Here is a 56198-nt window from a genome sequence, read left to right as displayed (position 1 = left end):
TTTCCTTCTCACATGGCGTACGGCTATCATGGCGACGATAATAAAATCGGCACCAATCAACCTATTATCTGTATTGTTACTTTAAACGACATTCAAAAAGGAGCTGCCTTAAAAAAAGAACCTAACAAAACCATAGAATAACCTTGCATACATTTATGAAAAAATTGTTTTCCGTCTTTGTACTGATTGCCTTATTGAACATTTCCTGCGAAAAACAACACGATAAGCTTCCCGATGGAATTTATGCCGATATTGAAACGGTAAAAGGTAACATCCTGGTTTCCCTGGAGTTTAAAAAAACACCGGTAACGGTAGCCAATTTCGTTTCTCTTGCGGAAGGGAAAAACCCTTTTGTAAGTCCTAAATACAAAGGAAAACCTTTTTACAACGGGCTGACCTTTCACCGGGTAATCAATCATTTTATGGCTCAGGGCGGCGATCCGGAAGGAACCGGAAACGGAAACCCGGGCTACAAGTTTAAAGATGAGTTCGACAAAACCCTTCGTCATGATAAAGAAGGAGTACTTTCCATGGCCAATGCGGGTCCGAACACTAACGGAAGTCAGTTTTTCATCACGCACAATCCTACTCCGCATCTGGATGACATGCACACCGTTTTCGGACACGTTATCGAAGGAATGGATGTGGTGCATGCCCTTGAAGCGAACGATGAAATCAATTCTGTAACGATTATCCGCAAAGGAAAAGAAGCCAATCAGTTTGACGCGACTAAAATCTTCAAAAACTATTACGACAAAGAAGCGGTGGAACTTAAAAAAATGGCCGACAAATACGCCAAAGTGCAAGCCGACAAAGTACTCGAATTTAAAGAATACTCCCAAAAAGCAATCAAAACCGAATCTGGCCTGAAATTTGCTTACATCAAAAAATCAAACAATCCGAAACCGGCAGCCGGAACAAAAGTAATGTTCAGCTATGCGGGCTATTTCACAAATGGCGATTTATTCGACACCAATTACGCCGAAGTGGCCAAAACATACGGAAAATACGATGTTAACCGCGACCGTCAGGCCGGTTATGCTCCGGTTCCTTTCGTCTATGGTAAAAAAGACGGCTTAATCCCCGGCTTTATTGAAGGAATGGAAAAAATGGCCATAGGCGACAAAGTAATATTGTTTATTCCTTCTTATCTTGCTTACGGAGAAAGAGGAGCACAAGGCGTAATTCCGCCCAACACCGATCTGGTTTTTGAAATGGAATTAACCGATAAATAAAAAAACGGGAAGAACCCTGAAAATCCCTGCACAATGCAAAAAGAGTAAGGATATTATTAATCAGGCATGAAAACGAAAATTTTGTTTTTATTGTTTTTAGGAATGTTGAGTGGCTATGCTCAGAAATCTAAAACACCAGCTAAAAAAACGACTAAAACCACTGCTGCAAAACCAACAGCTAAAAATGCAACTGAAGGGATTTTTGCAGACATTGAAACCAACAAAGGTAAAATAACCGTTAAACTGGAATACAAAAAAACCCCCATTACGGTAGCCAACTTTGTATCGCTTGCGGAAGGAAAAAATACCGTAGTCAGTGAGGCTTACAAAGGAAAACCTTACTATGACGGCATTAAGTTCCACAGGGTTATTAAGGACTTTATGATTCAGGGAGGCGATCCTTTGGGAACCGGCGCCGGTGATCCCGGATACAAGTTCAAAGATGAAATCGTACCGGAATTGAAGCACTCTAAAGGAGGAATTCTGTCGATGGCCAATGCCGGACCCGGAACAAACGGAAGTCAGTTTTTCATCACACACAAAGAAACACCTTGGTTAGACGGAAGACACACTGTTTTTGGTGAAGTGACACAAGGAATGGATGTGGTGAATAAAATTGAACAGGGAGACAACATCGAAAAAATAACCATCATCCGCAAAGGAAAAGAGGCTAAAAATTTCGATGCTTCCAAAATCTTCGCAGACTATTACGCCAACAAAGCCGAAGACGATAAAAAAATGGCAGCTTTAGAGGAAGAAAAAAAGAAAAAGGCTATCGAAGAACAAGCGGTAAAAGACAAAGAATACAACGACAAATACGCAGCTGTATTCCAAGCGAAAAAAGCAGAATTTGAAAAGGCCAAAGCAACGGCTACCCAAACGGCAAGTGGTTTGCGTTACACTATCGTCAAAAAAGGAAGCGGTAAAAAACCTGCGGAAGGTGCACAAGTACAAATTGGTTATGCCGGATATTTTGAAAACGGAAAACTGTTCGACACCAGTTTCGAAGATATTGCCAAATTATACGGAAAACACGACCCAATGCGTGCCCAGCAAGGAGGTTATAATGGCTTCCCTTTCACCTATGGTAACAAATCCGGATTAATCGCCGGTTTTATTGAAGGTCTGGAAAACATGAATTCAGGTGACAGAGCTTTAATCTTTATCCCTTCAAAATTAGGATATGGCGAAAGAGGTGCCGGAGGTATCATTCCACCCAACACCGATTTGATTTTCGAAATCGAAATGACAGAAGCGGCTGCGCCAAAACAATAATTATACTGTAAAATTAAAAAAGGCACTTTCTAACAGAGTGCCTTTTTTAATTCTTGTGATTTTGTGTCTTATCCGGAAAACTTCCAGTCAAATTCGTCCTGATTGTTAAAGACAGCGCCTACTTCCACTTTTACAATCTCGTTATATTCTGCGATTAGCATGAGCCAGTTTTCTTCGTTAAAGGCATTTTCTAAACCATCTTCTTCTGTAGTTTCCCAGTTTTTAAAATTTTTATCTTCCAGAAAACCTATTACTTCTTTTGGCGCAAGACCGATAATTTTTTTTTCGAAAAGAACAGAATCCGGATGGGAAATTACAATATAACCCAATCGAAAATCTTCATCTTCATAAAAAGTAAGTCGTATTTTGTGCTGATTGTACATGTAAATAATGTTACCATCATCATCTTTAAACTGTGAGCTTGGTTTCCCGTACATGGCGACAACATGTTGCTGCTTCATTCCGAAAAGCAAATCTCCAACTCCGTATTTTGGCTTAATATCCATATTCTTTTTTTTTTTTTTAGCCTATACTTTTCAAGGCACTAATTAAATCTTCTATATCTTCTTTAGTATTGTAATGACTGAACGAAATCCGAAGGCTTGGTTTCGCTGCTTCTTCCTCGTTTAAAAGTTCGGCCAGAACATGCGACGGTTTCACGCTTCCGCTCTGGCAGGCGCTTCCTCTGGAAACGGCAATGCCTTTCATATCCAGATGAAACAAAATCATAGCCGTTTTATCTTCGGAAAAAGGCAGCAAAACGTTCAGGATATTGTAAAATCCGTCTTCGCTTCCGTTGATTTTCATTTCCGGAAAAGCGATTGTCAATTGTTCGATAGCGTACTTTTTTAAATCTGAAATGTACGCCCTTTCTTGGTTTAACTGCAGATATGACAGTTCCAGCGCTTTAGCCATTCCGGCAATCTGATGCACCGCTTCGGTTCCGGCACGCAAGCCTTTTTCCTGTTCGCCGCCGTACAAAAGAGGCTGTAATCCGCTGTTTTTCTTCACATAAGCAAACCCTGCTCCTTTTGGTCCGTGAAATTTGTGCGCGCTGGCCACCAGAAAATCAATCCCTAAATGCTGTACATCAATTTCGGTTTTTCCGATGGACTGTACAGTGTCCGAATGAAACAACGCGTTGTAATCATGCGCCATCCGAACGGCTTTTTCCAGATTCAAAACGGTTCCGGTTTCGTTGTTTACGTGCATCAGGCTTACCAAAGTTTTTCCTTCCTGGGAAAGCAATTCGGCTAAATCGGTAAAATCTATTTCTCCGTTGGGTTTTAAGGCGATATAATCTACTTTGATGCCGTATTCTACTTCCAGCATTTCCACCGTATGTAAAACGGCGTGATGTTCAATTTTAGAAGTGATGATGCGCTCAACGTTCAAATCTTTAACCGCCGAACGTAATATCCAGTTGTTGGCTTCCGTTCCGCAGGAGGTAAAAATGATTTCCGAAGCGGTAGCATTTAGCTGTTTCGCAATGCTTTTCCTCGCAGATTCCAACAGTACTTTTGCACTGCGGCCAAAACTGTGCGTAGACGACGGATTACCGAAATCTTCCGCTAAAATCCGGGTCATTTCCTGAACAACTTCCGGTCGTAAGGCCGTAGTAGAAGCGTTATCTAAATATATTTTTCTCATCTTATTCGGAAACGGGCAGTTCTTTCAATTTTCGGTTAAAGATAAGTTTTTCGTTGAAAACAATTATGGAAATCAAAATCAACGAATAGGAAATCATCTGAATTTCCGTTACTTCTTCCCGATAATAAAACACTGCCAGTAAAAAATTGATAATCGGATTGATGTACAGCATAATCCCCACGGATGAGGAATTTACGCCTTTCAAAGCAAACAAATTTAAAAATAACGGGATGATGGTAAACATTACCACAATAAAAATCAGGCAAATGTAAAACAATCCTTCCGCAGGCACCGGACCACTAAAGGACGGAAAGAAAGGCAACAGCAAAATTCCCGACGTTAACAGCTGAATGTTTAACCCGACAAATTTATCCACTTCGGTGTTTTTACGCTGAAAAACAAGGTACAAGGCGTAGGTTAGCGCTACAATCAGGCTGTAAAAAATATCCGCAAAACTGTTGAAAGAAAGCAAAACACAACCCGTTACGCTTATTCCCACGGCCATCCATTGCCATTTGCTCAGTTTCTCTTTCAGAATAAAAAAGGCGAGCACTGTGGTAAGAATCGGGCAAACCAGATACGCAAACGAAGCAGCCTTCACACTGATATGGTTCATCACATAGATGAAAATAAACCAGTTCGCCGTCAGCAGCAAACCTCCGCCAATGTTAATCCGTAACATCTTTCCGCGCTCGGATTTGGGTTTGGATTGGAAGTTTTTCCAGTCGTTCAGCACTACGTTTTTCCGGATAAACAAATTGATGGCCGAAATCAGCATCACACTCAAAAAAACACGGTAAAACAAAATATCCAGCGACGGATAATGATGAATCGGCTTCAGGGCCAAACTGAAAAAACCCCACATGGCAAAGGCCGTAATGGCCGCCAGATAGTATTTGTTGATGCGCATAAAAAAGAAATTCGGAGCAAAGGTACAGTATTTCCCGTGCTCCGAATCGGATATTATTATTTTCTTAAGATTAATGGACGCCTTCCGCTTCGATTTCATCTACTTCTATGTCTTGCTTTTTCAGTATCGATTTAACCGCAACAGCGAAAAACAAAAGATAAGCGAAACAAATAACCGGAATGATATACGACTGGTGAATTCCGATGATATCCGATAATTTCCCCTGTATCGGCGGAATGATTCCTCCTCCTAAAATCATCATAACCAGGAAGGCAGAACCTTGCGAAGTGTATTTCCCCAAACCGATAATCGACAAACTGAAAATCGCCGGCCACATGATGCTACACGCCAAACCGCCCGCTAAAAAGGCATAAATGGCTACATTTCCGGTGGAGAACAATCCGATTAACATCGCTGCAACTCCGAAAATGGAGAACACGGTTAACGTTCTGGCCGGTTTGTCTTTACTGATAAAGAACGCTGCAATCTGCAAAACCACACAAACCACGTAATAATAAAGCGGCGTCATGTCTTTTTGGGCCAACGTATTTACGCCTATAATTACCGAAAAGGCTATCAGCGGAACAACAATCAAGGCTAAGGTTTTCTTACTGTTGCTCAAATGAAAAACACTGATGGCTCCCGCCCAACGACCAATCATTAAACTTCCCCAATACATGGAAATGTACGGTGCAATGTCGGAAGACTGATGGCCGCCGAAATCCGGAAGCTTCAGCAGTTCTCCCAAATTACTTCCTATAGCTACTTCTACGCCAACATAGGTAAAAATCGCCAGCATCCCCAAAACCAATTGAGGATATTGCAAAGCACCCCAGCCTTCACTATTTTTCTTTGCCGATTTATTTGCAAACAACAATCCGCCCACTACTACCAGCAACGCTCCTGACAAACACAACATACGCTGTCTGTCCAGGCTGGTTTTTAACTCATTAATCTGAGCCGTTTTCTTTTCCGTTAGATCATCCGCAAGCACCTGATCTTCTTTTCCGGTGGCTGCCGCTATTTTTAAATCGTCGACTTCCTTGGTTAATACTTCAATACGGTGGGCTTCATGGCTCTTGTAACTGCTGAAAACCGGTGCGAAAAACAAAACCAGCAAACCGGTCATAATCACTAATGTTTTCAGCGCTTTATTCGCCTTTTCCATCGGTTCGTTCGAAATACCCGCCGGCACTTTTCTGGAAAAATGAAACATTCCGGCAGCCGCAACAAACAACAACCCCACACATATATAAAGTAAAATCACTTTGTTTAAATCCAGGTGTTTGATCTGATCATCGGTAACGGTTGCCGTGGTTCCGAAAAGCGCGAAGGCTACAATTAACGGTCCTATGGTTGTTCCGAACGAATTGATTCCGCCACCCAGATTAACCCTGTCTGCTCCGGTTTTGGGATTTCCTAACGAAATGGCAAAAGGATTTGCGGCCGTTTGCTGCAGTGAAAAACCTAAGGCCACAATAAACAATCCGGTTAACATTCCTCCGTAAAGATTGGCCTCAACCGCTAAAATCATGGCTCCGGCGCCTAAAGCGGAAAACAACAGTCCGAAGACGATACTTTTTTTGTAGCCCCATCCGCCAACAATATCCTTGTTTTTAAAGGTTCCGAAAATAAAAAGCAGTAAGGCGCCAACATAATAGGCCGTATAAAACGCAAAATCAACCAACTGCGACTGAAACTGGTCTAAGGAAAAATAACTTTTACAAAAAGGAATAAAAATACTGTTTCCTGCCGCTATAAATCCCCAGAAAAAGAAAACGGTAATCAGGGTATACAACGCAGGATAATTGGTTTGGTGCTTAGCTGCCATAAATTAGTTTTTCGTTTGGTTTTCAAATATAGGAATATTGACGAATTTTCGTTATTTCTTTTCGCGCATTTAAAAACTAAAAATATTACTTTTGTCCAAACATTTCTTCTGTATGAAAAAAGTATTCGGAATATTGCTTGGCATTTTATTAGTAACCGGCTGTGATGATGGCGATTTGGTATTGGAGTCTTTCAATTTCAGCAATGCGCCTATTCAGAAATGCAGTGATAAAATGCTTCTTTTTAAAACCAGTGGTGAAGAACTTCTGCTTTTAGACATTCCGGCTTCTAATTTTCCGAATGAAGTAACTCCGCCCGATGAGCCCAGAATTGTAACGATTTCCGGAACGAATAAAGTACTGTACCGAAAATACAGCGGAAATGTTTCCAGCAGCACAATCTGTTCGAGCATTCCTCCGGCTGCCCCAAGTGTGGCATCGGAGTGGACGGCTTCAACCGGCGGAACCATTCAGATTGTTACCACAGAAAAAACTACGATTGATCCTGTTACCAATGAGCCCGTTCTAACTGGATACAACCATCAGATTAAATTTATAAACATTCAATTTGTAAGTACCGATAATACCTTTGTCTTTGAAGAATACCTTTTCGGAACGTACACCACCAATTTGTAATTAACGGTTCGGGTTTTGTTTGATGTACACTTCGGTGGCTCCTAAGCCGTATTTTTGGTAGTTGGCATCCTGAAAGGAAATCCCGTCGTAACGACCGAGCAGAAAATCGAGTTCGGCTTTTAAAACGCCTTCGCCTACTCCGTGTATGAAAACCACTTTCGGCATTCTGTTTTTGATGGCGAAATCCAATTGTCGTTTTGCGGTTTCCATCTGTAAGGTAAGAATATCGTAATTGGTCATTCCGCGTTTGGAAGGTACCAGTTTTTCAATGTGAAGATCTACCTCCAGAACAAATTCGTCTTTGCGGGATTTTTTCTCTTTCACGAAAGACCGTTTTTTGGCTTCTTCTTTTTCCTTCAGTGCCAAACTTAAACTATGATTGGACGTAAAAGATTTTAAATCAGTGGCATCGTCTATTTTAACCAGTTCCTTTATCGCGTAGGCCATTACAAAACCGTCTGTGGTTTCGATTACTATCTGATTGTTCTTAAAACCTGTTACAACGCCGTTTACTGCCTCATCAAGAACAGCAACTTTATCACCGATGTTAAATGTCATGATCTTCGTCTTTTTTGTTACTGGGCGTTTTCGACATTAATTTCATCATTCCGTAAAAGAAAACCAGAACACCGATACACTGGATCCATATATTCGGATTAGGTTTCGATTGCTCGTAAAACGCAAAACCAATTACAACAAAAAAGAGGATAATATACAGTGTTTTCATAGTCTGATTTAAAATTCAAAAGTACGGAACTTTAAAATAAATTTTAGTTTTTTTCAGTTATTCCCTTTTTTTTTCCTAAAATTGCTTTACAGAAAAAAGCTACCATGGAAGAATATATGCTCCCTTGCTTCAGCAAAAAGTTTTTTGGTATCGAATGCTTCGGTTGTGGTACACAAAGAGCGCTTGTTTTACTTTTCCAAGGGGAATTCAAAGCGGCTTTTCTGATGTTTCCGGCAATTTACACACTAATTCCGCTTTTCGGATTCATCGCACTCCATTACCTTGACAAATCACGAAATTATCATCGGGCTATAATATCGTTGGGCATTACCAATGCGGTGATTATGGTCGTTTCTTATTTTATCAAACATTTTTTCAACTGAATACTAACCAAAACCAATTATTATGGAAGAAACAAACTTCAACAATTTTGAGACTAAACAAAAATTACCAAATGCTTCAGCAGTTATGATTTTAGGCGTTTTGTCTATTATCACATGTTGTTGTTACGGGATTCTCAGTTTACTTTTAGGAGGCGTTGGTATTTATTTAGCCAATAAAGACACTGCTGTTTACAATCAGAATCCTTCTTTATACACTAACTTCAAAAACATTAAAACCGGTAAATTACTTTGTATCATCGGAATTGTGTTGGGGGTAATTTACCTGATTTATTTGGCTTGGTTAATCAGCTACTTTGGTTGGGAAACATTACAAAACCCTGAATTATTACAGGAAAAGATGCGTGAAATGATGGGACAATAATCAATACTTTCTAAATAAAAAATCCGCTTAAAAGCGGATTTTTTGTTTTTTATTTTTCAAACTCTTTCAGTGTCTTGATTATAATGCTTACGCAATCTGACAATTGTTCTTCATTCATCACCAAAGGCGGTGCAAAACGAATGATGTTGCCGTGCGTTGGTTTAGCCAGTAAACCGTTTTCAGCCAATTTCATACAAATGTTCCAGGCTGTGTCGCTTTCTTCGGTATCGTTAATCACGATAGCATTTAAAAGCCCTTTACCGCGAACCAGTGTTGCAATAGAAGATGTTTCGATATATTTACCGATTTCAGAACGGAAAATTTTTCCAAGACGCTCGGCATTTTCTGCAAGTTTTTCGTCTGTAACCACTTCTAAAGCAGCGATGGCAACAGCCGCAGCAATCGGATTTCCTCCAAAAGTTGAACCGTGTTGTCCCGGTTTAATCACATTCATGATGGCATCATTAGCCAATACCGCAGATACCGGATAAGCTCCACCTGATAATGCTTTTCCTAAAATTAAAATATCCGGCGTTACATTTTCATGGTTTACTGCCAATAATTTTCCGGTACGGGCAATCCCGGTTTGTACTTCATCGGCAATAAACAATACATTATGTTTCTCGCACAATGCTTTGGCTTTGGCCAGATAACCTTCCGATGGTACATAAACCCCAGCTTCCCCCTGAATCGGTTCCACAAGGAATCCTGCAATATTTGGTGATGATGTAATTGCTTTTTCCAAAGCATCAATATCATCATAAGCTATTTTGATAAATCCGGCAGTATAAGGACCGAAGTTTTTACGAGCATTCTCATCGTTTGAAAAAGAGATGATTGTGGTCGTTCTTCCGTGGAAGTTGTTCTCACAAACGATAATCTGAGCCTCATTTTCATGAATCCCCTTTTTCTCATAAGCCCATTTACGACACAGTTTTAAAGCGGTTTCCACTGCTTCTGCCCCGGTATTCATTGGTAAAACCTTATCGAAACCGAAATATTTGGTTACGAACTGTTCGTATAGCCCTAACTTATCGTTATAAAAAGCACGGGAAGTAAGGGTTAACGTCTGTGCCTGCTCCATCATGGCTCCGACAATTTTCGGATGGCAATGTCCTTGGTTGACTGCAGAATAAGCGGATAAAAAATCATAATATTTCTTCCCTTCCACATCCCAAACAAAAACACCCTCGCCTTTGCTCAGCACAACCGGAAGCGGATGATAATTATGTGCACCATATTTATCTTCTAATTGAATTGCTTCTGTAGAACTCATTTTTTCTAACACTTGCATTATTAAATTGATTTAGTAGTTTCAGTTATTATAAAATTCGCGGGGCTAATTGCTGTGCAAGTTAAGGATTCGAATCGAAAAAAATAACATTTTACAGTCTTTTTTATGAATTTTATAACAAATGAAGTTTCTTTGACATCAAACATATTGAAAAAAAATGCAATAAAAACCTACCTAAACATACTTAACAAAAAGTAAAATTCTTGTTATAAAAAACTAAAAAAGGAAATATCCATAATAAACATGGTTAAACAGAAATAATTTTTAAATTTTTAACATTTAAAAAGAAAATTTCTTATGAATTTATCAATTCAACTCTCCTCATACATTTCCAATAACTTCGTTACGGTGTTCCAATTGCGCATGGTTGCCGTTACATTTAACTTTTTCTCGATATATTTCTGATCAAAACGGGTCTTTCCTGCCCCAACAGCATATTTGATGTAAATTCTCGTGGCATCTATGGCTGCTTCATCGGGTTTGACCTGGCTCATTTTTAAATCGTGAATGGCATTAACACTTAGTTCTTTCGACACGAAGGTTACATATAATTTCTTGATATCAGCATCTTTTTCCTGTAAAAACGGATTGTTTCTAAAACAGGCTTCCAAATCTTCTTTTCCGATTACCACAACCGGAACTTCGCAGCCAAAAGCCCTGTAAATTTCCTGACGGATCTTAAAACCCACCGCCGCAGGACTTTCCTCTTCAGAAGTTACAAACACATTTCCGGACTGAATATACGTTTGTACATTCTTGAATCCGATATTTTCAAGAGTTGCTTTTAAAGCATCCATTTTTATCATGTTATGTCCGGAAACATTGATGCCGCGTAAAAGCGCTAAATGAGTTTTCATGGTATCGTTTAATCTAGGATTGCCCGTCAAAGTTACAAAAGTCTGAACGGGAAATAAGCATCTGCCCGATTTGCCATTTAACGATTTTAATTTTAAGCACAACGATTTTAAGACTCCTAAAAACACATAAATCAATGATTATGAGTAACTTCATAACACGTTGAACCCCTAAAACTCGTTCTTATGAAAAAAATAATTTTATTTCTGGCATTTTTGTCGCTCGGCATTTTTTTATCGTGTTCGAGTGATGATGGTAATTCCGGTGAAAGTCCGGCGCCTCAAAACACCTTCACTACTAAGATTAACGGAGTTCAGAAAAACTTCTCAAACGTTCAGGTCGTTCCGGTTGTTTATCCCGATTATACCGATTTGGATGTAACGGCAACCATAGCAGGAAGTCCTCCAACCACATTGGTAATGAGCCTGGAGAAAGATAATGCAGAAGCCGGCAGCGTTTACTACTTTGCATATACTGAAAACGACATTTCATACGAATCAACAGAAACTTTTTCAGTTATCTTAACGCAAAATTCGGACAACAAGTTAAAAGGAACCTTTTCAGGAACTTTAGCTGACCCAGACGACCCTATGAATACAATTACTGTAACCGATGGTGTTTTTGATATTAAATATTGATTAACATATAAAAACAATTTTTCCAATACGTCTTTTTAAGGCGTATTTTTTTTATTAATATCTCATAAAAATAAACTTTCATTCTGTTTTGAATCCGTATTTTTGCGCCATGGGAAGAAAGAAAACAGACAAAATCGTATTCGAAAACGTAAAAGTCCTTGATGCAGGTGCAAAAGGCGTATCGGTAGCCAAAGCGCCCGATGGTAAAGTAATTTTTATTCCGAATGTAGTGCCGGGCGACGTGGTGGACGTGCAAACCTTCAAAAAACGCAAAGCCTATTACGAAGGAAAAGCCGTGAATTTTCATGAGTTTTCCGAACACCGCATTGACCCGATTTGTGAGCATTTCGGCGTTTGCGGCGGCTGCAAATGGCAAAACATGAAGTACGAACAGCAGTTGTTCTACAAAAATCAGGAAGTTTTCAATCATTTAAAGCGAATCGGTAAAGTGGAATTGCCGGAATTTGAGCCGATTTTAGGTTCCAAGGAGCAATTCTTCTACCGCAATAAAATGGAATTCGGTTTCTCGTCTTCACGATGGATGACTCAGGAAGAAATCGATTCCGAAGCAAAACTGGACAACAAAAATGCCGTTGGTTTCCACATCCCGAAAATGTGGGACAAGATTCTGGACATCAAAAAATGTCATCTGCAACAGGATCCTTCCAACGATATCCGCAACGAAATCCGCCGTTTTGCCAACGAGAATGGTTTGACATTTTTCAATCCGAGAGAAAATCACGGTTTGTTGCGTACTTTTATGATTCGTACCGCTTCAACCGGCGAAATCATGGTACTGATTCAGTTCTACGACAACGACAAAAAAGGCATCGAACTGATGATGAATTTCCTGTCGGAACGTTTCCCGGAAATCACCTCGTTGCAATATGTGATCAATCAGAAAGCCAATGATACCATTTACGATCAGGACATCATTCTTTTCAAAGGAAGGGATTATATTCTGGAGGAGATGGAAGGTCTGAACTTCAGCATCAATGCGAAATCGTTCTATCAGACGAATTCCGCGCAAGCCTATGAATTGTACTCCATTACCAGAGATTTTGCTGGCTTGACCGGAAATGAACTCGTATACGATTTATACACCGGAACCGGAACCATTGCGCAATTCGTTTCCAAAAAAGCGAAAAAAGTAATCGGTGTGGAAGCCGTTCCGGAAGCGATTGCTGATGCCAAAGAAAACGCGAAACGCAATAACATCACCAACTGTGAGTTCTTTGTGGGAGACATGAAAAATGTGTTCAACGACGAATTCATCAAAACGCACGGTCATCCGGATGTGATTATTACTGATCCGCCGCGCGATGGTATGCATGCCGATGTGGTTGGGCAAATTCTGAAAATCGCTCCTGAAAAAGTGGTGTATGTAAGTTGTAACTCGGCAACACAAGCCCGTGATTTGGCGTTGATGGACGGCATGTACAAAGTAACAAGAGTACGTCCGGTGGATATGTTCCCACAAACGCACCATGTGGAAAATGTTGTACTTTTGGAAAAAAGAAAGTAGATTTCAGAACAAATGAAAAAACTAAAAATAGTTGGCTTATCGCTTCTTCTTGCCAATTCCTTCTGGAGTTGTGAAAAGGACGACATCTGTGCGGAAGGAACGCCTACCACACCAAACGTAGTAATCGAATTTTACGATGCGGCCAATCCTACTACCCTTAAAACCGTAACCAATCTCGGCGTAATTGCCCCTGGATTTACGGAAGGTAACGGTCATAATGGTGTCAGTAAAATAACAATTCCGTTAAAAACGAATGAGGATGTAACCACTTTGCATTTTATTCAGAACGGAGCCGACGACGATACTTCAGATGACAATATCGATATTCTGACATTTAACTATGTGCGGGAAGATGTTTACATTTCAAGAGCCTGCGGATTCAAAACCCTTTTTCAGCTAAACGACGGCAGTCCGGTAGTAACCGATGGCGATGCAGGCCTTTGGATCCAATCGATAACGGTAGACCACTCCTATATTCAAAACGAAAATGAAACACACATTAAAATCTATTTTTAGCATGGCTTTGATGTTGGTTTCAGTATCAGCATTGGCACAGCAAAAAGAAAAAGACACTGTACAATCCGGCAAAACACAGCGTTATGGCGTTCGCGTTGGCGTCGATTTGCACCGATTGGCAAAATCTTTTTACGATGACAATTACAAAGGTTTTGAAATCGTCGGAGATTATCGCCTGACCAAAAAAATCTACCTCGCCGGAGAATTGGGCAACGAAAAGAAAACCGTGGAAGACGATCAGTTAAATTTCACCACGAAAGGCAGTTATTTCAAAGTTGGTTTCGATTACAACACCCACGAAAACTGGCTGGATCTGGAAAACATGATTTATGTAGGGATGCGCTACGGTGTGAGTTCGTTTTCTCAGGAACTGAACAGCTATACCATTTACAACACCAATCAGTATTTCGGACAAAACACAGTGATTTCCGGAAAAGAATACAGCGGTTTAACAGCCAGCTGGATTGAAGTAGTCGGCGGTGTAAAAGCAGAATTGTTCAACAACTTATACTTAGGTTTCTCAACAAGGTTAAACTATCTGGTTACCAACAAAAAACCGGACAATTTCGACAATTTGTTTATTCCGGGCTTTAACCGTACGTATGAAGGAAAATTCGGGGTTGGCTTTAACTATACACTGAGTTATTTCATCCCACTCTATAAAAGCAAAAAATAATCAAAAATCCCAAGTTCCGAAAAACTTGGGATTTTTTTTATTACTTAATCTCTTTAACGCCTTTAATAAAAAGCCATTTCATAAAAAGCTTCTCCCCTTCACTGGTTTGTACCGTCTGAAACTTTGGCGCCAATAAAGTGGCCACAACAAAAGCGGTTAACGGCAACCAGATTCCGGTTAAGTTGGTAAACATTTCGGCTACAATTCTGGTGATCACAAACAACAGCGCGAAACCGATAAAATTGTATAACAATCCTTTAGTTTTTAAAGTCATCTTCTGAAAGTTATGATTATAAGTTATAAGTTGAATCCTGAGACTGATTACTCTTTATTCTGAAATTTTGTTCGTTTACTGCCTTCGTACATTTCATATTTCACCAAACGCGCTTCCAGTTTTCCGTTGAACAATTTGATTTTTCTTGACGGTTTTAAGCCTACAAATTTCAAAGCTTCCAGATTAGCCGTGATAAACCACGCATTGGTTCCCGGATAACTTTGTTTCAGCGTGTCGCCTATTTCTCTGTAAAAACGCTCCATTTCAATATCCAGACGCTCACCGTACGGCGGATTGAACACCATGTGCAACGGTCCGCGGGTTTCTTTTTCGGTGTCGAAGAAATTGCGCTCGTAAATCTTCACGTATTCGTCCAGATTGGCATTTCGGATGTTGTCTTTCGCTTTCATTACGGCCGACGGCGCTTTATCGTAACCCGTAATCGTATAATGAAACTCTTTCACTTTCTTCATTAACGAATCCATGATTTGATCGAACAAGGCGTTATCCCAATCATTCCAACGCTCAAACGCAAACTCTTTTCTGTTGATATTTGCCGGAATATTACAGGCAATCATTGCTGCTTCTGCCAAAATAGTTCCCGAACCGCACATCGGATCGATGAAATCACCCTGTCCGTCCCAACCGGAAAGCAACAGCATACCTGCGGCTAAAACCTCATTAATCGGGGCAATATTCGTAGCCGTTTTGTAGCCACGATGGTGCAGCGAATCGCCGGAACTGTCCAAAGAAACCGAACATTGGTCGCGGTCGATGTGCACGTTGATGCGCAAATCCGGAAAGTCTTTATCAATATTCGGACGTTTGCCAAACTTCTCACGAAACTGATCCACAATAGCATCTTTTGTTTTCAGAGCCACAAACTGCGAATGGTTAAAATGATCGGAATGCAAGGTCACATCCACCACAAACGACTGATGTGCCGACAAATATTTCGACCAGTCAATTCCCTGAATACCGCGATAGAGACTTTGCTCGTTAAACGCTCTGAACTGGTAAATCGGTTTTAATATTTTTAAAGCGGTGCGCAAAGCGAGATTGGCTTTGTACATAAAACCTTTGTCGCCCACAAAACTTACCATTCGGGTTCCGGTTTCTATATTTTGAGCGCCCAATTGCGCTAATTCTTTTGCCAGTATTTCCTCGAAGCCAAATAAGGTTTTGGCAATCATTTTAAAATTCTCCATTTTCAATATTGTATAACGCAAGACAATCCGTATAAATCTGTGTTTGTATTGAATTGCATCGGCAAAAATACGTTAAATTTGTAGGCTAAATAAATTCTATGCAAAAAGATACTGCAAATTGGTTTGCCTCTTGGTTCGACACACCTTACTATCATATTTTATACAAAGACCGTGATTATGCCGAAGCCCAGCATTTCATGGACAACCTTACCCATTACTTAAATTTACCTGAAGATGCCAAAATTCTGGATTTAGCGTGCGGTAAAGGGCGTCATTCGGTCTATTTGAATCAATTAGGGTATGATGTTACCGGTGCCGATTTATCCGAAAACAGTATCGCAGCCGCTTCCGAATTTGCCAACGAGAAACTGCATTTCAAAGTACACGATATGCGTGAACCTTTCGAAGAAAAATTCGATGCGGTTTTCAATTTGTTTACCAGTTTCGGGTATTTTGAAAGTGACGACGACAATCTGACGACCTTAAAAGCCATCAGAGATAGTCTTACGGAATACGGATTTGCCGTAATCGACTTCATGAATGTGAACTACGTTATCAACAATTTGGTTCCGGAAGAAGTAAAAACGGTGGAAGGTATTGATTTTCACATTAAACGCTATGTAAAAGACAACCATATTTTCAAAGAAATTGATTTTGAAGATAAAGGTCAAAAATTTCATTTCACGGAAAAGGTAAAAGCCTTAACTTTAGACGATTTTGAACAGATGATGGAAGAAGCCGGAATTTTCCTTCTGGATGTTTTCGGCGATTACAAACTGCGCAAATTCTTTAAAAACGAATCGGAACGCTTAATCATGATTTTCAAATAGTATGATGATTTATCTGCTGCCTTTACTCTCGGTGCTTTTGGGTTATGTGATTGCCACTTTTTTCCGCCCAAAAAGCAAGAAAAACCTAAAACTGCTGCTGGCGTTCAGCGGTTCGTTTCTGCTGGCGCTGACGGTTTCGCATTTGTTACCGGCGGTATACGAATCATCACATGCGCACGATACAAGCGGACATGTGCATAACGGCGTTGGTTTTTTCATCATGTTCGGGATTATCTTCCAGATTGTCCTTGAATATTTTTCACAGGGAGCCGAACACGGACATGTGCACGGACACGACACCATGCACCACATTCCCTGGTCGCTGTTCATCAGTTTGTGTTTGCATGCCTTACTGGAAGGAATGCCGGTAAGCCATCACCAGGATTTGGCTTGGGGAATTGCCATTCATCATTTCCCGATTGCAGTCATCCTGACCACCTTTTTCAGCACTTCGCATCTTAACCGCAGTTCCATCTTAATTTTCATGCTCACCTTTGCCGCCATGACGCCGCTGGGTACGATAGCTTCGGAAAAACTGCCGTTCATCACCCATTATTACGCCGAAATCACCGCTTTTGTCATCGGAATCCTGTTTCACATTTCTTCGACGATTATTTTTGAAGCCAGTGAAGGACATAAATTCAACTTGGCGAAACTTTCAGCAATTATACTGGGAATTATTTTGGCTTACTTTATGTAAAATTTATATTTAATAAAAATTAAAATCATGGGAATATTCTCTGCTTTATTAGGAAATGCAGGTGCTGTAGACAAAGACACTTTAGTGAAAGACTACAGCAAATTATTAATTACTGGTGAAACGGTAGAATTAGGTTTTAAATTGATTCGCGATACTTTTATTTTTACGAACAAACGATTAATTTTAGTTGAAAAACAAGGACTTACAGGAAGTAAAATTGAGTACAAATCCATTACATACAAAAGTATAACACGTTTCAGCATTGAAACGGCCGGAACTTTCGATTTAGAAGCCGAATTAAAAATTTGGGTTTCAAGCGAAGCAAATCCGAGCATTGTAAAACAATTCAATAAATCTGTTAATGTTTATGATGTACAAAATGTATTGGCACATCATGTATTAGGCTAAATTATGGCATTTACAAAAACCACCGAACAATCCTCAAAATACGAGCATCTGGAAAAAATGTCGGTTCACGACTTGCTGACCAACATCAACAACGAAGATAAAACCGTTCCGTTAGCTGTAGAAAAAGCCATGCCACAAATTGAAGCATTGGTTTCTAAAGTGGTGGAACAAATGAAAAAAGGCGGCAGGTTGTTTTACATCGGAGCCGGAACTTCAGGACGTTTAGGAATTGTAGATGCTTCGGAATGCCCTCCTACTTTCGGTGTCCCGTTCGATTTAGTCATCGGATTGATTGCCGGCGGTGATACTGCCATTCGCAAAGCCGTGGAATTTGCTGAAGACGACAAAGAACAGGCCTGGAAGGATTTATCCGAATGGAACATTAACGAAAACGACGTAGTCATCGGAATAGCCGCATCCGGAACCACGCCTTACGTTGTCGGCGGACTGGAAAAATGCAACGAAAATAACATCACTACCGGCTGCATCTCCTGCAACGCCGGAAGCCCGTTGGCTCTAACCGCCAAATTCCCGATTGAAGTCGTGGTAGGCCCGGAATTCGTCACCGGAAGTTCCCGCATGAAAGCCGGAACCGCACAAAAATTAGTCCTGAACATGATTTCCACGGCAACCATGATTCAGCTGGGCCGTGTAAAAGGCAATAAAATGGTCGACATGCAACTGAGCAACGTAAAACTGATTGACCGCGGCGTTCGCATGATTATGGGCGAAATTCCGGTTTCCTACGAAGAAGCCAAAGCCTTACTGGAACAATACGGCAGCGTGCGCAAAGCGATAGACCATTATAACAAGTAACCAACTAACCTGACCATAATGAAAAAACTATTCACCCTGTTATCGTTTCTTTTTGTGATGTCTGCTTTTGCACAGAAAATCACCATGGAACGCGGCAAATTTTATGTAAAAGGAGAGCAAATCTCAACTTACGAGACCAAACAACTTTTAAAATCCAATTACGAAGCCAGTACTTTATTCAAAAAAGGAAAAACCAAAGAAGGTGTCGGCGGTTTTTTACTGGGTTTCGGAATTGCTATGGTGGCCGGTGATGCTGTAGTAGGCTTGGTTTCCGATACCGAATATCCTTCAGCAATGACCTACATCGGAAGTACCTCAATCATTGCTTCCATACCGGTATTGTCCGGAAGAACGAAAAAAATCAAACAGGCTATTGATGTTTACAACAATGGGCTGGAACCAACATTAGGCTATCAGAACAACAGCAGACTGGAAATGAATGTTGTGGCCAATTCCAACGGTTACGGTCTTCAAATACGATTTTAAATGAGTACCAACAAACAACTTTTGGTAAAAGGCATCCGTTACCTGGCTTTTGCTCTGCCGCTTATGTTTTTGGGACCGAGCGTAATTCACAGCTCTTTCAAAAATCAGGAACATCCGCTGTACATTCCCATTTTGGGTTTGGGCATTATTTTTTGCATGCTTTCAATCTTTTTGATGTTTAAAGGGATTCAAACCATAATGAAAAGTTTATTCGATGGAAAACAGTAACACTTATCTGCAAAGCAGTAAAAGGCTTTTCCTTTATTACAAAACTCTTGGGGAAAAAGCCATGGAACAGTTGGAAGAAGAACAGCTTTTTTTTGCGGCCAACGAAGACACCAACTCCATTGCCGTAATTGTACAGCATTTGTCCGGAAATATGCTGTCCCGCTGGACCGATTTTTTAACTTCCGACGGTGAAAAAGAATGGCGCAACCGCGACAGTGAGTTTGAATTGAACCTCAAGACCAGGGAAGAACTCCTCAAGGTTTGGGAAAAAGGCTGGAACTGTCTTTTCAAGGCATTGGATGACTTAACCGAAGCACAGCTCTCCCAAATCGTTTACATCCGCAACGAAGGCCATACGGTTTTAGATGCCATCAACAGGCAACTGGCACATTATCCGTACCACGTAGGACAAATGGTTTTTTATGCCAAAATGCTTAAGAAAACAGAATGGACAAGCCTTTCGATTCCCAAAAACAAATCAAACGACTACAACGCCGATAAATTTTCGAAAGAGAAAAGTACCAAACATTTTACCGACGACGAACTTAACAAACTGAAATGAAAAAGCTAAGCATACCCGCCATCCTTTTGGCGCTCACTTCCTGTTACCATCAGGAACGCAACTGCAAGGATTACCAAACCGGAACCTTTGAATTCGTTCAGGAAATTAACGGAAAGAAATCCAAATCCGTATTCGAGCGAAGAGATGACATCCAGATTGAAACTTTTAACGGAAAAACCGATACTGCTTCTGTTCGTTGGGTTAACGATTGTGAATTTGTGTTGCAGAAAATCCATCCGAAAAGCATGGTGGAGAAAAAAGCCATCAGCATGAAAATCCTGACTACCAACGAGAAAGGCTACACTTTTGAATACGGTTTCGTAGGTGATGCAAAAAAACAACGCGGTGCTGTAACAAAAATCGACTAACCTACGTTTAACAGCAAATCATTAACCTTACAAAATGGAAATATTTCTAAACCCAGACGCGTGGATTGCCTTGTTAACCTTAACCTTTCTTGAAATTGTTTTAGGTATCGATAACATCATTTTCATTTCAATTGTTACCGGAAAACTTCCGGAAGAAAAACGCAAAAAAGCCACCCGAATTGGTTTGTTTTTAGCCATGTTTATGCGTATCGGCTTATTGTTCGGGATTACACTGCTTATCGCCATGAAAGAACCGCTCTTTAGTATCGACTGGGGTTGGTTTAGCGCCCATTTCACCGGTCAGGCCTTAATTTTATTGGCCGGAGGTATTTTCCTGATTTATAAGAGCACCAAAGAAATTCATGAAAAAGTAGATCATAAAGGCGAAGAAGAAAAAGAGCTGAAAACCTCGGCAACCAAATCCTTCGGCAACGTAATTTTTCAGATTTTGTTAATCGATTTAATTTTCTCGGTAGACAGTATTTTAACCGCAGTGGGGATGACCAATGGTTTGGCAGGCGCTTTGTACATCATGATTACCGCTGTAGTCATTTCGGTTGGGATTATGATGTTGTTTGCTGTTCCGGTTGGTAATTTTGTGAACAAAAACCCTTCCATTCAGATTTTAGGACTGGCTTTCCTGATCTTAATCGGATTCATGCTGATGACAGAAAGCATGCACTTATCAGAAGCTTCCTTAGCCGGACAACACGTAGGCGCAGTTCCAAAAGGATACTTATATTTTGCCATTGCTTTTTCCTTGGCTGTAGAATTCTTAAACATGAAAATGCGAAAGAAAAACTAATTCCTGATACTAAAACTTTTATCCGGAGTGTTCCGTTATAAAATCCCGTTCTTAAACGGGATTTTTTTTGCATTTATCTAATTTACAACAACTTAAAACTGCTCTTCGATAAAAACCTTTACCTTTAAATTCCGAATCTGAAACTTGACTATCAAAATTGTACAACTAAAAGCAATTACGATGAGAACAGTACAAGCTTTTGCGGTTAAAGAGCCGAATGGTTCCTTTGAAAAATTCACCTATACGTTACCCGAACCCGGAAGCGAACAAGTCGACATCAAAGTACTGTATTGCGGGGTTTGCCATTCCGATCTGAGCATGGTTAACAACGAATGGGGCCAAACGCAATATCCCATAGTTCCCGGTCATGAAATAGTCGGCGAAATTGTAGCGGTAGGAAACGAAGTCAAGAACGTAAAAGTGGGTGACAAAGTAGGTTTAGGCTGGTATTCCGAATCCTGTATGCACTGTCATGAGTGCATGGACGGCAGCCACAATTTATGCCGCAATGCCGAACAAACCATCGTGGGCCGTCACGGCGGTTTTGCGGATTACGTCAGAGCGCATTGGTCGTGGGCGATTCCGTTACCAAAAGATATTGATATGGCTAAAGCAGGACCTTTACTCTGCGGCGGCATTACGGTTTTCAACCCGATTATCATCTCCGGCGTAAAACCGACAGACAAAGTTGGCGTAATCGGAATCGGAGGTTTAGGCCACATGGCGCTTAAATTCTTAAAACACTGGGGCTGCGAAGTTATTGCATTCAGTTCCAATCCGGATAAAAAAGCAGAAATATTGGCTATGGGCGCCACAAAAGTTATCGATTCCCGAAACCCGGCGGAACTGGAAAGCATTAAAGGACAGCTCAACTTTATCTTAAACACGACCAATGTAACCCTCGACTGGAATGCTTATTTGGGCACTTTGGCTCCAAAAGGGAAATTACACAACGTGGGTGCAGTTTTAGAACCCATGGCAATTCCTGCGTTTACCTTAATTGGCGGTCAGAAAAGTGTTGGCGGAAGTCCGTTGGGAAGTCCGGCGTTAACCCAGACCATGCTAGAATTCTGCGTGCGACATAACATTTATCCTATTGTAGAAGAATTTCCCATGGAAAAAGTAAACGAAGCGTTTCAGCATCTGGTAAGCGGTAAAGCACGATTCCGGATTGTTTTAAAAAACTGATTGTACAGGTGAAAATCCTCAGTGCAACTTCTTACGTCAACAAAATGCGGTAACATTTTACTAATACTAATCTTATGAAGTATTTTATTTTTGCATCGCTTTTACTGGGTTTATCCTCTTGTGTGGAGTCCGAAAAAAAGCAAACCCTTTCGGAACTGCTGGCCGCCGGCAAATGGATTGACCTTACCTACGACTTTTCGGAGACAACCATCTACTGGCCCAACAACCCGACAGGTTTTCAGCTGAAGACACAGTTCAACGGCATGACTGCCGGCGGTTACTTTTATGCTTCCAATGAATTTTACACGCCCGAACACGGCGGCACGCACCTCGACGCTCCTATTCATTTCGCAAAAGGCAAGTGGAGCGCAGACCAGATTCCGTTAGAACGTCTTAACGGTAATGCCATCCTGATTGACATCCGCGCAAAAGCCCAAAACAATGCCGATTATCAGATTAGTATTTCAGATGTGGAAGCATGGGAAAAAAATCACGGCAACATTCCGGAAGGCTCTTTCGTGTTGTTCCGCACCGGTTGGGGCAAATTCTACCCTGATAAAGCTAAATATTTAGGTACTGCCGTCAAAGGAGAAGCAGCGATTCCGCACCTGCATTTTCCCGGTATCGATCCTGTGCTTGCAACTTGGCTTGTAAAAAACAGAACAATCAAAGCTGTGGGGATCGATACACCCAGCATTGATTACGGACAGTCGAAAGATTTTAAAACCCATCAAATCCTATGTGCCGAAAATATTCTGGGTTTTGAAAACCTTGCCAACCTTCAGGAATTACCGGAAATCGGAATATACCTTATCGCCCTCCCGATGAAAATAAAAGACGGCACCGGCGGCCCCTTAAGAATAATCGCCTGGGTGGAAAATCCGGCAAATTAACGCTGCTGCAGAAGTATTTTTAAAATAATAATTCCATAAAAAAGAGGATATCTGTATTGAAATCCTCCTTTTAATTGCTATTCTAACGTTAAGGTAATCTGACCGTCATCGTCTAAACTGATGTTGTAATCCGTCAAATCCGTGCCTTCTTCACCCGAGTCCTGATTCACTTCAATTTCTTCCGGAATCACTTCGATTGGTTCTTCAAACGGAAGCGGGTCTAACAGATTTACCTGTTTCAGTTTATCGGTCGTCAGTTGGTTTCCTAAGGCTTTGATGCCTTTTACCGCGATGAACTGCTCCATATCAACGGTTTGGTTCTCCTTCTGAACACCTTTGTTTTTAGCGAATACTAATTCCGCTACCGGACGCCAATCGGTGGAAACAATTTCCAGCTGCGACTTTTCGTGTTCGGTGATAAAGATTTCCTCCTTGTTTTCATTCTCCACCAGGAAACGTTTGATGAAATAACGTTCTTTCTCCCCGTCGTAATAAATGGCGGAAATCGGTTTCTTCGGATACCATTTTTCAAGGATGATCATGTCTTCGTCGAAATGCGTGGTCAGTTCCGGAATAATCGTTTTCAGTTTACCGGATTGGTTGATGATCAGCAAACGGTCGTTCGGACGGAATTCGCCTAAAAGTTCTCCCCTGCCGTCAACATTCAAACGCTGGACGGTATCATCGAACCAAATCTTACGAGGTCTTAAAGTTGAAATCCCTTTCTCTTTCAGTTCTATTTTCTTGATCGGATATTTCGAAACGGTATTTCCTTTGGAAGCACGTCCTTTGATGGCAATGTCGGCAAAATCCACGTCCCATTTCAGTTTCTTCACGCTGCCCACCTGACGCAGTAAAATCGTAACGACTTCTGCTTCACCATTCGGGTTATGTGAAAAATACAATACCTGTGAACCCGGCTTTTCCTGAGTTAAATCATAGGCTTTGTCACGAGTTACTCCCGATACGTTAAAACGTTTTATAAACGATGATCCTGATTTTCCGTCGCGGTAAATCATGTTGTAAATGGTGCGTTTATCGTTCTTATCGAAAACGGCTACGTGAATAATATCTTTCCCGACGAATTTCTTTTCATCCACTTTGGAAATCATCATTTTACCGTCGCGCAGGAATACAATCACGTCGTCGATATCGGAACAATCGGCTACGTATTCGTCTTTTTTCAGTCCGGTTCCTATGAAACCCTCTTCGCGGTTGACGTATAATTTTGTATTTCGCAAAACCACTTTCGTCGCTTCAATGGTATCGAAATTGCGGATTTCCGTCTGACGTTCGCGGCCTTTTCCGTACTTCTCTTTCAGTTTGTTAAAATAGTCGATGGCGAATTCGATCAGATGTTCCAGATGATGTTTTACCTGCGCCATTTCATCTTCCAGTTTCGCAATCAGTTCATCGGCTTTGTCGGAGTCGAAACGCGTGATACGAATCATCGGAATCTGCGTTAATTTCTGCAGATCTTCATCGACAATCTCTCGCATCAGTACTTTTTTGAACGGCTCGAAACGCTTGTACATGTATTCGAATAACGATTCTTTATCGGAATACAGTTTAAAGTCGATGTACATTTCCTCGCGAATGAAAATCTTCTCAAGTGTAGAAAAATGCCATTTCGTTTCCAGTTCCTGCAACTGAATTTCCAGTTCCTGACGCAACAAATCCACCGTTCGGTTCGTGGAGATTTTCAGCATGTCGGAAACCCCGATAAACAACGGCTTATGGTTCTGAATCACACAGCCCAGCGGCGCTATAGACGTTTCACAGGCCGTAAAAGCATAAAGTGCATCGATGGTTTTATCCGGAGAAACGCCCGGCGGAAGATGAATTAAGATTTCTACCTCAGCGGCCGTATTGTCTTCAATTTTCTTGATTTTGATTTTTCCTTTGTCGTTCGCTTTCAGAATACTGTCAATCAGTGTTGATGTATTGGTTGAAAACGGAATCTGGGTAATGACCAGCGTTTGCTTGTCCAACTGGGAAATCTTCGCACGCACACGAACCCGTCCGCCGCGCATTCCGTCGTTGTAATTGGAAACATCGGCAATACCGGCCGTCGGAAAATCCGGAAATAAGGTAAACGGTTTCCCTTTTAATATTTTGATCGACGCATCGATTAATTCATTGAAATTGTGCGGTAAAATTTTTGTAGACAAACCAACGGCAATCCCTTCTCCTCCCTGCGCTAACAGCAACGGGAATTTTACCGGAAGATTGATGGGTTCCGGACGACGACCGTCATAGGAAACACCCCATTCTGTAATTTTTGGGGAATACAGCACATCCAAGGCAAATTTGCTCAAACGCGCCTCGATGTATCGGGAAGCCGCAGCCCCGTCACCGGTTAAAATATTTCCCCAGTTCCCCTGACAGTCAATCAGTAAATCCTTCTGACCGATTTGTACCATTGCATCTCCGATACTCGCATCCCCGTGCGGGTGATACTGCATGGTGTGCCCGACCACGTTCGCCACTTTGTTGTAACGACCGTCGTCTAACTCTTTCATCGAGTGCATGATACGGCGCTGTACCGGTTTAAAACCGTCTTCAATAGCAGGCACGGCACGCTCCAGGATTACGTAAGAAGCATAATCCAGGAACCAATCCTTGTACATACCGGTTACTTTGGTAATGGTATCCTCGGGATTTTGTTCTTCAGAATCGTAAAAATGCTCACCTTCAAAATGACCTTCTTCTGAACTGTTTTCTTCAGAATGGTTTTCGTCACGCGGTGTTAATTCCTCTTCGTTTATATTTTCGTTTTCTTCGCTCATAAAATAGTTAACAGTATTCAGTTAACAGTTGACAGTTATATCTAAACTCTTGCTTCTTATCCCTTATCCCTTGTCCCTTGTCCCTTTTCACTTCTCACACCTAACTCGAAAACTCCTCCACCGTATCCAACTCCACTTTCAGGTTCTTGATAATGAAATCCTGACGGTCCGGCGTGTTTTTCCCCATATAGAATTCCAATAAGGTTTCAATAGAAGTTGCTTTGTCCAGCATCACCGGATCCAAGCGGATGTCTTCTCCGATGAAGTGTTTGAACTCGTCTGGTGAAATCTCTCCCAATCCCTTGAATCGGGTAATTTCCGGTTTTGGTTTCAGTTCTTCGATGGCATCAATGCGCTCCTGTTCGCTGTAACAGTAAATGGTTTTCTTCTTGTTTCTCACACGGAAAAGCGGCGTCTGTAAAATATACAAATGCCCTTCCTTGATTAATTCCGGAAAGAATTGCAGGAAAAACGTAATCAATAACAAACGAATGTGCATTCCGTCGACATCGGCATCGGTGGCGATTACGATATTGTTGTAACGCAGGTTTTCCATGTCTTCTTCGATGTCCAGCGCCGCCTGAAGCAGGTTGAATTCTTCGTTTTCGTACACAATCTTCTTGGTCATCCCGTACGAGTTCAGAGGCTTACCGCGCAAACTGAAAACCGCCTGCGTGTTCACATCCCGCGATTTGGTAATCGATCCGGACGCAGAATCTCCCTCGGTGATGAAAAGCGTACTTTCCAAGCTTCGCGGGTTTTTGGCATCGGTTAAATGGACACGGCAATCGCGCAGTTTTTTATTGTGAAGACTCGCTTTTTTGGCCCGGTCTCTCGCTAATTTACGGATTCCGGAAAGTTCCTTGCGCTCGCGTTCCGCCTGAAGAATTTTCTTCAGTAAGGCATCGGCGATTTCGGGATTTTTATGCAAAAAGTTGTCTAAATTGGTCTTGATGAAATCGTTAACAAACGTACGGACGGAAGCCAGTCCCGGCCCCATTTCGGTAGAACCCAGTTTGGTTTTGGTCTGCGATTCGAAAACCGGTTCTTCCACTTTTACGGAAATCGCGGAAACAATCGATTTTCGGATATCCGATGCTTCAAAATTCTTATTGTAAAACTCTTTTACGGTTTTTACCACCGCTTCACGGAAAGCGCCTAAGTGCGTTCCGCCCTGCGTGGTGTTCTGTCCGTTTACAAACGAGTAATATTCTTCGGAATACTGCGTTTTACTGTGGGTTAAGGCTACTTCGATATCGTCGCCTTTTAAGTGGATAATCGGATAGACCATGTCCTCCTCGGTAATCGTTTCTTCCAGCAAATCTTTTAAACCATTGTCGGAAAAGAACTTTTCGCCGTTGTAGATGATGGTTAAACCAGTGTTCAGGTAGCAATAGTTTTTCAGCATTCGGACAATGTACTCGTTTCGGTACTTGTAATGCTTGAAAATGGTATCGTCGGCAATGAAAGTTACTTTGGTTCCTTTGCGCTTGGTGGTTTCCTGAATGTCTTCTTCAAGGGTAAGATTTCCGGCTGAAAACTCCGCCGCTTTCTGCTGGTTGTCCCGAACGGATTCCACACGGAAAAACGTCGAAAGCGCATTCACCGCCTTGGTTCCCACCCCGTTCAGACCCACAGATTTCTTAAATGCTTTGGAGTCGTACTTTCCTCCCGTGTTCATCTTCGACACCACATCCACCACTTTTCCTAACGGAATCCCGCGACCGTAATCGCGAACGGTAACGGTTTTGTCTTTTACCGTAACTTCGATGGTTTTGCCGGCGCCCATTACAAACTCGTCGATACAGTTATCCAATACCTCTTTCAGAAGGATATAGATACCGTCATCGGGTGAAGAACCGTCGCCTAACTTTCCGATATACATCCCGGGACGCATACGGATATGCTCTTTCCAGTCGAGGGAACGGATATTGTCTTCGGTGTACTGATTTTGCTCTAGCATATAGAATTTTTGGAATTTCTGCTAAAATAAGGGAAATCAACCGGATTTAAAAGAGGTTTGATGCAAAGTTATTGACAATGAAATTAGTAAAGGGATTAGGACTTAGGGATGAGGGATAAGGGACAAGAAACTGGAAATATGAAAAATCCTTGTTTTGCTATTAGCCATTCTTCACTTTTCACTTTTCACTTTTCACTTTTCACTTTTCACTTTTCACTTTTCACTTTTTACTTCTCACTCAAAACTCACTCATAATGCCTCAAAATCCCCTTGTCATACACCGTCCACAAACAAGCTTTCTGATTCGCGGCTTTTAATGCGCTGTTGGTCCAGGTGTTGCAGGTGTAAAACAGATTGTAGCGGCCTTTGGCTTCGTAAAAAGCATCGTGGTTGCCGTAAACCGCATCGGTTTCTATTTTCATGATTTTGTCGTTTTCGGTCTGAAAGGAATCCTGAATAAAGGCAATCAGTTGTTGGTACTGTTTTTCTGTAATGGTGATTTTTTTGCACTGTTTGTCTTCCTTCATTCGCTTGTAAAAAGTACAGTGCATGGCGGAGGTACTTAAACCCGATGCCGCATTAAAAGCCGTAGAAAATTTCAGGTCCGCCCAGGTGGGTGTATTGAGGTAAAATCCTTTGTCGCCCCAACCGAATGCTAAATATTTAGCCGTAGTGTCTTGGGCTTTGGTGTGTCGGAATTGTACTTTTTCCGACCAGTCAATGATTTGGTTTTTTACCGGGACAACCACATCGGTATGAACACCGTTGGATAACAGGTAAATTTCGATGCCTGCTTCCGGTTTGGTAACATCAGCATTTACCGGGATTCTTGACAATATCAGCACAGCTACCACATAAAGAATTGCAAATGTAGTAATGCCCAACAGGGTTTTCAGGAGGAGTTTTAAAGATTTTTTCAGGAGTTTCATGGGTGGCTTTTTGATTTGCTGCGCAATTATTAAGCCATTTTTTCTCTTTTTCTTTTAAACCTCTCAAATTTATTGCGGTTGGTCTATTGTCAATCGGAATAAAACCAAATCCGGATGTTCAGCCTCATGGTTTCCCAAATAGTTGAAGTTTAATTTTTTAAGAAGGCTTACCGAACCCTGATTGTCTTTATGGGTTACCGCTTCAACATCTCTTATTCCAAGGGTTTCATCGGCATATTGAATAACTTTCTTCGCGGCTTCCATCATAATACCATGCCCCTGAAATTCTGTTAGGAGTTCATAGCCGATTTCACATCGGCTGGTGTCTTGTACAAAGTCGAACAGACAAATTGTGCCGATTAGTTTTTCTTCACCGGTTTGGGTAATTGCCCAATAAAACGTATCGTCGCTTTCAAGAATAGCCTTGATGAAATTTAAAGCGTCTTCTGTTGTTTGGCTGGGCTTTCGGTCAAGAAATTTATTTATTTCCCTGTCGGAACGCAGCCGGAAAATCTCCGAAGAATCAGCCGCCGAGAGTTGCCGAAGCGTTAACCTTTCTGTAAATAATGTCGGGAAATTTTTCGTTGCTGTACTCATGTTGTTTGATGGGTTGGTGGTTTTTTTAGTGGTTTTTTTGGTGGTTTTTATAAATATACTGAAAAGTTTAAAGTACAAGCACTGGCTCTTCCTGATATACACTACCTACCATTTTATATAAAAACCGCTGTTAACAGATGTTGTAAGTTAATTAAGTGAATTTATAATTTTCCAAATAGTCATGGCCAATATCATACCTATAAACAGAGCAGCGCTGATAATTTTATAAGCTCCTATTTGTCTTTTCTTAATTAAGATGTCCTCATCATTTGTTGTTTCATATAATTTATCATAATCAATTTCTTTGAAAAACCAGTTTCCATCAAATTGATTATAATAATCCCAGCTTGTAATCTTTTTGCCTATTTCTACGTGCTTGTATATAATGCTTTTTTTCATCAGAATTATTTTCGTAACACAAAGCAGCAGCATAAAACCCGCAATAAGAACAAATATAACTAAAGCTTCTTTCATCAAAATTTTTACGGTTGGCAAACAATGTCTGCTAAAGTCGTTTAAGGCTTAGCCGTTGTTGCGGCAATTTATGAAAAAATATGCTATGAAATAGCAGCTCCAAAATCCGCAGGATTTTTCTTTTCATAGCTAAACCAGTAATGCAGCTAAACCACTGTTAGCCGCTGGTTTTTATTCTATATCTATTTCAAAAATTTTATTGAACTTTTGCACTAATTTTTTTTTCTCATGTTTTAACTGCCATCTTGAATAAAAGAAGCCCAAAGCAATTAATGAATTAAATATAATGTATGCTATATCTGGTACATTTTTTAAATCAAAATATAAAAAACTATTAAACCCAATTAATAAGACTAGTGGAAAATATTTCATTACAACAATATATGTTTTGCTTAATGGAATAACAGCATAATTTAGTTTAAGCATTCCGCTTACATTTTGATATTCTCCATTAAGAATATAAATAGGAGAAATGAAATTAGAGTTTAGCATAAGTCGAAAAGTTGTATCATCAAATTTGCCATAAAAACATTTTGAATTTGGAAAAAATATTGAAAACATTCCTAACTCTCTTTTAAAATGAAGAAGACCAATTTTTGTATTGGACTTTAACCTATTTCTAAATTCTAATATACTAATTCGTGATGTCATTTAGTTTGTTTTTTTTTGAACGCTGCGATAAATCATCAGCCAACTTGTAAATATGCATACCTAAAAGACCTTTAAACCAAGAGCTTATTCAAAGCACACAACCACCCAAACATAACCATAAAAAACAACTCCCACAATCACTAAATTTAGTGATATTTAAAAAGTTTATTTATAGCAACGTGGCTTCGAGGACCTCAGCCACTGTACAGAAACCCCAAAAAACTTTTGTGACAAAAAAATAATTTTCAAAAAAAAGTCACACTTTCTGTGACTTAAAAAAAAATATTTTAAAAAAGTCACAAAAAGCGTGACTAAAAAAATTTTTTTTCAAAAATAGTCACAAACAAAAAAGCACTCAATTACAAGTGCTTCCTTATAACTGTTTTAAAAATTTAAAAACTAAATTTCTTTACAATATCTCTTATCTCATTATCCAAAACCCCATCGGATATTTTCATATTTTCCACATCGAAAGTATCATTAAAACTGGGCAATGAAAACGTTGCCAGCACATTGGCACCGTAGCGCGGGAATGCATTTTTGGCAATTTCCAAAACGGATGCGCCGCCTCTGCCACCGGGTGAGGTAGCCATTAACAGCATCGGTTTCTGCTGAAAGACTTTTGGAGCAATGCGTGAAGCCCAGTCGTACAGATTTTTAAACGCTGCGGAATAATTCCCGTTGTTCTCTGCCAAAGAAACCACCAGCAAATCCGCCGAGGCTATTTTATCCAGAAACTGTTGCGCCAACGGATGCTGCCCGATTTCCTTCTCTAAATCGACACTGAACAGCGGCATGGCAAAATCGTTTAAATCCAATACCTCCACTTCATAACCTTCAAAAAGATGCGAAACGTAAGTAGCTAATTTTTTATTGATGGAATTTCGGCTGTTACTGCCTCCAAATGCTATAATTTTCATGTATGAAACGATTTAAATTCGCCTAAAAGTACTAAAAAAATCCAACCACAAATGCACGAATATTTTCAGCCTGTTTAAAAGATTCGTAAATTAATCTATTTTCATAATCTGCGAATCTGCGGTAAATAAAAAAGCGAAACATCACTGCCTCGCTTTTCTGTTCTCATTAAATATTTTCAATTACACGTTAAAACGGAAATGCATCACATCTCCATCCTTCACAACGTATTCTTTTCCTTCCACTCTCAGTTTTCCGGCTTCTTTCACTTTAGCCTCCGAACCGTAGTTGGAAAAATCTTCGAAGGCAATCACTTCCGCACGGATGAAACCTTTTTCGAAATCGGTGTGGATGACTCCGGCTGCTTTTGGTGCCGTATCTCCGATATTGATTGTCCAGGCGCGAACTTCTTTCACTCCGGCTGTAAAATACGTTTGTAATTTCAACAGTTTGTAAGCCGCGCGAATTAAAACGGCTGAACCCGGTTCTTTCAGGCCTAAATCCTGTAAAAACATCTGGCGCTCTTCGTAACTTTCCAATTCGTTGATGTCGGCCTCTGCGCCCACCGAAAGTACAATTACTTCGGCATCTTCGTCTTTTACCAACTCGCGAACCTGATCTACATATTTGTTTCCGTTTACGGCCGAAGCTTCGTCTACGTTACATACATACAATACCGGTTTAGCCGTAATCAGCTGAAAGCTTTCCATCAATTCTTCTTCATCCTGATTGTTAAGTGCAACCGTACGTGCTGATTTTGCATTCAACAAGGTTTCTTTGATTCGGTTTAATAAGGCTTGTTCGGCTAACGCTTCTTTGTTACCTACTTTTGCCGCCTTGTTTGCTTTCTCTAGACGTTTTTCAACGGTTTCAAGGTCTTTTAACTGCAACTCGATATCGATGGTTTCTTTGTCGCGGATCGGGTTTACGTTTCCGTCTACGTGCACGATGTTATCGTTATCAAAACAACGCAACACGTGAATGATCGCATTACACTCGCGGATGTTACCCAAAAACTGGTTCCCCAAACCTTCCCCTTTACTGGCGCCTTTTACCAAACCGGCGATATCCACGATGTCTACGGTAGCCATTTGCACGCGCTCCGGTTTTACCAGTTCTTCCAGACGGGCAATACGCGGATCCGGTACGTTTACCACCCCGATATTTGGCTCAATGGTACAGAACGGGAAGTTCGCACTCTGCGCTTTGGCATTCGACAAACAATTAAATAAGGTTGATTTCCCAACATTCGGTAATCCTACAATTCCTGCTTTCATTTTAGTATGCGTTTACAGCCAACTTTTTAAGTTAACCGATTAGAGTTCTTGTTTTTAAAAGTGTGCAAATATACGTTATTCTTCTCAAGTTTAAAACCGAATTTAATAGGGCGTTCTTCCACAGCAAAAGCAGCGGAAATGCAAAAGATATAAGCATTTAACGAAATTATGTAAAAGCATTGCTGCAGAAGGGTGTAACTTTGTAACATACTAATCATAAAACAGTTACATTATGAAAACTACATTCTTAACATTGTTAGCCCTATTCGTATCTGTAAACTGTCTGGCACAAAACAAGAATGTGCAACAGGAAGTAAAAACCACCGTGACCACCATTAAAGATTCTGACGGGGAACGAAAAATCGTAAAAAAAGAAAAAATAAACGAAGTACAGGATATCGAATTAAAAGATGCCGAATCCAAAACGCTGAATAAAGAAATGAAAGAAACTCCGGTACAGGTTACCGCCACCACAGAAGTTACGGTAGACGGCGTTACCCGAACCGTAGACGTGGACCGCTCCGCCTACTATCTTTTAAACGGACAGAAATACCAAATCGCTGTGGACAAAGCCGGTTATACCATGACCTTACCCGACAGCAAACGCCTGGCCCTGTTGCGAAAAACATCCAACAACAACTATCTGTACATCAATAAGAATAAAGTATCCGTAGGCTATTTCGATAAAGACGGCAATCTGATTCTGGAAACCTACGACGATAAAAATGATAAAATGACGCTGGAAAAATTTGAATTGGTTAAACCCTGAAAAAAGCTGCCGGATGGCAGCTTTTTTTATTTCCAGGTTCTTATTTTCGGCTTTCTTTCAGGTAATACAAGTCCCAATAGCATAGTACCGAATATAAGAATCAGCAATCCATACAATAAATCGCGTTCCGTAAACCAGAAAAGAAACAAAGAATTCAAGTATAACTCGTCGGTCTTTTCATCTATTAAAACGGTTACTTTATCATTACTGTCCAATCCAAGATAGCGATTATCCCAATCTTCTCGGGTAAACCTTTTTGTCGTGCCCTTAATTTGTGCTTCCACTATGGGCGTTCTGTATGTCTCATAACTCACGTTCTCGCCTCCGGACCTGCTTCGGGTAACTACTTTTGAAGTAAAAAATTCAAACGCCACAACCTTACCCGTGGTTTTACCAAAAGACAAATAACGAATAGCTTTGTACCCGAAATTTACACTGAGCAACAGCAACAATATGATTAAAAAGATTCGCTTCATAAAATCAAAAAACCTCAGCTTTAACTGAGGTTTTAAATTATTCGTTATGCAAAAACGCCTGTCGGTTCAGTAACGTTTCTTCGTCTTCCACATGATTGTCATCCGGAACACAACAGTCTACCGGACAAACAGCCGCACATTGTGGTTCTTCGTGAAAACCTTTGCACTCGGTACATTTTCCGGGTACAATGTAGTAGATGTCATCGGAAATCGGAGTTTGGGCGGCATCGGCATCTACTTCGGTTCCGTCGGGTAAAACAATTTTACCGCTTAAACGGGTTCCGTCTTTCCAGCGCCAGTCGTCGGCTCCTTCATAAATGGCTGTATTCGGACACTCCGGTTCGCAGGCCCCGCAGTTGATACATTCGTCTGTTATTATGATTGCCATAGCTTATATTAATTTTTAACTGTAAATTTGCACAAAATTACAATCAAAACCTCTCATAAACAAATTAACGATGGCACAAAAACTTAAAAAAAATACTGCAATTGCGCTCGGAAACTTTTTAAGTCAGTTTAAAGCCGAAGGAAACACCAAAAATCCCGACGTATTAAACAACAATTTGTTCTATGATGATTTTACGGATTTGATTGCCCTTTCCCAATCGCACAACGGTTGGTTTACTCCGGAACAGGTTTATTTCGCCATCCGGTCCTGGGCGGAAGCCTTAACGGAAGCTAACCTGAACGAATGGCTTTCCCGGTACGATTTTTCAAATGTTCAGCCGAAAACGGTGGGATTGATTTTAGCCGGAAACATTCCGCTGGTTGGGTTTCATGATTTTTTATCGGTTCTGATTTCCGGTCATAAGGTGATGGTAAAACTATCGTCTAACGATCAGAAATTGTTGCCTTTTTTAGCAAAATATATGATTTCGGTACAACCCGAATTGGAAGAAAGCATCACTTTTGTGGAAGGCAAACTGGAAAATTTTGACGCCGTAATCGCCACCGGAAGCAACAATACTGCCCGCTATTTTGAATATTATTTTAAAGACAAACCGAGTATTATCCGCAAAAACAGAAATTCGGTAGCGGTTTTAGACGGTAACGAAACCAAGGAAGATTTAATCGATTTAGGCGAAGATATTTTCCGTTACTTCGGATTGGGTTGCCGTAACGTTTCCAAACTTTTTGTTCCGAAAGGCTACGATTTCAAATTGTTTTTTGAAGCGATTTACCAATACGGTGATATCATCCAATACGAAAAATACGCCAACAATTACGATTACAACAAGGCGGTTTTCCTGATGAGCCTTTTCCCTTTATTGGATAACGAGTTCCTTACGTTAAAAGAAGACACAAGTTACGCTTCTCCTATTTCCTCAGTATTCTACGAGTTTTACGACGATTTGGAAAACGTTAAGGAACGTCTTAAAAACGACGAGGAGATGATTCAATGTGTTGTGTCTAACAATCTCATTGAAAACAGTATTCCGTTCGGTCAGACGCAGCAACCAAAGCTGTGGGACTATGCCGACAACGTCGATACACTTACATTTTTAAACAAAATATAATCAATACATAGAAAAAAGTAAGTAATTCCTCTGTTACGGTTATTTTTTTTCATGGTTATAGTCTTTTTTCTGAAATTTGCTTGCATTAAACACACAACATAATGCAACTAGAACACAAAAACAACGTTAGTCCGGTTTTACAAGACGGGATTAAGAATTACCTCATCGACATCGACGGTACCATCACCGAAGACGTTCCCAACGAACAACCCGAACGCATGGCCTCCTGCGCACCTTTTCCCGATGCGCTCGAAACCATCAACAAATGGTACAACGAAGGTCATCAAATCTGTTTTTTCACCTCCAGAACCGAAGAACACCGTGAAGTCACCACCCAATGGCTCAACCGACACGGTTTTAAGTACCACAGCATTTTATTCGGAAAACCGCGTGGCGGAAATTATCACTGGATTGACAACCATTTGGTAAAAGCAACGCGATATAATGGTAAATTTACCGAGTTAGTGGAAAAAGAAGTCGTAATTCAGGTTTTTAAAGATTAAATACAGATAATGAAAAAACATAATTTCAGTGCCGGTCCGTGCATATTGCCTCAGGAAGTTTTTGAGAAAGCCGCACAGGCCGTTTTAGATTTTAACGGAATGGGATTGTCTGTTTTAGAGATTTCCCACCGCGACAAAGCTTTTGTTGCTGTAATGGAAGAAGCCCGCGCTTTGGCATTAGATCTTTTAGGTTTAACCGACAAAGGATATCGGGCGATCTTTTTACAAGGTGGCGCAAGCATGGAGTTTTTGCGAATTCCATACAATTTAATGAAAACCAACGGAAAAGCCGCTTATTTAGACACCGGAACCTGGGCCAGCGGCGCCATCAAAGAGGCCAAAGCTTTTGGAGAAACCGTTGTGGTGGCTTCCTCAAAACCGGATAATTACACCTATATTCCAAAAGAATATTCGATTCCTGCCGATGCGGATTATTTCCACTGCACGAGCAACAATACCATTTACGGAACCCAAATGAAAAGTTTCGCGGAAACCAATGTTCCGATGGTTTGTGATATGAGTTCCGATATCTTTTCCAGAACCCTTGACTTTTCAAAATTCGACCTGATTTACGCCGGTGCTCAGAAAAACATGGGACCCGCCGGAGTGACTTTAATTGTGGTTAAAGAAGAACTTTTAGGGAAAACCGGAAGAGCGATCCCGAACATCATGAATTATCAGCTGCACATCGAAAAAGAAAGCATGTACAACACACCACCGGTTTTTGCGGTATATACTTCGCTTTTAACGATGCAGTGGTTAAAAAACTTAGGCGGTATTGCGGCTATTGAAAAGCAAAACGAAGCTAAAGCCAAATTGTTATATGATGAAATCGACCGAAATCCGATTTTCGTCGGAACAACCGTAAAAGAAGACCGTTCCAACATGAATGCGACCTTCTTATTAGCCGATGAAAACCATAAGGAATTATTTGATTCGATGTGGAAAGCAGCAGGCGTTTCCGGCATCAACGGACATCGTTCGGTGGGTGGTTACCGCGCTTCAATGTACAATGCTTTACCTCTTGAAAGCGTTCAGGTATTAGTCGACGTCATGAAAGAATTGGAAAGAAAAATATAGGTGATTTGGTTATTTGCTTAACCGAATAAACAAATAACCAAATAACCAAATTATCAAATCAACAAATTAACATACAATGAAAATATTAGCCAACGACGGTTTATCCCCAAGCGGAATTCAAGCGCTGGAAAAAGCCGGATTTGAAGTAATCACCACCAAAGTGGCTCAGGAACAAGTAGCCAATTATATCAACAAAAACAACATCGACGTGATTTTGGTGCGCAGTGCCACGAAAGTCCGTAAAGATATCATAGACAGTTGTCCTTCCCTTAAAATCATCGGGCGCGGTGGTGTCGGAATGGATAACATCGATGTGGAATACGCCGTGGAAAAAGGCATTCACGTAATCAATACCCCGGCCGCATCTTCGGAATCGGTAGCGGAACTGGTCTTTGCGCATTTGTTTTCCGGAGCGCGTTTTCTGCACGATGCCAACCGCAACATGCCTCTGGACGGCGATTCGCAATTCAACAGCCTGAAAAAAGCCTATTCTGACGGGATTGAATTGCGCGGTAAAACCATCGGAATTATAGGTTTTGGAAGAATCGGACGTGAAGTGGCGCGCATCGCTTTGGGTTTAGGCATGAAAGTAATCGCTTCCGACAAACACGTAGACGAAGCCGTAATCAAAGTCGATTTTTACAACGGACAGTTCATCAACGTAAACATCGAAACCGAACCTTTGGAAGACATTTTCCACCACGCTGATTTTATTACCGTTCACACGCCGTTTTTAGGAAATCACCTAATCGGACGTGAGGAAATCAGCATGATGAAAGACGGCGTAGGCATTATCAACTGTGCCCGCGGTGGCGTTATTGACGAAGTGGCTTTAGTGGATGCTTTAGACGAAGGGAAAGTCCTTTTTGCCGGTTTGGATGTTTTTGAAGAAGAACCAACTCCGGCCATTCAGGTGCTGATGAATCCAAAAATTTCGTTGACGCCTCATATCGGTGCAGCAACCCTGGAAGCACAGGACCGAATCGGAACCGAACTGGCCGAACAGATTATCAGTTTATTACAGAACGATTAATGAATTTGTAACTATTTTTTGCTTAAATTTGGTATTCAACCTTAAAATTTCAATACAATGTTAGAGCAATTAACCGAATTAGTAAAACAATATGGCAGCGAAGCCATCATCAATAATCAGGACATTCCTAACGAGCATAATGAGGCTGTAATGGAAGAAACCGGAAATTCCATCCTTAACGGTTTAAAAGGCATGGCTGCCAACGGAAATTTCAGCGAGCTGGCTGGTTTGTTCAGCGGCGGCAAAGTCGATTCGTCAAACCCAGTGGTACGCCAGTTAACCGAACAGCTTTCGGGTAATCTAGGTCAGAAATTCGGCTTAAGCAGCGAAGCGTCTTCCGGTTTGGCAGGCAACATCATCCCGAAAATTCTGGGCTCTTTAATCGGAAAAGCCAACGACCCAAACCAGCCGAGCTTAGACATCTCCGACATTATTAAAACTATTGGCGGCGGTAATTCGGGCGGCCTGATGGATGCGGTTTCCAAATACGGCGGTCAGTTCGGACTGGATCAGAACAACGACGGAAAAGTAGACATGAAAGACGCAGCGGCAGCAATGTCGGGGAAAGGCGGCGGTTTATTGGGCGGATTGCTCGGTAAACTTTTCGGAAAATAAACTACACTATTTCAGTATAAAAAGCCAGGCAGTCATGTTTGGCTTTTTTGTTAAATTGATTTTTCAATTTGCTGATATTTAGTAACTTTATAAGAAAATTCACAGCGATGAAAAATACAATCTGGATACTTTCTCTTGTTACGCTTTCCGTATTTTGGGGCTGTAATTCTACTTCAAAAACTGTTGCCGATAGTAATGCTGCGGAAAACAAAACCGTTGAAAAAACCAACGACACCATTCGCATCGCCAATGACGAACTGGAATACGAAGTAATCATTATTGACGGAGGCTTTAATTCCTGGTTGCATTCTACGGCCAAACCCCGCAATTTTTATTCCCAAAATTATTTAGAAGCCCGCAACATCCCTTGGGTAATTGAATGGAATAACAGAGCACGTTTTCCCAGAAACAGCCGTGAAAGAGATTTGTTTTTAATGCCCATCGATTACCAGAACGGTATCGATTACGGTTACGAAGTAAATTACCTTCTTTACAATTATCTGGTTTATTTTCAGCTGAAAAATAATATTCGTCTTGGAGGTTTTGCACCTCGCCCATAATTTGTATTTTTGGTCATATTTCTGAAAAATGGCAAATTTAAAAGAGCGTTGGGGCATAAAAAGCAATTGGCAGATGACTGTCATTTTTGTCGTTTTTGCCATTACCGGAACCACCGCTTCTTATCTTTCCAAACCCATTTTAGCCTGGTTAGGTATTACGCGCGACACACTGCATCCTGTTTTGTATTGGACACTTTATATCTTAATTATTCTTCCGGTTTATAAAATACTATTGGTAATTATCGGAACCCTTTTCGGGCAGCATACTTTCTTCAAAAATTTTGTTTTCAAAATGCTGCGCGGCATGAAATTGGGATTTATCGCCGATGTCTTCGGAAATAAGAAACAGTAAACAGTGTTCAGTAAGCAGATAATCTTTTCACTTTTCACTTCTCCCCTTCCTTCTTAATCAAATAAGTATAAATCCACGTAAGTGTGAAGGTTGGAATAAAATCGACGCCCGGCAGAAGTTCTTCCACAAAAACAGTGATTCCGCCTACAGTTCCGACAGTTCCTTTGTACATTCGGGCCAAAAGAAACCCGGCTATCGGAGCCCAAACGATATCGGTTAATTCCGCTACCAAAGGAATTCCGTAAGACGCGTAACCAATCAGGTCGAAAAGAATGCTCAGCATCAGTTTTCGGTTTTTGTTATCCGATTTGGTTTGTATTTCAGTGTTTGTCATTTACTTATGTCTTCCGAACAACCTGCAAAACAGATGCCATTTTTAGAAAAAGCATTATTCTTTCAGTTTCGATTTGTAATTTTTGCGCAGTTTGTCCAGCTTCGGACTGATTACTGCCATACAATAGCCCTGATTTTTATTTCGGTTGTAATAATTCTGATGGTAATCTTCCGCCGGATAAAAAAAGGTAGCTTCGGATAGTTTGGTCACTACTTTCTTGCCGAAAATATTCTGGTCGTTCAAAAGCTGAATAAAATTCTCCGCGGCTTTTTTCTGAGCATCGCCGTGATAGAAAACTTCGCTGCGGTATTGCGTTCCCACATCCGCGCCCTGTCGGTTTAAAGTCGTCGGATCGTGTGTGGCAAAAAACACTTCCAGAATGTCTTCATACGAAATTTCATTGGGATCGAAGGTGATTTCAATGGCTTCGGCATGACCGGTATAACCCGAACACACTTCTTCATAGGTTGGATTTTTGGTTTTTCCTCCCGTATATCCGGACACTACTTTTTTAACGCCTTTTAATTCCAGAAAAAGGGCTTCGGTGCACCAAAAACACCCGCCTGCCAAAGTGGCTACTTCTAATCCGTTTTGCTCGCTCATTATTTTATGCTCTTCGTTTTTTTCTACTGTTAAGCTTTTTTCCTTCGACTGACAACTTGCTGTCGAAAGGGCAACTAAAAATACAAAAAATGCTTTCATCGCTTTTCTTTTTTCAAAATTAACCAATTCGTAAAACATCGATTTCGCTCTTAACGAAACTTTATAGTCTATACGGAATATTGACTGGTTCAGATTTCATTTTACCCGAAATTCTTTGTTTCTTTGTACAAATCCACGAGCATGATACAGGCTAACAACATTCATAAATATTTCGACAAACTTCACGTGCTGAAAGGCGTAAACCTTTCGATTCAAAAAGGGGAAATCGTTTCTATCGTTGGGGCTTCCGGTGCCGGAAAAACCACTTTGCTTCAGATTTTGGGCACGCTGGACAAACCTTCCGCCGAGAAAAACACGGAATTGTTAATCAACGGGGAAGATATTCTGAAGATGAATGACAAAGCGCTGTCCCGTTTCCGTAACCTGCAGTTGGGATTTATTTTCCAGTTTCACCAGCTTTTGCCGGAATTCACTGCTTTGGAAAACGTTTGCATTCCCGCTTACATCGCCGGAAAAGACAAAAAAGAAACCGAAGAAGAAGCCAAACGCCTGCTGGATTATTTAGGCTTATCGCACCGTTACGATCACAAACCCGGAGAACTTTCCGGCGGGGAACAGCAACGTGTGGCGGTGGCCAGAGCCTTAATTAACAAGCCAGCCGTGATTTTTGCTGATGAACCTTCCGGAAACTTAGACACGCATTCCGCGGAAAACCTGCATCAGTTGTTTTTTAAACTACGTGATGAATTCGGTCAGACGTTTGTGATTGTAACCCACAACGAAGAATTAGCCGATATGGCCGACCGCAAACTCATCATGGTAGACGGTGACATCCGCAATGAAGTAACCAAAAAAGCAGAAACTCTAAACGGATAACCTCTTAAATTCTTGGACTTTAACGAACTGAAATCCTTTCTCGACGAAAAGGCCGACTTGTACAACAATCCTAATTTTATCGAAAGCGATCCGATACAGATTCCGCATTCGTTTGCTCTGAAAGAAGATGTTGAAATATCAGGTTTTCTGGCCTCGGTAATCGCGTGGGGCAATCGGAAAATGATTATCAAAAATGCCCGGAAAATGATGGATTTCATGGGCAATGCACCTTACGATTTCGTCCTGTCGCACACCGAAGAAGATTTGGAACGGCTGGAAACTTTTGTACACCGCACCTTTAACGGTCAGGATTTTGTCGGATTCATCAAAAGTCTGCAAAATATTTACCAGAATCACGGCGGTCTGGAAGCAGTTTTTGCCAAACATCAGGAAGAAAATTCCATGCAGAAAAGCATCTCGGAATTCAAGAAAATCTTTTTCGAAGTCAACCATTTAACCCGAACCGAAAAACACTTACCCGATCCTCTTAGTGGTTCAGCGGCCAAGCGTATCAACATGTATTTACGCTGGATGTGCCGAAAAGACAACAAAGGCGTGGACTTCGGCATCTGGAACAGCATTTCGCCTTCGCAACTTTCCTGCCCTTTGGATGTGCATTCCGGCAACGTAGCCCGTAAACTGGAACTGCTTACCCGAAAACAAAACGACAGCAAAGCGCTTTTCGAATTGGACAACAATCTGCGAAAATTAGACCCAAAAGATCCCGTAAAATACGATTTTGCGCTGTTCGGACTCGGCGTTTTTGAAAAGTTTTAGAAGCAGTCACAACCACAGAAATATCCATTAATTTCAGAAATTGTATCTTTGCCCAAAATATCCGTTTTATGAACAGTTTTGAGCAATTTAATTTACCGAAATCTTTACAGAAAGCCATCGACGATATCGGTTTAACAACGCCAACCCCTATACAGGAGCGTTCGTTTCCCGTGATTATGTCGGGCCGCGACGTGATGGGAATTGCCCAAACCGGAACCGGAAAAACCTATGCATACCTGCTTCCGATCTTAAAACAATGGAAATTTACGCCAACGCACACCCCAAAAGTGGTGATTATCGTTCCGACTCGTGAATTAGTGGTTCAGGTGGCGGAAGAAGTGGAAAAACTTACCAAATACATGTCGGTGCGTGTGCTTGGCGTTTACGGTGGCGTGAACATCAATACGCAGAAAACATCGGTTTATGAAGGCGTGGATATTTTAGTAGGAACTCCGGGCCGGGTAATGGATTTGGCTTTGGACAACGTAGTCCGGTTCGATGAAATGCAGAAACTGGTTATCGACGAATTCGATGAAATCCTGAATTTGGGCTTCCGTTTTCAGGTTACTTCCATTTTGTCTATGATGCGTCCGAAACGTCAGAACATACTGTTTTCCGCAACGATGACCGATGAAGTAGATGAAATGCTCGAGGAATTTTTCGATTTTCCGGAAGAAGTTTCGCTTGCTGCCTCCGGAACACCGCTGGAAAAAATCAGACAGATTGGCTATCACGTTCCCAATTTCCTCACGAAAGTAAATTTACTGAAGCATTTGCTTGCCGAAGACGAAACCATGGAACGCCTTTTGGTTTTCGTAAACAATAAAAAGGTGGCCGATATCCTGATGGATTTGCTGGAAGAAGATTTTCCGGGACAATTCGGAGTCATCCACTCGAACAAATCTCAGAATTACCGTCTGAACACCATGGCGAGTTTCCAGGCCGGGGAAATCCGGGGTATCGTAACTACTGATATTATGGCGCGCGGTTTGGATATTTCCGACATCACGCACGTAATCAACATGCAGTTTTCGGAAGTTCCGGAGCAGTATATCCACAGAATCGGACGTACCGGACGTGCCGACAAAGAAGGCGTTGCTATCAGCATGATTGCGCCATCGGAAGAAGAATTTCAGGTGGAAGCCGAACTTATGATGGAAAAAGAACTGGAAATCCTGGAAATTCCGGCGTCCATAAAAGTGGAAGAAAAACGCTTGGAATTTGAAAAGGAAAAGAAAAAAATAAAATTTCTTCTGAAAAAACCGAAACTGGAAGGCGGAGCCGCTTTTCACGAAAAATCAGAGAAAAACAAAAAAGTGAATTTAGGCGGTCCCGGAAAACGCAATCCGAGAAAAACCGCGCCGAGAAACCGCGCCGTAGAAAAAAAACGCGCGCAGAAAAGAAAGAAAAAATAATTCTAGTGACCAGTAATCAGTCGTTAGTAATTAGAAAGTAGTCTTTACTAAAACAGAACTTCTTACTTGAATTTCACTAATTACTAATTACTTTTCACTAATTACTCTAATTTAATTATCTTTGAAAAATCTTTAAAATAAATGCAATTCAAACATCCTGAAATCCTGTATTTCCTGTTTCTGTTGGTGATACCAATTTTAGTGCATTTATTTCAGTTACGACGGTTTAAGAAAGAATACTTTACCAACGTTAAACTCCTCAAAGAACTTTCCATTCAAACCCGAAAAAGCTCGACGATTAAAAAATGGTTGTTGCTGGCGACGCGTTTGTTATTGTTAGCCTGTTTGATTTTCGCTTTTGCCCAGCCATTTTTCAAAGCAAAAGACAGCGAAAGTTCGGCTAACGAAATGGTGATTATTTTAGACAATTCCTTTTCGATGCAGTCCAAAGGCAGTAAGGGCGAACTGCTGAAACGTGCCGTTCAGGATTTACTGGAAAACACACCCGAAAATCAGCGTTTTTCATTGATTACCAATACCGAAACCTTTTGGGATACCGACATCAAATCGGTTCAGAAAGACCTGCAGAATTTACAATACAGCTCTGCGCCTTTTCAACTGGATTTCCTTTTGACGAAAATCGAAACCAAAAAACACAACCTTCCGCTGGATATTGTAGTGATTAGCGATGCTGTCGGAATTAACCAAAAAGACATTCAGAAATTAACCGGACGAAAATCGGTGTACAGCTGGATTCCGGAAGCGGAAAATAAAAACAACGTAGGTATTGACAAGGTTTCCATAAGCCAACATCTAGACAACTTTTACGAAATTAAAGTGGATATTTCCGTGTACGGCGAAATGGAAAACGATATTCCGGTGGCGGTTTACAACGGTAAAAACCTGATTGCCAAAACCGTTATCCAACCTGATACGAATAAAAAAGCTGTAACTTTCACGTTGCCGAAGAAAGATTTTCACGGTCATGTTGCCATTGAAGACAACAGTTTAACCTACGACAATTCATATTATTTCAGCATTTCAAAGCCTGAAAAATCAAATGTTACAACAATTGGTGAAACAGCTAAAAATGAGTTTCTTACCCGGATTTATACCGCGGATGAATTCATTTTCACGAATACCGAATTGAATGCCCTCAATTACAACTCCCTTGAAAATCAGGATGCTGTGATTCTGAATGAACTGAAAGACATTCCGCAGGCGCTCGGTACGACGCTGAAAGATTTTTATGCTAAAGGCGGAAATATTGTTCTGATTCCGGCTTCGGAAAGTTCGGTGCAAAACCTGAATGCTTTTCTGGGGAATTTCAGCAGTCTGAAAGCCGGTCCGCTTCTAAATCAGGAAAAACAGATTACCAAAATCGCGTTCAGTCATCCGTTGTATCAAACGGTTTTCGAAAAGAAAATTGACAATTTCCAATATCCGAAAGTGAATGCTGCGTTTACTTTCAGCGGTAATCCTTCCCCAATTTTAAGTTTCGACGACCAAAGCTTTTTTTTAGGTTCGGTTACCAATAAAATAGGGGATTTTTACGTGTTTTCCGCACCGGTGAACAAAACAAACAGCAACTTTCAGAATTCACCATTGATTGTACCGACGTTCTACAACATGGCGCAAAACCATCAGAAAACAGGAATCTCGGCTTATACCATCGGTGAAAATGAAAACCTGATTTTAGACGTTTTGCTTTCCAAAGATGAAGTGGTTACGATTGCCAACGACCAATCCGATTTCATTCCGATGCAGCAGATTCTGAACCACAAAATCAAACTGTCTTTCGGCGATTATCCGGAAACTTCGGGGAATTATTCGGTATTGAAAAACAAAGAAATTCTTAAAAATATCAGCTTCAATCACGCCAGAACCGAAAGTGATTTGAGCCAGCGCAACGACAACTTATTTGATGCTTTTACTTCCGTGAATTCGGTAGCCACGGTTTTTGACGACATTCATTCGGCGCGAACCGGGAACGCCATCTGGAAGTATTTCATCATTGCAACACTACTTTTTTTACTTCTCGAACTACTAATCCAAAAATTCGTAAAATGAACGTAATTTTTAAAAACGCAACGATACTTGACAAAGAAAGCCCGTTTCACAAGCAGAAAGCCGATGTAAAAGTGGAAAACGGCATCATTAAAAATATTGGCCAAAATCTTTCCTCGAAAAATGGCTTTGAAATTGTTGAATTAGAAAATTTACACCTTTCCCAAGGTTGGTTTGATTCTTCCGTTTCTTTCGGTGAACCGGGTTTTGAAGACCGAGAAACTATCGCCAACGGTCTGAACACCGCAGCTAAAAGCGGCTTTACCAACGTAGCATTACAACCGAATTCGTTTCCGGTAATCGACAACCAGTCGCAGGTGAGTTTTGTACTGAACAAAGCGAAGGGTTTTGCCACGACCTTACATCCGATTGGCGCCTTCACCAAAAACAGTGAGGGAACGGATTTAGCCGAAATGTTCGATATGAAAAACGCCGGAGCCATTGCTTTTGGCGATTACAACAAAAATCTTGACAATGCCAATCTACTGAAAATTGGTCTGCAATACGTACAGGATTTCGACGGTCTGGTGATTGCATATTGTCAGGACAAAACCGTTAAAGGAAACGGCGTGGTGCACGAAGGTTTGGTAAGCACACGATTAGGGCTGAAAGGCATTCCTGCTTTAGCGGAAGAACTGGAAGTGGCGAGAAACCTGTTTTTATTGGAATATACAGGCGGAAAACTGCACATTCCTACAATATCATCGGCAAAATCGGTGGAATTGATCAGAGCGGCGAAAGCGAAAGGGTTGCATGTAACCTGTTCGGTAGCGGTTCACAATCTGGTTTTAACGGATGATGTTTTGACCGGATTCGATTCCCGATACAAAGTAACCCCACCGTTACGCGACGAAAACCACCGAAAAGCTTTATTGGAAGGCGTTTTAGACGGTACAATCGACATGATTACGTCTGACCACAATCCTATCGATATCGAACTGAAAAAGATGGAATTCGACAACGCCAAGAACGGAACCATTGGTCTGGAAAGCGCGTTCGGAGCCTTGCAAAATGTACTGTCGCTGGAAATTATCATTGAAAAACTAACCCACGGTAAATCGGTTTTCGGCATTGAAAAACCGGCAATTAAAGAAGGAAATAAAGCTTGTTTTACCCTCTTTACAACGGAAGGAAACTGGGAATTCACAAAAGAGCATATTTTATCAAAATCTAAAAATTCCGCATTCTTAGGCCTGCCGATGAAAGGCCGCGCTTACGGCATTTACAATAACGGACAATTAATTTTAAACTAATTCGTCATGGAAAACAATACAGTTGAACAGGGAAAAACCACCGCCATTATCAGTTATCTGACCATTTTGGGAAGCATTATTGCGATTTTCATGAATCTGGAACCTAAGAATCCGTTTGCGGGTTTTCATATCCGTCAGGCGTTTGGTCTTAACATTACGTTCTACATTCTGGCCTATTTTATCGGCTATTTTGACAGCTGGATGATTTCCGGAGCGTTCTATGTTTTTATTGTAGTGCTTTGGTTTTACGGTTTTATCGGAGCCATTCAGGGCGAAATGAAAATTGTTCCTTTATTGGGCGAGTACTTCCAGAAATGGTTTAAAAATTTAGCATAACATGAGTTTTTCTTTATACCATCTGGTTCGGGAACCAAAAGTTAAATCGGATAAAAATCCATTGTTACTATTGTTACACGGTTATGGCAGTAATGAAGAAGATCTGTTTTCATTCGCTTCAGAATTACCCGAGGAATATTACGTGATTTCCGCCCGCGCACCTTATCCGCTTCCGCCTTACGGAAACGCCTGGTATGCCATTCATTTCGATGCGGATGAAAACAAATTTTCCGACAACGACGAAGCCAGACAATCCCGAGATCTGATTGCTAAATTTATCGACGAATTAATAGCCCATTATCCGATTGACAAAGACAACGTAACCTTAATAGGGTTCAGTCAGGGAGCGATTCTGAGTTACAGTGTGGCGCTTTCGTATCCGGAAAAAGTGCAGCGTGTGGTGGCTTTGAGCGGTTATTTCAACTTGGATATTATCGACGAGAATTTCAGAAATAATAAAATTTCCAACTTAAAATTCTTCATTTCTCACGGAACCGTCGATCAGGTAATCCCGGTGGATTGGGCCCGAAAAGCTCCCGAATTTTTAAAAGATTTAGGCTTGGATGTGGTGCATAAAGAATATCCGGTAGGTCACGGTGTGGCACCGCAAAACTTTTACGATTTTAAAAACTGGTTACAGTCTTAAATAAAAATCCCGCTTTCAAGGCGGGATTTTTTATTGTTCGATTTTATCGCTTCCGACAAATTTCTTTTCTTCAGCTATCGCGGAAACATATTGAATTTCCGTTCCTTTTTTCAGCACATAGCTCTTGTTGATTTCAAGTTTCCATTCGCCGTTGTCAAATACTTTTCCGGAATTTCCATCCGTTAATACAATCGATTTGGAAGAATTCGGTACAAAAACTTCAGCACTGTCTTTGTCTTCACTGAAAATCACATAAGCGTTCAGAGTAGCCTGTTCACTATCTTCTTCGTTAACCGTTTCCGGATTTTTAAACGGCGCCAGGCGGTAGCCTTCCTCAAAAACGCGAATACAGTTTTTTCGGATTTCCGACCATCTGTAACCAGCCGACGTTACACATCCTTTTTCGTCTTTGTCTGTACCCAAAACGACTTTTTTATCGTTTACATCCACTTCATTTTCTTTGTCTCTGGGTTTCAGAATAAGGTCGCACGAGGCAAAAAGCATCGAAACGGCAAAAATGATATGTAAAGTTCTTTTCATAATTGGGTTTTTGGTAGAGAATTATAACTCAAAATCTGACTTTTTATTGCGCGGGTTTTCTGGGCTGATGCAAAATCGCCTGGATGGTTTCAAAATCGGTTGGCTTACCGTCGTTGATGAAATACTTAATCAGGATTTCACCGCGCAAGGTACCGGAATAAACATCGGCAATAATCCATCTGTGATTCAGAATTTTAAATTTATTGATAATAAACTTGTTCCCGTCAATCGGATCGTACGGCACCAATTTGTTCCCGTTAGGTGCATCGTTCAACGCTAACAATTCGTTTCGGATTTGTTCGGTTAATTCCGGAATGCTGTAATTTTCAAAATACTCTAACGATTCATCGTCCATTTCCAGAGAAAAGTAATTGGCGTCGATCATCTGATTGTAAACAATGTTGGATGAATCGCGAACCGCTTTAATTTTAGCCTCGCAACTTTCGATTTCCTTACTCTGGGTTTTCAGTATTTTCGTGGAATTCATATACTGAAAAATATTAAACAGCAACGAAAGAATAAACAAATACAAAATGATTTTTTTCATAGTATTAAATAGTGATTTCTAAATTATCGTAAGCCAAAAAGACGTTTTTCGGCAGTTTTTTTGCCACTTCTTCGTGAAAGCCCAACAAATGACTGATGTGGGTTAAATAACTTCGCTCCGGTTTGATTCTCCCGATAAAATCCAGCGCTTCCTGCAAATTGAAATGCGTAGCGTGTGGCTCTTCCCGTAAAGCATTTACCACCAAAACCTTAACCCCTTTCAGCTTTTCAATTTCGGCTTCATCAATGGTTTTCACATCGGTAAGATAGGCAAAATCATCAATGCGGTAACCAAACACCTGCAAATTACCATGCCATACATTAATAGGAACCGCAATTTTATCTCCTACCGCAAAAGGCTCGTTGTTTTTCACTTCAAATTCCTTTACGGACGGCGCTCCGGGATAGCGGTTTTCGGTTTCAAAAATATAGTCGAAACGTCTGTTCAGATTCTTAAGTACCCTTTCGTGGGCAAAAATCGGCAACTCCCCTTGGCGGAAATTATAGGGTCGGATGTCATCTAACCCGGCGGTGTGATCTGCGTGTTCATGGGTAAACAAAATCCCGTCGAGTTTAACGCATTTACTGGCCAGCATCTGTTGTCGGAAATCGGGACCACAATCGATCACAAAAGAATAATCGTCCCAATGAATCCAAACCGCAACTCTTAGCCGCTTGTCTTTGGGATCATCACTCATACAAACAGAATGATGACTCCCAATTACGGGAATACCCTGTGAGGTGCCGGTACCCAAAAAATATACTTTCAAATGAATTTCAGTTTTTACAAAAATAGAATTATTTATCTTTTGTGAAAATACCTATTTTGTTAACTTTGTCGATATTATATGTTTTATGAAGAATTCAGAAGGAGAAATCATATTAAAAGGTGATCGTGAGATCGAACACATACCCGCTTTAGCCGATAAGGCGCTTCGTATCAATCTAAACAAAAATATTTACGGAACTTTTTCAGAAATCGGTGCCGGACAGGAAACGGTTCGCCATTTTTTCCGTGCAGGAGGTTCTTCCGGTACGATTGCAAAAGCAATGTCCGCTTACGATAAAGATTACAGTGACGCGATTTACGGTGTGGAAGATGACGGCCGCTATGTAACCGAAAGCCGCCTGCGAAAAATGCTTACCCATGAAACCCGTTTGATGGAAGAGCGTTTGAACCGTGAGAAACATCCTGAAAAACTATTCTTCAGTTACGCCAATACAGTAGCTACCATAGATTTTGCCAAACAATTTAAAGGGCACGGCTGGGTTGGAATTAAATTTCAGGTAGATCCGAATGCCGAATACAACGAAATCATTCTTCATATCCGCTTTAAGGAAAATGATTCCAAACTGCAACAGGAAACCCTTGGAGTTCTTGGAGTTAACCTGATTTATGGTGCTTTTTACAAATACAACGATCCGAAACGCCTGTTGCGTTATTTATACGACCACTTAGACAAAGATCAACTGGAAATTGACACGATTAACTTTTCCGGACCTCAATTTAAGGATGTTGACAACCGTTTAATGAGTTTACAACTCGTTAAAAACGGCATGACCGAAGCAGTGATGTTTGGTCCGGACGGTAAAAACGTATTGCCGGCAGCAGTATTATACAAGAAAAACATTCTGGCCTTACGCGGAAGTTTCCGGCCGGTAACGAAAGTAAACATGGACATGTACGAGAAGTCGCTGGAAATGTTCGTACAGGAGAAAAAAGTGGAAAAAGACAATACGTTAGTAGTTTTTGAAATTACCCTTTCCAATTTGCGCTCCGAAGGTGAAATTGACGAACGCGATTTCATGGACCGGGCGGAATTACTGTGTTCGTTAGGACAAACCGTAATGATTTCCAATTTCCAGGAATACTACAAAGTGGTGGAATATTTCTCGGAATACACCAAAGCACGCATGGGATTAGCCATGGGAGTAAGCAACTTAATCGACATTTTCGACGAGAAATACTACCGTCATTTAAGTGGTGGCATTCTGGAAGCTTTCGGAAAATTGTTCTACCGCGATCTGAAGGTATTCTTATATCCGATGGAAGAAAACGGGGAAGTGATCAATTCACAAAATCTGAAAGTACATCCGCGCATGAAAGAATTGTACAAATTCTTCGCTTACAACGGCAAAGTACTGGATATCACTGATTTTGACAAAGACCACCTTAAAATTTTCTCCAGAGAAGTTTTAAAAATGATCAGCAAAGAAAAAGACGGCTGGGAAGAAATGCTGCCGGAAGGTATCGCCGGACTGATTAAGAAAAACCATTTGTTCGGTTACGGCGAGAAAAAAACTTTGGAAGAAGCTAAATAAAAGCTGTTTCATAAAAAAGGGAAGTTGCAACTTCCCTTTTTTTATTTCAAAATCTGACTTGAGTGCTCTTTCGTTTTTACTTTCGTGATTACGTCTTCAATAATTCCGTTTTCGTCAATTACAAAAGTGGTTCGGTGGATGCCGTCAAATTCGCGTCCCATGAACTTTTTTGGTCCCCAAACGCCGAAAGCTTCAATCACTTTTTTGTCTTCATCGGCTAAAAGCGGAAACGGCAACTCGTATTTGTTTTTAAAATTGGATTGCTTCTTTTGCGTATCGGCACTAACACCTAACAAAGCATAACCTTTACGGATGAACTCCGAATAATTATCCCTTAAATTACAGGCTTCGATTGTACAGCTTGGCGTATTGGCTGCCGGATAAAAGAAAACCACTAACTTTTTTCCTTTATAATCGGATAATTTGTGTGTATTGCCATCTTGGTCTACTGCAGTAAAATCCGGTGCTTTGTCGCCTTTTTGTAAAGTAGTCATGTTATTTTTTTGTTTAGACTGTTTAAAGTTTAATTTTGTTCAAAGTTGCACATTTTATAAATATAAAAAATGACCAAAGACGAAAAAGTTCAGTTTGTAATCGATACGTTAAACGAACTTTACCCCGAAACGCCCATTCCGTTAGACCATAAAGACGCTTACACGTTATTGGTGGCGGTGTTGCTTTCCGCACAATGTACCGATGCCCGTGTAAATCAGATTACGCCATTACTGTTTGCCAAAGCAGACAATCCGTACGACATGGTAAAATTATCCGTGGAAGAAATTCAGGAAATCATCAAACCCTGCGGACTTTCGCCAATGAAATCCAAAGGTATTTACGGCTTGTCTCAAATTCTGATTGAAAAACACAACGGAGCAGTTCCGCAAAGTTTTGAAGCCTTGGAAGCCTTACCCGCAGTTGGACATAAAACGGCTAGCGTGGTGATGAGTCAGGCGTTTGGAGTTCCGGCCTTTCCGGTAGATACACACATTCACCGTTTGATGTACCGCTGGAATTTAAGCAATGGAAAAAATGTGCAGCAAACCGAAAAAGATGCCAAACGACTGTTTCCGAAGGAATTGTGGAATGTTTTACACCTTCAGATTATTTATTACGGAAGAGAATATTCGCCGGCGCGTAGCTGGAATTTAGAGAAAGACATTATCACCAAAACCATTGGACGAAAATCCGTTTTGGAGGAATATTCTAAAAGTAAATAGAAAACCGCAGATTCGCAGATTTACTTTTCTCAACTTATGATTAATCACTCTTAATCAATAGTTTGTTAGATTGATATGATCGCGAAAAACTGAATTCTTCAATAATCAAAAAAGATTTTTTTCAAAAAAGTGATAACTAAACTCATTTTTAAAAATTCAATCTGCGAATTTGCGGTAAATTATAAAATGAAGAAATGCCCCGAAAATATCTTCCCGGGGCATTTCCTTAATTAGCAAGCGTTTCAAAAGTTAAGTCACCTACTTTTGTGATGCTCAAAGCTTTAGAATAATTGAGCAAAAAATTAACCGTTTCTTTCTTAGGCGACATTTTCGGACTTGCTTTTTTCTTCTTAGAGTAGAGTTTTGCCATTGCTATACATTTAAATTATATAACAATAACGCAAGTCTGTTATAAATATTGTTTAATTCGTTAAAATAATCTGATTTTTTTCAATTACCTTTCTCAGGTTCATCAGCGCGTAACGCATTCTGCCCAATGCCGTGTTTATACTGACTCCTGTTAAATCGGCAATTTCCTTGAAACTTAAATCGTCATAGATGCGCATAACCAAAACTTCACGCTGATCGTCCGGAAGTTCATTAATCAGACGCTTTAAGTCTACTTCAACCTGTTCGGTGATGATTCGCGTTTCCACATTCGGGCTGTTGTCCGTCATGATGGAAAAGATTGAAAACTCCTCGGTTTCCCGGTGATACGGCATTTTTTGTGCCTTGCGGAAATGATCTACAATCAGATTGTGGGCAATACGCATTACCCATGGTAAAAATTTACCCTCTTCGTTGTAGTTTTTAGTCTTTAACGTTTTGATAACCTTAATAAAAGTGTCCTGAAAGATATCCTCGGTAACATCTCTGTCCATTACCTTTGAGTAGATAAAACCGTAAATCTTAGATTGATGTCTCTCGATTAATGTAGCTAAAGCATTTTCGTCTCCACCTACATAACTTTTCACTAGGACTGCGTCCGGAAGTACAACATTAGCCATAATAATACCTTTTAGTTTTTGGTTTTGGGAATAGTTTTTACAACTCTAAAAAGTATTTTTATGCGATAGGCAAATGTTTTTTGGTGATGAATTATAAACCCAAATGTAATGAATTATTTTTTTATCTCACAAACAAAAATGCAATATTTAACATATTTTCACACAATAAACGCAAAATAACCCCTCAAAAATCTTTAATTATGCAATTTTAAAACGTTTTGATTTTCAAAATACTAATAACAAAAACTTCGGTTCCGGTTCTTTAAAAAGTGGTTTTTAACTATCTTTGCAGTTCATTGAATTTTGCTATGCAAACCGACATCACAACACTCGAACCCAAGAAAAATATCATTATTAAAGGCGCGCAACTTCACAATCTTAAAAATGTGGATGTGGCGATTCCGAGAAACAAACTTGTGGTCATAACCGGGCTTTCAGGTTCCGGAAAATCAAGCCTGGCTTTCGACACGCTTTACGCGGAAGGACAACGCCGCTATGTGGAAAGTTTATCGTCCTACGCCCGTCAGTTCTTAGGCCGTCTGGACAAACCAAAAGTGGAATACATCAAAGGTATTGCACCTGCCATTGCCATCGAGCAGAAGGTAAACACCACCAATGCCCGCTCCACCGTTGGAACTTCCACGGAAATTTACGATTATCTGAAATTGCTTTACGCCCGAATCGGGAAGACTTTTTCGCCGGTTTCCGGCAAGGAAGTAAAAAAACATACCGTTTCGGATGTTATCAACGAAGTAAAAACCTTTGCCTTAGACAGCAAATGGCTGCTCCTTTCCCCTATTCATCTGGAAGAAGGACGCGCATTGGAAGACAAACTGAAAGTACTGCTGCAACAAGGCTTTGCCCGTATTTTGGTGAACAACGAAATGGTGCGTCTGGATGAAATCGACCAGCATTCCCTTGACAATAAAGACATACTGCTGATTATCGACCGTATCGTGGTCAAAGAAGACGAAGAATTTTACAACCGTTTAGCCGATGCCATTCAAACCGCGTTCTACGAAGGAAAAGGCGAATGCTATCTGCAGGAATTAAATTCCGGTAAAAAAATAACGTTCAGCAATAATTTTGAATTGGACGGCATTACGTTCTTAGAACCAAACATCCATTTATTCAGCTTCAACAATCCTTACGGCGCCTGTCCGAAATGCGAAGGTTATGGTAATGTAATCGGAATAGATGAAGAATTAGTGGTGCCGAATACGGCGCTTTCGGTGTATGAAAACGCAATTTATCCGTGGCGCGGCGAAAGCATGGGCTGGTACCGCGACCAATTGGTGAACAACAGCCATCATTTCGACTTTCCGATTCACAAACCGTATTTTGAATTATCGCAGGAACACAAAGATTTAATCTGGAAAGGCAATAAATATTTTGTCGGATTGGACGCTTTCTTTCAGGAGCTGGAAGAGAAAAATTATAAAATTCAGAACCGCGTGATGCTTTCCCGTTACCGCGGCAAAACCAAGTGCAACGTCTGCAAAGGAAAACGTTTGCGCGAAGAAGCTAATTACGTTTTTGTAGGCGGCAAAACGATTTCCGATTTAGTCGATTTACCGATTAAAAACCTGATTGAGTTCTTCAAAGGTCTTACTTTATCGGAATACGAGGAAAAAGTAGCGAAACGCCTTTTGCTGGAAATCAACAACCGTTTGCGCTTTCTGGACGAAGTGGGCTTGAATTACCTAACGTTAAACCGAAATTCCGCAACGCTTTCCGGAGGTGAATCACAGCGTATCAATCTGGCTACTTCACTGGGAAGCAGCTTGGTAGGTTCGATGTATATTCTGGATGAGCCAAGTATCGGTTTACACCCGAAAGACACCGAACGACTGATAAAAGTGCTGGAAGATTTGCGCAATCTGGGCAATACCGTAATTGTGGTGGAACACGATGAAGACATTATGAAAGCGGCCGACATGATTATCGACATCGGTCCCGAAGCCGGAACTTTCGGCGGAAAACTGGTCGCCCAAGGCACTTACGAAGAAATCCTGAATGCCGATTCGCTTACCGCCTTGTACCTCAACGGAAAAATGGAAATTGAAGTACCGAAGAAACGCCGCAAATTCAAAAACCATGTGGATGTTATCGGGGCGCGTGAAAACAACTTGAAAAATATCGATGTTACGTTTCCTCTGGAATGTTTAACGGTAATTACCGGCGTTTCAGGAAGCGGAAAAAGTACGTTGGTTAAAAAAATATTATTTCCGGCACTTCAGAAAAAACTGGAAGGTGTTGGGGAAAAAGCCGGTCAGTTTACCGATTTAGCCGGAAGTTATTCCTTAATCAAACACATTGAATACGTAGATCAGAACCCAATTGGAAGAAGTTCGCGGTCGAATCCTGTGACTTATATTAAAGCGTATGATGATATCCGG

The 56198-nt window shown here is 40.9% G+C and carries 67 protein-coding genes (2 of these 67 cut by a window edge); 39 read left to right on the top strand and 28 right to left on the bottom strand.

Going from position 1 to position 56198, the window contains the following annotated elements:
- The 3 genes from gldI to G498_RS0102815 all read left to right on the top strand — a co-directional run.
- On the top strand, positions 1-141 hold the final stretch of the coding sequence (gene gldI / locus G498_RS0102825; protein ID WP_026979756.1) for a gliding motility-associated peptidyl-prolyl isomerase GldI. The gene continues 438 nt to the left of window position 1, outside the view; only the last 141 of its 579 coding nucleotides appear in the window; the start codon falls outside the window, past its left edge; it ends in the stop codon at positions 139-141.
- A 14-nt stretch (positions 142-155) separates the two neighbouring features.
- A complete protein-coding gene (locus G498_RS0102820; RefSeq protein WP_026979755.1) occupies positions 156-1235 on the top strand; it encodes a peptidylprolyl isomerase in 1080 nt (359 codons plus the stop codon).
- A gap of 66 nt (positions 1236-1301) precedes the next feature.
- Positions 1302-2510, top strand: a complete 1209-nt coding sequence (locus tag G498_RS0102815) for a peptidylprolyl isomerase (protein ID WP_026979754.1) — start codon at positions 1302-1304, stop codon at positions 2508-2510.
- Positions 2511-2578: 68 nt separating this feature from the next.
- On the opposite strand, the gene G498_RS0102810 is transcribed toward G498_RS0102815, so the two are convergent.
- From G498_RS0102810 to G498_RS0102795, 4 genes are read right to left on the bottom strand one after another with little or no spacing between them, the layout of a single operon-like run.
- Positions 2579-3016, bottom strand: coding sequence for a hypothetical protein (locus G498_RS0102810; protein WP_026979753.1), 438 nt, complete (start codon positions 3014-3016; stop codon positions 2579-2581).
- A 16-nt stretch (positions 3017-3032) separates the two neighbouring features.
- The gene (locus tag G498_RS0102805) at positions 3033-4160 is read right to left on the bottom strand and encodes a cysteine desulfurase family protein (RefSeq protein WP_026979752.1); all 1128 of its coding nucleotides are present in this window, start codon (positions 4158-4160) and stop codon (positions 3033-3035) included.
- 1 nt (position 4161) lies between these two features.
- Entirely contained in the window at positions 4162-5169 is a 1008-nt protein-coding gene (locus G498_RS0102800; protein ID WP_316928680.1) for an EamA family transporter, read from the bottom strand.
- The gene (locus tag G498_RS0102795) at positions 5141-6901 is read right to left on the bottom strand and encodes an MFS transporter (protein ID WP_026979750.1); all 1761 of its coding nucleotides are present in this window, start codon (positions 6899-6901) and stop codon (positions 5141-5143) included. The genes G498_RS0102800 and G498_RS0102795 overlap by 29 nt, the downstream gene beginning before the upstream one ends.
- A 112-nt stretch (positions 6902-7013) precedes the next feature.
- Between G498_RS0102795 and G498_RS0102790 the strand changes: the two genes are divergently transcribed.
- Complete coding sequence (locus tag G498_RS0102790) at positions 7014-7535, top strand: hypothetical protein (protein WP_026979749.1); 522 nt, start codon at positions 7014-7016, stop codon at positions 7533-7535.
- On the opposite strand, the gene G498_RS0102785 is transcribed toward G498_RS0102790, so the two are convergent.
- Together G498_RS0102785 and G498_RS15310 are read right to left on the bottom strand one after the other, a co-directional pair.
- Positions 7536-8093 carry a Smr/MutS family protein gene (locus G498_RS0102785; protein WP_026979748.1) on the bottom strand — a complete coding sequence of 186 codons (558 nt, stop codon included), beginning with the start codon at positions 8091-8093 and terminating at the stop codon, positions 7536-7538. It abuts the gene before it with no gap.
- A complete protein-coding gene (locus G498_RS15310; protein WP_026979747.1) occupies positions 8083-8262 on the bottom strand; it encodes a hypothetical protein in 180 nt (59 codons plus the stop codon). The genes G498_RS0102785 and G498_RS15310 overlap by 11 nt, the downstream gene beginning before the upstream one ends.
- Positions 8263-8366: 104 nt before the next feature.
- Here G498_RS15310 and G498_RS0102775 point away from each other — a divergent pair, with 104 nt between their 5' ends.
- Together G498_RS0102775 and G498_RS0102770 are read left to right on the top strand one after the other, a co-directional pair.
- Positions 8367-8645: a DUF2752 domain-containing protein gene (locus G498_RS0102775; RefSeq protein ID WP_026979746.1), complete on the top strand. Its 279-nt coding sequence runs from the start codon at positions 8367-8369 to the stop codon at positions 8643-8645.
- A gap of 22 nt (positions 8646-8667) precedes the next feature.
- A complete protein-coding gene (locus G498_RS0102770) occupies positions 8668-9027 on the top strand; it encodes a CCC motif membrane protein (protein ID WP_026979745.1) in 360 nt (119 codons plus the stop codon).
- 49 nt (positions 9028-9076) lie between these two features.
- Here the strand turns inward: G498_RS0102770 and rocD are convergent, their stop codons facing one another.
- Both rocD and G498_RS0102760 read right to left on the bottom strand, forming a co-directional pair.
- Complete coding sequence (gene rocD, locus G498_RS0102765; RefSeq protein WP_026979744.1) at positions 9077-10321, bottom strand: ornithine--oxo-acid transaminase; 1245 nt, start codon at positions 10319-10321, stop codon at positions 9077-9079.
- Between the two features lie 311 nt (positions 10322-10632).
- Positions 10633-11178: a DUF1697 domain-containing protein gene (locus tag G498_RS0102760; protein WP_026979743.1), complete on the bottom strand. Its 546-nt coding sequence runs from the start codon at positions 11176-11178 to the stop codon at positions 10633-10635.
- A 183-nt stretch (positions 11179-11361) separates the two neighbouring features.
- On the opposite strand from G498_RS0102760, the gene G498_RS0102750 reads away from it, so the two are divergent.
- The 4 genes from G498_RS0102750 to G498_RS0102735 all read left to right on the top strand — a co-directional run bounded on the left by G498_RS0102750 (position 11362) and on the right by G498_RS0102735 (position 14531).
- On the top strand, positions 11362-11814 hold the full coding sequence (locus G498_RS0102750) for a hypothetical protein (RefSeq protein WP_026979742.1): 453 nt from the start codon (positions 11362-11364) through the stop codon (positions 11812-11814).
- A gap of 109 nt (positions 11815-11923) precedes the next feature.
- Positions 11924-13339, top strand: coding sequence for a 23S rRNA (uracil(1939)-C(5))-methyltransferase RlmD (gene rlmD / locus G498_RS0102745; protein ID WP_026979741.1), 1416 nt, complete (start codon positions 11924-11926; stop codon positions 13337-13339).
- A 12-nt stretch (positions 13340-13351) separates the two neighbouring features.
- A complete protein-coding gene (locus tag G498_RS0102740) occupies positions 13352-13855 on the top strand; it encodes a DUF6452 family protein (RefSeq protein WP_026979740.1) in 504 nt (167 codons plus the stop codon).
- Complete coding sequence (locus tag G498_RS0102735; protein ID WP_026979739.1) at positions 13827-14531, top strand: DUF6048 family protein; 705 nt, start codon at positions 13827-13829, stop codon at positions 14529-14531. Before G498_RS0102740 ends, G498_RS0102735 begins: the two co-directional genes overlap by 29 nt.
- Before the next feature lie 40 nt (positions 14532-14571).
- On the opposite strand, the gene G498_RS0102730 is transcribed toward G498_RS0102735, so the two are convergent.
- Positions 14572-14805, bottom strand: a complete 234-nt coding sequence (locus G498_RS0102730) for a hypothetical protein (protein ID WP_026979738.1) — start codon at positions 14803-14805, stop codon at positions 14572-14574.
- Positions 14806-14852: 47 nt separating this feature from the next.
- Positions 14853-16013, bottom strand: coding sequence for a THUMP domain-containing class I SAM-dependent RNA methyltransferase (locus tag G498_RS0102725; RefSeq protein ID WP_026979737.1), 1161 nt, complete (start codon positions 16011-16013; stop codon positions 14853-14855).
- Between the two features lie 98 nt (positions 16014-16111).
- On the opposite strand from G498_RS0102725, the gene G498_RS0102720 reads away from it, so the two are divergent.
- The 11 genes from G498_RS0102720 (at position 16112) to G498_RS0102670 (ending at position 23297) form a co-directional block, all read left to right on the top strand.
- Positions 16112-16843: an SAM-dependent methyltransferase gene (locus tag G498_RS0102720; RefSeq protein ID WP_026979736.1), complete on the top strand. Its 732-nt coding sequence runs from the start codon at positions 16112-16114 to the stop codon at positions 16841-16843.
- Positions 16844-16847: 4 nt separating this feature from the next.
- Entirely contained in the window at positions 16848-17543 is a 696-nt protein-coding gene (locus G498_RS0102715) for a ZIP family metal transporter (RefSeq protein WP_026979735.1), read from the top strand.
- Positions 17544-17570: 27 nt separating this feature from the next.
- Positions 17571-17951: a PH domain-containing protein gene (locus G498_RS0102710; protein ID WP_026979734.1), complete on the top strand. Its 381-nt coding sequence runs from the start codon at positions 17571-17573 to the stop codon at positions 17949-17951.
- A 3-nt stretch (positions 17952-17954) separates the two neighbouring features.
- Positions 17955-18767 carry an N-acetylmuramic acid 6-phosphate etherase gene (gene murQ / locus G498_RS0102705; protein WP_026979733.1) on the top strand — a complete coding sequence of 271 codons (813 nt, stop codon included), beginning with the start codon at positions 17955-17957 and terminating at the stop codon, positions 18765-18767.
- Positions 18768-18785: 18 nt separating this feature from the next.
- Positions 18786-19253: a hypothetical protein gene (locus tag G498_RS0102700; protein WP_131387652.1), complete on the top strand. Its 468-nt coding sequence runs from the start codon at positions 18786-18788 to the stop codon at positions 19251-19253.
- Positions 19254-19481 carry a DUF6095 family protein gene (locus G498_RS0102695; RefSeq protein ID WP_026979731.1) on the top strand — a complete coding sequence of 76 codons (228 nt, stop codon included), beginning with the start codon at positions 19254-19256 and terminating at the stop codon, positions 19479-19481.
- Positions 19468-20043, top strand: coding sequence for a DUF1572 domain-containing protein (locus G498_RS0102690; protein ID WP_026979730.1), 576 nt, complete (start codon positions 19468-19470; stop codon positions 20041-20043). Before G498_RS0102695 ends, G498_RS0102690 begins: the two co-directional genes overlap by 14 nt.
- Positions 20040-20411, top strand: coding sequence for a hypothetical protein (locus G498_RS0102685; protein WP_026979729.1), 372 nt, complete (start codon positions 20040-20042; stop codon positions 20409-20411). The genes G498_RS0102690 and G498_RS0102685 overlap by 4 nt, the downstream gene beginning before the upstream one ends.
- Before the next feature lie 34 nt (positions 20412-20445).
- A complete protein-coding gene (locus G498_RS0102680) occupies positions 20446-21216 on the top strand; it encodes a TerC family protein (protein ID WP_026979728.1) in 771 nt (256 codons plus the stop codon).
- 180 nt (positions 21217-21396) lie between these two features.
- Positions 21397-22404, top strand: a complete 1008-nt coding sequence (gene ahr / locus G498_RS0102675; protein ID WP_026979727.1) for an NADPH-dependent aldehyde reductase Ahr — start codon at positions 21397-21399, stop codon at positions 22402-22404.
- A 74-nt stretch (positions 22405-22478) separates the two neighbouring features.
- Positions 22479-23297, top strand: a complete 819-nt coding sequence (locus G498_RS0102670; protein WP_026979726.1) for a cyclase family protein — start codon at positions 22479-22481, stop codon at positions 23295-23297.
- A 77-nt stretch (positions 23298-23374) separates the two neighbouring features.
- On the opposite strand, the gene G498_RS0102665 is transcribed toward G498_RS0102670, so the two are convergent.
- The 8 genes from G498_RS0102665 to ychF all read right to left on the bottom strand — a co-directional run bounded on the left by G498_RS0102665 (position 23375) and on the right by ychF (position 32895).
- Positions 23375-26086: a DNA gyrase/topoisomerase IV subunit A gene (locus G498_RS0102665; protein WP_026979725.1), complete on the bottom strand. Its 2712-nt coding sequence runs from the start codon at positions 26084-26086 to the stop codon at positions 23375-23377.
- Between the two features lie 100 nt (positions 26087-26186).
- Positions 26187-28049 carry a DNA topoisomerase IV subunit B gene (locus tag G498_RS0102660; protein WP_026979724.1) on the bottom strand — a complete coding sequence of 621 codons (1863 nt, stop codon included), beginning with the start codon at positions 28047-28049 and terminating at the stop codon, positions 26187-26189.
- Positions 28050-28294: 245 nt separating this feature from the next.
- Complete coding sequence (locus G498_RS0102655; RefSeq protein WP_205619162.1) at positions 28295-28978, bottom strand: TIGR02117 family protein; 684 nt, start codon at positions 28976-28978, stop codon at positions 28295-28297.
- 69 nt (positions 28979-29047) lie between these two features.
- Positions 29048-29575: a GNAT family N-acetyltransferase gene (locus G498_RS0102650; RefSeq protein ID WP_026979722.1), complete on the bottom strand. Its 528-nt coding sequence runs from the start codon at positions 29573-29575 to the stop codon at positions 29048-29050.
- 147 nt (positions 29576-29722) lie between these two features.
- Positions 29723-30052, bottom strand: coding sequence for a hypothetical protein (locus tag G498_RS0102645; RefSeq protein ID WP_211227761.1), 330 nt, complete (start codon positions 30050-30052; stop codon positions 29723-29725).
- Positions 30053-30220: 168 nt separating this feature from the next.
- Entirely contained in the window at positions 30221-30700 is a 480-nt protein-coding gene (locus G498_RS0102640) for a hypothetical protein (protein WP_026979720.1), read from the bottom strand.
- Positions 30701-31092: 392 nt separating this feature from the next.
- Positions 31093-31620, bottom strand: coding sequence for an NADPH-dependent FMN reductase (locus G498_RS0102635; protein WP_026979719.1), 528 nt, complete (start codon positions 31618-31620; stop codon positions 31093-31095).
- A gap of 180 nt (positions 31621-31800) precedes the next feature.
- On the bottom strand, positions 31801-32895 hold the full coding sequence (gene ychF, locus G498_RS0102630; protein WP_026979718.1) for a redox-regulated ATPase YchF: 1095 nt from the start codon (positions 32893-32895) through the stop codon (positions 31801-31803).
- A gap of 232 nt (positions 32896-33127) precedes the next feature.
- On the opposite strand from ychF, the gene G498_RS0102620 reads away from it, so the two are divergent.
- Complete coding sequence (locus tag G498_RS0102620) at positions 33128-33664, top strand: hypothetical protein (protein WP_026979716.1); 537 nt, start codon at positions 33128-33130, stop codon at positions 33662-33664.
- 26 nt (positions 33665-33690) lie between these two features.
- Here the strand turns inward: G498_RS0102620 and G498_RS0102615 are convergent, their stop codons facing one another.
- Positions 33691-34140 carry a hypothetical protein gene (locus G498_RS0102615; RefSeq protein WP_026979715.1) on the bottom strand — a complete coding sequence of 150 codons (450 nt, stop codon included), beginning with the start codon at positions 34138-34140 and terminating at the stop codon, positions 33691-33693.
- 37 nt (positions 34141-34177) lie between these two features.
- A complete protein-coding gene (locus G498_RS0102610) occupies positions 34178-34528 on the bottom strand; it encodes a 4Fe-4S dicluster domain-containing protein (protein ID WP_026979714.1) in 351 nt (116 codons plus the stop codon).
- Between the two features lie 70 nt (positions 34529-34598).
- Here G498_RS0102610 and G498_RS0102605 point away from each other — a divergent pair, with 70 nt between their 5' ends.
- The 7 genes from G498_RS0102605 to G498_RS0102575 all read left to right on the top strand — a co-directional run bounded on the left by G498_RS0102605 (position 34599) and on the right by G498_RS0102575 (position 39800).
- Positions 34599-35657, top strand: coding sequence for an acyl-CoA reductase (locus G498_RS0102605; protein ID WP_026979713.1), 1059 nt, complete (start codon positions 34599-34601; stop codon positions 35655-35657).
- A gap of 101 nt (positions 35658-35758) precedes the next feature.
- Positions 35759-36160, top strand: coding sequence for an LNS2 domain-containing protein (locus tag G498_RS0102600; RefSeq protein ID WP_026979712.1), 402 nt, complete (start codon positions 35759-35761; stop codon positions 36158-36160).
- A gap of 9 nt (positions 36161-36169) precedes the next feature.
- On the top strand, positions 36170-37240 hold the full coding sequence (serC, locus tag G498_RS0102595; protein WP_026979711.1) for a 3-phosphoserine/phosphohydroxythreonine transaminase: 1071 nt from the start codon (positions 36170-36172) through the stop codon (positions 37238-37240).
- A 76-nt stretch (positions 37241-37316) separates the two neighbouring features.
- On the top strand, positions 37317-38273 hold the full coding sequence (locus tag G498_RS0102590) for a D-2-hydroxyacid dehydrogenase (RefSeq protein WP_026979710.1): 957 nt from the start codon (positions 37317-37319) through the stop codon (positions 38271-38273).
- A gap of 57 nt (positions 38274-38330) precedes the next feature.
- On the top strand, positions 38331-38888 hold the full coding sequence (locus tag G498_RS0102585; protein WP_026979709.1) for a hypothetical protein: 558 nt from the start codon (positions 38331-38333) through the stop codon (positions 38886-38888).
- A gap of 107 nt (positions 38889-38995) precedes the next feature.
- Positions 38996-39448: a DUF6146 family protein gene (locus tag G498_RS0102580; protein WP_026979708.1), complete on the top strand. Its 453-nt coding sequence runs from the start codon at positions 38996-38998 to the stop codon at positions 39446-39448.
- Between the two features lie 28 nt (positions 39449-39476).
- The gene (locus G498_RS0102575) at positions 39477-39800 is read left to right on the top strand and encodes a DUF6787 family protein (protein WP_026979707.1); all 324 of its coding nucleotides are present in this window, start codon (positions 39477-39479) and stop codon (positions 39798-39800) included.
- Positions 39801-39834: 34 nt separating this feature from the next.
- Here G498_RS0102575 and G498_RS0102570 read toward each other — a convergent pair whose 3' ends face one another.
- Entirely contained in the window at positions 39835-40134 is a 300-nt protein-coding gene (locus G498_RS0102570; protein WP_026979706.1) for a hypothetical protein, read from the bottom strand.
- A gap of 54 nt (positions 40135-40188) precedes the next feature.
- Positions 40189-40836 carry a peptide-methionine (S)-S-oxide reductase MsrA gene (gene msrA / locus G498_RS0102565; RefSeq protein ID WP_051269699.1) on the bottom strand — a complete coding sequence of 216 codons (648 nt, stop codon included), beginning with the start codon at positions 40834-40836 and terminating at the stop codon, positions 40189-40191.
- Positions 40837-40977: 141 nt separating this feature from the next.
- On the opposite strand from msrA, the gene G498_RS0102560 reads away from it, so the two are divergent.
- The 7 genes from G498_RS0102560 (at position 40978) to G498_RS0102530 (ending at position 48167) form a co-directional block, all read left to right on the top strand.
- The gene (locus G498_RS0102560) at positions 40978-41673 is read left to right on the top strand and encodes an ABC transporter ATP-binding protein (protein WP_026979704.1); all 696 of its coding nucleotides are present in this window, start codon (positions 40978-40980) and stop codon (positions 41671-41673) included.
- Between the two features lie 12 nt (positions 41674-41685).
- Positions 41686-42450: a TIGR02757 family protein gene (locus tag G498_RS0102555; protein WP_026979703.1), complete on the top strand. Its 765-nt coding sequence runs from the start codon at positions 41686-41688 to the stop codon at positions 42448-42450.
- 68 nt (positions 42451-42518) lie between these two features.
- A complete protein-coding gene (locus G498_RS0102550; RefSeq protein WP_026979702.1) occupies positions 42519-43865 on the top strand; it encodes a DEAD/DEAH box helicase in 1347 nt (448 codons plus the stop codon).
- Between the two features lie 141 nt (positions 43866-44006).
- Positions 44007-45935 (top strand): vWA domain-containing protein, encoded by a 1929-nt coding sequence (locus tag G498_RS0102545; protein WP_026979701.1) that lies wholly within the window; start codon positions 44007-44009, stop codon positions 45933-45935.
- On the top strand, positions 45932-47185 hold the full coding sequence (locus tag G498_RS0102540) for a dihydroorotase (RefSeq protein WP_026979700.1): 1254 nt from the start codon (positions 45932-45934) through the stop codon (positions 47183-47185). Before G498_RS0102545 ends, G498_RS0102540 begins: the two co-directional genes overlap by 4 nt.
- 6 nt (positions 47186-47191) lie before the next feature.
- Positions 47192-47521: a DUF4870 domain-containing protein gene (locus G498_RS0102535; protein ID WP_026979699.1), complete on the top strand. Its 330-nt coding sequence runs from the start codon at positions 47192-47194 to the stop codon at positions 47519-47521.
- Between the two features lies 1 nt (position 47522).
- Positions 47523-48167: an alpha/beta hydrolase gene (locus tag G498_RS0102530; protein WP_026979698.1), complete on the top strand. Its 645-nt coding sequence runs from the start codon at positions 47523-47525 to the stop codon at positions 48165-48167.
- A gap of 30 nt (positions 48168-48197) precedes the next feature.
- On the opposite strand, the gene G498_RS14580 is transcribed toward G498_RS0102530, so the two are convergent.
- From G498_RS14580 to G498_RS0102515, 3 genes are read right to left on the bottom strand one after another with little or no spacing between them, the layout of a single operon-like run.
- Positions 48198-48707 carry a hypothetical protein gene (locus tag G498_RS14580; protein WP_051269651.1) on the bottom strand — a complete coding sequence of 170 codons (510 nt, stop codon included), beginning with the start codon at positions 48705-48707 and terminating at the stop codon, positions 48198-48200.
- A gap of 43 nt (positions 48708-48750) precedes the next feature.
- Entirely contained in the window at positions 48751-49254 is a 504-nt protein-coding gene (locus tag G498_RS0102520) for a hypothetical protein (RefSeq protein WP_026979697.1), read from the bottom strand.
- Between the two features lie 4 nt (positions 49255-49258).
- Complete coding sequence (locus tag G498_RS0102515) at positions 49259-50023, bottom strand: MBL fold metallo-hydrolase (RefSeq protein ID WP_026979696.1); 765 nt, start codon at positions 50021-50023, stop codon at positions 49259-49261.
- An 85-nt stretch (positions 50024-50108) separates the two neighbouring features.
- Here G498_RS0102515 and G498_RS0102510 point away from each other — a divergent pair, with 85 nt between their 5' ends.
- A complete protein-coding gene (locus G498_RS0102510; RefSeq protein WP_026979695.1) occupies positions 50109-51575 on the top strand; it encodes a hypothetical protein in 1467 nt (488 codons plus the stop codon).
- 41 nt (positions 51576-51616) lie between these two features.
- Here G498_RS0102510 and bcp read toward each other — a convergent pair whose 3' ends face one another.
- Positions 51617-52069, bottom strand: a complete 453-nt coding sequence (gene bcp / locus G498_RS0102505) for a thioredoxin-dependent thiol peroxidase (RefSeq protein WP_026979694.1) — start codon at positions 52067-52069, stop codon at positions 51617-51619.
- 69 nt (positions 52070-52138) lie between these two features.
- On the opposite strand from bcp, the gene G498_RS0102500 reads away from it, so the two are divergent.
- A complete protein-coding gene (locus G498_RS0102500; RefSeq protein ID WP_026979693.1) occupies positions 52139-52792 on the top strand; it encodes an endonuclease III domain-containing protein in 654 nt (217 codons plus the stop codon).
- A gap of 226 nt (positions 52793-53018) precedes the next feature.
- Here G498_RS0102500 and G498_RS15875 read toward each other — a convergent pair whose 3' ends face one another.
- Together G498_RS15875 and G498_RS0102490 are read right to left on the bottom strand one after the other, a co-directional pair.
- Positions 53019-53162, bottom strand: a complete 144-nt coding sequence (locus tag G498_RS15875) for a hypothetical protein (RefSeq protein WP_165569390.1) — start codon at positions 53160-53162, stop codon at positions 53019-53021.
- Between the two features lie 52 nt (positions 53163-53214).
- The gene (locus tag G498_RS0102490) at positions 53215-53799 is read right to left on the bottom strand and encodes an RNA polymerase sigma factor (RefSeq protein WP_026979692.1); all 585 of its coding nucleotides are present in this window, start codon (positions 53797-53799) and stop codon (positions 53215-53217) included.
- Between the two features lie 308 nt (positions 53800-54107).
- Between G498_RS0102490 and uvrA the strand changes: the two genes are divergently transcribed.
- Positions 54108-56198, top strand: the 5' portion of a protein-coding gene (gene uvrA, locus G498_RS0102485) for an excinuclease ABC subunit UvrA (RefSeq protein ID WP_026979691.1). 696 nt of this gene lie beyond the right edge of the window; the window shows 2091 of its 2787 coding nt (coding positions 1-2091); its start codon is at positions 54108-54110; the stop codon falls past the right edge of the window.

The organism is Flavobacterium suncheonense GH29-5 = DSM 17707 (genome assembly GCF_000430025.1).
GTDB classification, from domain to species: domain Bacteria; phylum Bacteroidota; class Bacteroidia; order Flavobacteriales; family Flavobacteriaceae; genus Flavobacterium; species Flavobacterium suncheonense.
The sequence above is the reverse complement of the archived record's forward strand: the minus strand, read 5'-3'. Positions and strand labels throughout refer to the sequence as shown.

Coding starts and splice junctions, on each gene's coding strand:
- G498_RS0102820 (WP_026979755.1), top strand. CDS start 156: ATGAAAAAATTGTTTTCCGTCTTTGTACTGATTGCCTTATTGAACATT.
- G498_RS0102815 (WP_026979754.1), top strand. CDS start 1,302: ATGAAAACGAAAATTTTGTTTTTATTGTTTTTAGGAATGTTGAGTGGC.
- G498_RS0102810 (WP_026979753.1), bottom strand. CDS start 3,016: ATGGATATTAAGCCAAAATACGGAGTTGGAGATTTGCTTTTCGGAATG.
- G498_RS0102805 (WP_026979752.1), bottom strand. CDS start 4,160: ATGAGAAAAATATATTTAGATAACGCTTCTACTACGGCCTTACGACCG.
- G498_RS0102800 (WP_316928680.1), bottom strand. CDS start 5,169: ATGAAATCGAAGCGGAAGGCGTCCATTAATCTTAAGAAAATAATAATA.
- G498_RS0102795 (WP_026979750.1), bottom strand. CDS start 6,901: ATGGCAGCTAAGCACCAAACCAATTATCCTGCGTTGTATACCCTGATT.
- G498_RS0102790 (WP_026979749.1), top strand. CDS start 7,014: ATGAAAAAAGTATTCGGAATATTGCTTGGCATTTTATTAGTAACCGGC.
- G498_RS0102785 (WP_026979748.1), bottom strand. CDS start 8,093: ATGACATTTAACATCGGTGATAAAGTTGCTGTTCTTGATGAGGCAGTA.
- G498_RS15310 (WP_026979747.1), bottom strand. CDS start 8,262: ATGAAAACACTGTATATTATCCTCTTTTTTGTTGTAATTGGTTTTGCG.
- G498_RS0102775 (WP_026979746.1), top strand. CDS start 8,367: ATGGAAGAATATATGCTCCCTTGCTTCAGCAAAAAGTTTTTTGGTATC.
- G498_RS0102770 (WP_026979745.1), top strand. CDS start 8,668: ATGGAAGAAACAAACTTCAACAATTTTGAGACTAAACAAAAATTACCA.
- rocD (WP_026979744.1), bottom strand. CDS start 10,321: ATGCAAGTGTTAGAAAAAATGAGTTCTACAGAAGCAATTCAATTAGAA.
- G498_RS0102760 (WP_026979743.1), bottom strand. CDS start 11,178: ATGAAAACTCATTTAGCGCTTTTACGCGGCATCAATGTTTCCGGACAT.
- G498_RS0102750 (WP_026979742.1), top strand. CDS start 11,362: ATGAAAAAAATAATTTTATTTCTGGCATTTTTGTCGCTCGGCATTTTT.
- rlmD (WP_026979741.1), top strand. CDS start 11,924: ATGGGAAGAAAGAAAACAGACAAAATCGTATTCGAAAACGTAAAAGTC.
- G498_RS0102740 (WP_026979740.1), top strand. CDS start 13,352: ATGAAAAAACTAAAAATAGTTGGCTTATCGCTTCTTCTTGCCAATTCC.
- G498_RS0102735 (WP_026979739.1), top strand. CDS start 13,827: ATGAAACACACATTAAAATCTATTTTTAGCATGGCTTTGATGTTGGTT.
- G498_RS0102730 (WP_026979738.1), bottom strand. CDS start 14,805: ATGACTTTAAAAACTAAAGGATTGTTATACAATTTTATCGGTTTCGCG.
- G498_RS0102725 (WP_026979737.1), bottom strand. CDS start 16,013: ATGGAGAATTTTAAAATGATTGCCAAAACCTTATTTGGCTTCGAGGAA.
- G498_RS0102720 (WP_026979736.1), top strand. CDS start 16,112: ATGCAAAAAGATACTGCAAATTGGTTTGCCTCTTGGTTCGACACACCT.
- G498_RS0102715 (WP_026979735.1), top strand. CDS start 16,848: ATGATTTATCTGCTGCCTTTACTCTCGGTGCTTTTGGGTTATGTGATT.
- G498_RS0102710 (WP_026979734.1), top strand. CDS start 17,571: ATGGGAATATTCTCTGCTTTATTAGGAAATGCAGGTGCTGTAGACAAA.
- murQ (WP_026979733.1), top strand. CDS start 17,955: ATGGCATTTACAAAAACCACCGAACAATCCTCAAAATACGAGCATCTG.
- G498_RS0102700 (WP_131387652.1), top strand. CDS start 18,786: ATGAAAAAACTATTCACCCTGTTATCGTTTCTTTTTGTGATGTCTGCT.
- G498_RS0102695 (WP_026979731.1), top strand. CDS start 19,254: ATGAGTACCAACAAACAACTTTTGGTAAAAGGCATCCGTTACCTGGCT.
- G498_RS0102690 (WP_026979730.1), top strand. CDS start 19,468: ATGGAAAACAGTAACACTTATCTGCAAAGCAGTAAAAGGCTTTTCCTT.
- G498_RS0102685 (WP_026979729.1), top strand. CDS start 20,040: ATGAAAAAGCTAAGCATACCCGCCATCCTTTTGGCGCTCACTTCCTGT.
- G498_RS0102680 (WP_026979728.1), top strand. CDS start 20,446: ATGGAAATATTTCTAAACCCAGACGCGTGGATTGCCTTGTTAACCTTA.
- ahr (WP_026979727.1), top strand. CDS start 21,397: ATGAGAACAGTACAAGCTTTTGCGGTTAAAGAGCCGAATGGTTCCTTT.
- G498_RS0102670 (WP_026979726.1), top strand. CDS start 22,479: ATGAAGTATTTTATTTTTGCATCGCTTTTACTGGGTTTATCCTCTTGT.
- G498_RS0102665 (WP_026979725.1), bottom strand. CDS start 26,086: ATGAGCGAAGAAAACGAAAATATAAACGAAGAGGAATTAACACCGCGT.
- G498_RS0102660 (WP_026979724.1), bottom strand. CDS start 28,049: ATGCTAGAGCAAAATCAGTACACCGAAGACAATATCCGTTCCCTCGAC.
- G498_RS0102655 (WP_205619162.1), bottom strand. CDS start 28,978: ATGAAACTCCTGAAAAAATCTTTAAAACTCCTCCTGAAAACCCTGTTG.
- G498_RS0102650 (WP_026979722.1), bottom strand. CDS start 29,575: ATGAGTACAGCAACGAAAAATTTCCCGACATTATTTACAGAAAGGTTA.
- G498_RS0102640 (WP_026979720.1), bottom strand. CDS start 30,700: ATGACATCACGAATTAGTATATTAGAATTTAGAAATAGGTTAAAGTCC.
- G498_RS0102635 (WP_026979719.1), bottom strand. CDS start 31,620: ATGAAAATTATAGCATTTGGAGGCAGTAACAGCCGAAATTCCATCAAT.
- ychF (WP_026979718.1), bottom strand. CDS start 32,895: ATGAAAGCAGGAATTGTAGGATTACCGAATGTTGGGAAATCAACCTTA.
- G498_RS0102620 (WP_026979716.1), top strand. CDS start 33,128: ATGAAAACTACATTCTTAACATTGTTAGCCCTATTCGTATCTGTAAAC.
- G498_RS0102615 (WP_026979715.1), bottom strand. CDS start 34,140: ATGAAGCGAATCTTTTTAATCATATTGTTGCTGTTGCTCAGTGTAAAT.
- G498_RS0102610 (WP_026979714.1), bottom strand. CDS start 34,528: ATGGCAATCATAATAACAGACGAATGTATCAACTGCGGGGCCTGCGAA.
- G498_RS0102605 (WP_026979713.1), top strand. CDS start 34,599: ATGGCACAAAAACTTAAAAAAAATACTGCAATTGCGCTCGGAAACTTT.
- G498_RS0102600 (WP_026979712.1), top strand. CDS start 35,759: ATGCAACTAGAACACAAAAACAACGTTAGTCCGGTTTTACAAGACGGG.
- serC (WP_026979711.1), top strand. CDS start 36,170: ATGAAAAAACATAATTTCAGTGCCGGTCCGTGCATATTGCCTCAGGAA.
- G498_RS0102590 (WP_026979710.1), top strand. CDS start 37,317: ATGAAAATATTAGCCAACGACGGTTTATCCCCAAGCGGAATTCAAGCG.
- G498_RS0102585 (WP_026979709.1), top strand. CDS start 38,331: ATGTTAGAGCAATTAACCGAATTAGTAAAACAATATGGCAGCGAAGCC.
- G498_RS0102580 (WP_026979708.1), top strand. CDS start 38,996: ATGAAAAATACAATCTGGATACTTTCTCTTGTTACGCTTTCCGTATTT.
- G498_RS0102575 (WP_026979707.1), top strand. CDS start 39,477: ATGGCAAATTTAAAAGAGCGTTGGGGCATAAAAAGCAATTGGCAGATG.
- G498_RS0102570 (WP_026979706.1), bottom strand. CDS start 40,134: ATGACAAACACTGAAATACAAACCAAATCGGATAACAAAAACCGAAAA.
- msrA (WP_051269699.1), bottom strand. CDS start 40,836: ATGAAAGCATTTTTTGTATTTTTAGTTGCCCTTTCGACAGCAAGTTGT.
- G498_RS0102560 (WP_026979704.1), top strand. CDS start 40,978: ATGATACAGGCTAACAACATTCATAAATATTTCGACAAACTTCACGTG.
- G498_RS0102550 (WP_026979702.1), top strand. CDS start 42,519: ATGAACAGTTTTGAGCAATTTAATTTACCGAAATCTTTACAGAAAGCC.
- G498_RS0102545 (WP_026979701.1), top strand. CDS start 44,007: ATGCAATTCAAACATCCTGAAATCCTGTATTTCCTGTTTCTGTTGGTG.
- G498_RS0102540 (WP_026979700.1), top strand. CDS start 45,932: ATGAACGTAATTTTTAAAAACGCAACGATACTTGACAAAGAAAGCCCG.
- G498_RS0102535 (WP_026979699.1), top strand. CDS start 47,192: ATGGAAAACAATACAGTTGAACAGGGAAAAACCACCGCCATTATCAGT.
- G498_RS0102530 (WP_026979698.1), top strand. CDS start 47,523: ATGAGTTTTTCTTTATACCATCTGGTTCGGGAACCAAAAGTTAAATCG.
- G498_RS14580 (WP_051269651.1), bottom strand. CDS start 48,707: ATGAAAAGAACTTTACATATCATTTTTGCCGTTTCGATGCTTTTTGCC.
- G498_RS0102520 (WP_026979697.1), bottom strand. CDS start 49,254: ATGAAAAAAATCATTTTGTATTTGTTTATTCTTTCGTTGCTGTTTAAT.
- G498_RS0102510 (WP_026979695.1), top strand. CDS start 50,109: ATGAAGAATTCAGAAGGAGAAATCATATTAAAAGGTGATCGTGAGATC.
- bcp (WP_026979694.1), bottom strand. CDS start 52,069: ATGACTACTTTACAAAAAGGCGACAAAGCACCGGATTTTACTGCAGTA.
- G498_RS0102500 (WP_026979693.1), top strand. CDS start 52,139: ATGACCAAAGACGAAAAAGTTCAGTTTGTAATCGATACGTTAAACGAA.
- G498_RS15875 (WP_165569390.1), bottom strand. CDS start 53,162: ATGGCAAAACTCTACTCTAAGAAGAAAAAAGCAAGTCCGAAAATGTCG.
- G498_RS0102490 (WP_026979692.1), bottom strand. CDS start 53,799: ATGGCTAATGTTGTACTTCCGGACGCAGTCCTAGTGAAAAGTTATGTA.